This is a genomic window from Acidimicrobiales bacterium (assembly GCA_016794585.1).
Lineage (GTDB): Bacteria > Actinomycetota > Acidimicrobiia > Acidimicrobiales > DATDAH01 > JAEUJM01.
In genome coordinates, this window is sequence record JAEUJM010000032.1 from 1 (window position 1) to 56,538 (window position 56,538).

The 56,538-nt window shown below is 73.2% G+C and carries 52 protein-coding genes (1 of these 52 only partly in view); 19 read left to right on the forward strand and 33 right to left on the reverse strand.

Annotation, left to right across the window (positions count from 1 at the left end):
- From JNK12_16135 to JNK12_16145, 3 genes are all read right to left on the reverse strand, one after another.
- The coding region (locus JNK12_16135; protein MBL8777472.1) for a hypothetical protein at window positions 1–453 on the reverse strand (453 nt) is incomplete at its 3' end.
- A 48-nt stretch (window positions 454–501) separates the two neighbouring features.
- Window positions 502–861 (reverse strand): hypothetical protein, encoded by a 360-nt coding sequence (locus JNK12_16140; GenBank protein ID MBL8777473.1) that lies wholly within the window; start codon window positions 859–861, stop codon window positions 502–504.
- Between the two features lie 256 nt (window positions 862–1,117).
- Window positions 1,118–3,637: a hypothetical protein gene (locus JNK12_16145; GenBank protein MBL8777474.1), complete on the reverse strand. Its 2,520-nt coding sequence runs from the start codon at window positions 3,635–3,637 to the stop codon at window positions 1,118–1,120.
- A gap of 139 nt (window positions 3,638–3,776) precedes the next feature.
- Here JNK12_16145 and JNK12_16150 point away from each other — a divergent pair, with 139 nt between their 5' ends.
- The 4 genes from JNK12_16150 (at window position 3,777) to JNK12_16165 (ending at window position 6,515) form a co-directional block, all read left to right on the forward strand.
- Window positions 3,777–3,914, forward strand: a complete 138-nt coding sequence (locus JNK12_16150) for a hypothetical protein (protein ID MBL8777475.1) — start codon at window positions 3,777–3,779, stop codon at window positions 3,912–3,914.
- Window positions 3,915–3,927: 13 nt separating this feature from the next.
- Window positions 3,928–4,914 (forward strand): NAD(P)-binding domain-containing protein, encoded by a 987-nt coding sequence (locus JNK12_16155; GenBank protein MBL8777476.1) that lies wholly within the window; start codon window positions 3,928–3,930, stop codon window positions 4,912–4,914.
- Between the two features lie 195 nt (window positions 4,915–5,109).
- Window positions 5,110–5,976, forward strand: a complete 867-nt coding sequence (locus JNK12_16160; GenBank protein MBL8777477.1) for a FliA/WhiG family RNA polymerase sigma factor — start codon at window positions 5,110–5,112, stop codon at window positions 5,974–5,976.
- 11 nt (window positions 5,977–5,987) lie between these two features.
- Window positions 5,988–6,515 (forward strand): hypothetical protein, encoded by a 528-nt coding sequence (locus JNK12_16165; protein MBL8777478.1) that lies wholly within the window; start codon window positions 5,988–5,990, stop codon window positions 6,513–6,515.
- Window positions 6,516–6,531: 16 nt separating this feature from the next.
- Here JNK12_16165 and JNK12_16170 read toward each other — a convergent pair whose 3' ends face one another.
- Genes JNK12_16170 through JNK12_16180 form a run of 3 tightly spaced genes read right to left on the reverse strand, consistent with a single transcriptional unit; the run spans window position 6,532 to window position 10,474 of the window.
- Entirely contained in the window at window positions 6,532–7,284 is a 753-nt protein-coding gene (locus JNK12_16170) for a maleylpyruvate isomerase family mycothiol-dependent enzyme (protein MBL8777479.1), read from the reverse strand.
- Window positions 7,277–9,664, reverse strand: coding sequence for an HAD-IC family P-type ATPase (locus JNK12_16175; GenBank protein MBL8777480.1), 2,388 nt, complete (start codon window positions 9,662–9,664; stop codon window positions 7,277–7,279). The genes JNK12_16170 and JNK12_16175 overlap by 8 nt, the downstream gene beginning before the upstream one ends.
- A 6-nt stretch (window positions 9,665–9,670) precedes the next feature.
- Entirely contained in the window at window positions 9,671–10,474 is an 804-nt protein-coding gene (locus JNK12_16180; protein MBL8777481.1) for a hypothetical protein, read from the reverse strand.
- Between the two features lie 35 nt (window positions 10,475–10,509).
- Here JNK12_16180 and JNK12_16185 point away from each other — a divergent pair, with 35 nt between their 5' ends.
- Window positions 10,510–11,769 carry a cytochrome P450 gene (locus tag JNK12_16185; protein ID MBL8777482.1) on the forward strand — a complete coding sequence of 420 codons (1,260 nt, stop codon included), beginning with the start codon at window positions 10,510–10,512 and terminating at the stop codon, window positions 11,767–11,769.
- Complete coding sequence (locus tag JNK12_16190; GenBank protein ID MBL8777483.1) at window positions 11,766–12,314, forward strand: DinB family protein; 549 nt, start codon at window positions 11,766–11,768, stop codon at window positions 12,312–12,314. The genes JNK12_16185 and JNK12_16190 overlap by 4 nt, the downstream gene beginning before the upstream one ends.
- A 31-nt stretch (window positions 12,315–12,345) precedes the next feature.
- Here the strand turns inward: JNK12_16190 and JNK12_16195 are convergent, their stop codons facing one another.
- Window positions 12,346–12,564 (reverse strand): hypothetical protein, encoded by a 219-nt coding sequence (locus tag JNK12_16195; protein ID MBL8777484.1) that lies wholly within the window; start codon window positions 12,562–12,564, stop codon window positions 12,346–12,348.
- A 98-nt stretch (window positions 12,565–12,662) separates the two neighbouring features.
- Between JNK12_16195 and JNK12_16200 the strand changes: the two genes are divergently transcribed.
- A complete protein-coding gene (locus JNK12_16200) occupies window positions 12,663–13,412 on the forward strand; it encodes a helix-turn-helix transcriptional regulator (GenBank protein MBL8777485.1) in 750 nt (249 codons plus the stop codon).
- Window positions 13,413–13,573: 161 nt separating this feature from the next.
- Here the strand turns inward: JNK12_16200 and JNK12_16205 are convergent, their stop codons facing one another.
- A complete protein-coding gene (locus JNK12_16205) occupies window positions 13,574–14,158 on the reverse strand; it encodes a YceI family protein (GenBank protein ID MBL8777486.1) in 585 nt (194 codons plus the stop codon).
- Window positions 14,159–14,267: 109 nt separating this feature from the next.
- Between JNK12_16205 and JNK12_16210 the strand changes: the two genes are divergently transcribed.
- The gene (locus JNK12_16210) at window positions 14,268–14,759 is read left to right on the forward strand and encodes a MarR family transcriptional regulator (GenBank protein MBL8777487.1); all 492 of its coding nucleotides are present in this window, start codon (window positions 14,268–14,270) and stop codon (window positions 14,757–14,759) included.
- 9 nt (window positions 14,760–14,768) lie between these two features.
- Here JNK12_16210 and JNK12_16215 read toward each other — a convergent pair whose 3' ends face one another.
- Both JNK12_16215 and JNK12_16220 read right to left on the reverse strand, forming a co-directional pair.
- Window positions 14,769–15,296: a nucleoside 2-deoxyribosyltransferase gene (locus JNK12_16215; protein MBL8777488.1), complete on the reverse strand. Its 528-nt coding sequence runs from the start codon at window positions 15,294–15,296 to the stop codon at window positions 14,769–14,771.
- An 11-nt stretch (window positions 15,297–15,307) separates the two neighbouring features.
- Window positions 15,308–16,063, reverse strand: a complete 756-nt coding sequence (locus tag JNK12_16220; protein MBL8777489.1) for an SRPBCC family protein — start codon at window positions 16,061–16,063, stop codon at window positions 15,308–15,310.
- A 155-nt stretch (window positions 16,064–16,218) separates the two neighbouring features.
- Between JNK12_16220 and JNK12_16225 the strand changes: the two genes are divergently transcribed.
- Both JNK12_16225 and JNK12_16230 read left to right on the forward strand, forming a co-directional pair.
- Complete coding sequence (locus tag JNK12_16225) at window positions 16,219–17,124, forward strand: MoxR family ATPase (protein MBL8777490.1); 906 nt, start codon at window positions 16,219–16,221, stop codon at window positions 17,122–17,124.
- 74 nt (window positions 17,125–17,198) lie between these two features.
- Window positions 17,199–18,338 (forward strand): VWA domain-containing protein, encoded by a 1,140-nt coding sequence (locus tag JNK12_16230; GenBank protein ID MBL8777491.1) that lies wholly within the window; start codon window positions 17,199–17,201, stop codon window positions 18,336–18,338.
- On the opposite strand, the gene JNK12_16235 is transcribed toward JNK12_16230, so the two are convergent.
- From JNK12_16235 to JNK12_16260, 6 genes are all read right to left on the reverse strand, one after another.
- Window positions 18,325–19,776: an aldehyde dehydrogenase family protein gene (locus JNK12_16235; GenBank protein ID MBL8777492.1), complete on the reverse strand. Its 1,452-nt coding sequence runs from the start codon at window positions 19,774–19,776 to the stop codon at window positions 18,325–18,327. The genes JNK12_16230 and JNK12_16235 overlap by 14 nt on opposite strands.
- Entirely contained in the window at window positions 19,777–20,907 is a 1,131-nt protein-coding gene (locus JNK12_16240; GenBank protein MBL8777493.1) for a DUF2510 domain-containing protein, read from the reverse strand.
- Window positions 20,908–20,986: 79 nt separating this feature from the next.
- Complete coding sequence (locus tag JNK12_16245; protein MBL8777494.1) at window positions 20,987–22,789, reverse strand: amidohydrolase; 1,803 nt, start codon at window positions 22,787–22,789, stop codon at window positions 20,987–20,989.
- A 40-nt stretch (window positions 22,790–22,829) separates the two neighbouring features.
- Complete coding sequence (locus JNK12_16250; protein MBL8777495.1) at window positions 22,830–24,287, reverse strand: DUF2157 domain-containing protein; 1,458 nt, start codon at window positions 24,285–24,287, stop codon at window positions 22,830–22,832.
- Window positions 24,288–24,400: 113 nt separating this feature from the next.
- On the reverse strand, window positions 24,401–24,874 hold the full coding sequence (locus JNK12_16255; protein MBL8777496.1) for a hypothetical protein: 474 nt from the start codon (window positions 24,872–24,874) through the stop codon (window positions 24,401–24,403).
- Between the two features lie 72 nt (window positions 24,875–24,946).
- Complete coding sequence (locus JNK12_16260) at window positions 24,947–25,771, reverse strand: hypothetical protein (GenBank protein MBL8777497.1); 825 nt, start codon at window positions 25,769–25,771, stop codon at window positions 24,947–24,949.
- A 35-nt stretch (window positions 25,772–25,806) separates the two neighbouring features.
- Between JNK12_16260 and JNK12_16265 the strand changes: the two genes are divergently transcribed.
- On the forward strand, window positions 25,807–26,193 hold the full coding sequence (locus JNK12_16265) for a nuclear transport factor 2 family protein (GenBank protein MBL8777498.1): 387 nt from the start codon (window positions 25,807–25,809) through the stop codon (window positions 26,191–26,193).
- A gap of 9 nt (window positions 26,194–26,202) precedes the next feature.
- Here JNK12_16265 and JNK12_16270 read toward each other — a convergent pair whose 3' ends face one another.
- Genes JNK12_16270 through JNK12_16280 form a run of 3 tightly spaced genes read right to left on the reverse strand, consistent with a single transcriptional unit; the run spans window position 26,203 to window position 28,845 of the window.
- The gene (locus JNK12_16270) at window positions 26,203–27,156 is read right to left on the reverse strand and encodes a DNA integrity scanning protein DisA nucleotide-binding domain protein (protein MBL8777499.1); all 954 of its coding nucleotides are present in this window, start codon (window positions 27,154–27,156) and stop codon (window positions 26,203–26,205) included.
- Window positions 27,157–27,195: 39 nt separating this feature from the next.
- Window positions 27,196–28,125, reverse strand: coding sequence for an alpha/beta fold hydrolase (locus JNK12_16275; protein ID MBL8777500.1), 930 nt, complete (start codon window positions 28,123–28,125; stop codon window positions 27,196–27,198).
- Window positions 28,126–28,170: 45 nt separating this feature from the next.
- A complete protein-coding gene (locus JNK12_16280; GenBank protein MBL8777501.1) occupies window positions 28,171–28,845 on the reverse strand; it encodes a TetR/AcrR family transcriptional regulator in 675 nt (224 codons plus the stop codon).
- A 15-nt stretch (window positions 28,846–28,860) separates the two neighbouring features.
- On the opposite strand from JNK12_16280, the gene JNK12_16285 reads away from it, so the two are divergent.
- The 3 genes from JNK12_16285 to JNK12_16295 all read left to right on the forward strand — a co-directional run bounded on the left by JNK12_16285 (window position 28,861) and on the right by JNK12_16295 (window position 32,105).
- Complete coding sequence (locus tag JNK12_16285) at window positions 28,861–31,152, forward strand: MMPL family transporter (protein MBL8777502.1); 2,292 nt, start codon at window positions 28,861–28,863, stop codon at window positions 31,150–31,152.
- Window positions 31,153–31,215: 63 nt separating this feature from the next.
- Window positions 31,216–31,554 (forward strand): helix-turn-helix transcriptional regulator, encoded by a 339-nt coding sequence (locus tag JNK12_16290; protein ID MBL8777503.1) that lies wholly within the window; start codon window positions 31,216–31,218, stop codon window positions 31,552–31,554.
- On the forward strand, window positions 31,551–32,105 hold the full coding sequence (locus JNK12_16295; GenBank protein MBL8777504.1) for a hypothetical protein: 555 nt from the start codon (window positions 31,551–31,553) through the stop codon (window positions 32,103–32,105). Before JNK12_16290 ends, JNK12_16295 begins: the two co-directional genes overlap by 4 nt.
- 25 nt (window positions 32,106–32,130) lie before the next feature.
- Here JNK12_16295 and JNK12_16300 read toward each other — a convergent pair whose 3' ends face one another.
- The 5 genes from JNK12_16300 to JNK12_16320 form a co-directional block, all read right to left on the reverse strand.
- The gene (locus JNK12_16300) at window positions 32,131–33,582 is read right to left on the reverse strand and encodes a DEAD/DEAH box helicase (protein ID MBL8777505.1); all 1,452 of its coding nucleotides are present in this window, start codon (window positions 33,580–33,582) and stop codon (window positions 32,131–32,133) included.
- A gap of 443 nt (window positions 33,583–34,025) precedes the next feature.
- Window positions 34,026–34,298: a hypothetical protein gene (locus tag JNK12_16305; protein ID MBL8777506.1), complete on the reverse strand. Its 273-nt coding sequence runs from the start codon at window positions 34,296–34,298 to the stop codon at window positions 34,026–34,028.
- A 12-nt stretch (window positions 34,299–34,310) separates the two neighbouring features.
- Window positions 34,311–36,194 carry a hypothetical protein gene (locus JNK12_16310; protein MBL8777507.1) on the reverse strand — a complete coding sequence of 628 codons (1,884 nt, stop codon included), beginning with the start codon at window positions 36,192–36,194 and terminating at the stop codon, window positions 34,311–34,313.
- Window positions 36,195–36,219: 25 nt separating this feature from the next.
- Window positions 36,220–37,023, reverse strand: a complete 804-nt coding sequence (locus JNK12_16315) for an SDR family NAD(P)-dependent oxidoreductase (GenBank protein MBL8777508.1) — start codon at window positions 37,021–37,023, stop codon at window positions 36,220–36,222.
- Complete coding sequence (locus tag JNK12_16320; protein ID MBL8777509.1) at window positions 37,023–38,573, reverse strand: NAD(P)/FAD-dependent oxidoreductase; 1,551 nt, start codon at window positions 38,571–38,573, stop codon at window positions 37,023–37,025. Before JNK12_16320 ends, JNK12_16315 begins: the two co-directional genes overlap by 1 nt.
- Window positions 38,574–38,665: 92 nt before the next feature.
- Between JNK12_16320 and JNK12_16325 the strand changes: the two genes are divergently transcribed.
- Window positions 38,666–39,421: a MerR family transcriptional regulator gene (locus JNK12_16325; protein ID MBL8777510.1), complete on the forward strand. Its 756-nt coding sequence runs from the start codon at window positions 38,666–38,668 to the stop codon at window positions 39,419–39,421.
- Here JNK12_16325 and JNK12_16330 read toward each other — a convergent pair.
- From JNK12_16330 to JNK12_16345, 4 genes are all read right to left on the reverse strand, one after another.
- Window positions 39,418–40,182, reverse strand: a complete 765-nt coding sequence (locus JNK12_16330; GenBank protein ID MBL8777511.1) for a VOC family protein — start codon at window positions 40,180–40,182, stop codon at window positions 39,418–39,420. The genes JNK12_16325 and JNK12_16330 overlap by 4 nt on opposite strands.
- A 34-nt stretch (window positions 40,183–40,216) precedes the next feature.
- A complete protein-coding gene (locus JNK12_16335) occupies window positions 40,217–40,447 on the reverse strand; it encodes a hypothetical protein (GenBank protein ID MBL8777512.1) in 231 nt (76 codons plus the stop codon).
- 86 nt (window positions 40,448–40,533) lie between these two features.
- The gene (locus JNK12_16340; protein ID MBL8777513.1) at window positions 40,534–42,564 is read right to left on the reverse strand and encodes an NAD(P)/FAD-dependent oxidoreductase; all 2,031 of its coding nucleotides are present in this window, start codon (window positions 42,562–42,564) and stop codon (window positions 40,534–40,536) included.
- Window positions 42,561–43,376, reverse strand: coding sequence for an SDR family oxidoreductase (locus tag JNK12_16345; GenBank protein ID MBL8777514.1), 816 nt, complete (start codon window positions 43,374–43,376; stop codon window positions 42,561–42,563). Before JNK12_16345 ends, JNK12_16340 begins: the two co-directional genes overlap by 4 nt.
- A 173-nt stretch (window positions 43,377–43,549) precedes the next feature.
- Between JNK12_16345 and JNK12_16350 the strand changes: the two genes are divergently transcribed.
- The gene (locus tag JNK12_16350; GenBank protein MBL8777515.1) at window positions 43,550–44,278 is read left to right on the forward strand and encodes a sulfite exporter TauE/SafE family protein; all 729 of its coding nucleotides are present in this window, start codon (window positions 43,550–43,552) and stop codon (window positions 44,276–44,278) included.
- Between the two features lie 53 nt (window positions 44,279–44,331).
- On the opposite strand, the gene JNK12_16355 is transcribed toward JNK12_16350, so the two are convergent.
- Both JNK12_16355 and JNK12_16360 read right to left on the reverse strand, forming a co-directional pair.
- Window positions 44,332–45,585, reverse strand: a complete 1,254-nt coding sequence (locus JNK12_16355) for a hypothetical protein (GenBank protein MBL8777516.1) — start codon at window positions 45,583–45,585, stop codon at window positions 44,332–44,334.
- 97 nt (window positions 45,586–45,682) lie between these two features.
- The gene (locus JNK12_16360) at window positions 45,683–46,867 is read right to left on the reverse strand and encodes a cytochrome P450 (protein ID MBL8777517.1); all 1,185 of its coding nucleotides are present in this window, start codon (window positions 46,865–46,867) and stop codon (window positions 45,683–45,685) included.
- Window positions 46,868–47,177: 310 nt separating this feature from the next.
- On the opposite strand from JNK12_16360, the gene JNK12_16365 reads away from it, so the two are divergent.
- Entirely contained in the window at window positions 47,178–48,386 is a 1,209-nt protein-coding gene (locus JNK12_16365) for an EAL domain-containing response regulator (GenBank protein MBL8777518.1), read from the forward strand.
- On the forward strand, window positions 48,376–50,694 hold the full coding sequence (locus JNK12_16370; protein MBL8777519.1) for a PAS domain-containing protein: 2,319 nt from the start codon (window positions 48,376–48,378) through the stop codon (window positions 50,692–50,694). Before JNK12_16365 ends, JNK12_16370 begins: the two co-directional genes overlap by 11 nt.
- Window positions 50,695–50,704: 10 nt before the next feature.
- Here the strand turns inward: JNK12_16370 and JNK12_16375 are convergent, their stop codons facing one another.
- Window positions 50,705–52,294, reverse strand: coding sequence for an ATP-dependent DNA ligase (locus tag JNK12_16375; GenBank protein MBL8777520.1), 1,590 nt, complete (start codon window positions 52,292–52,294; stop codon window positions 50,705–50,707).
- A gap of 181 nt (window positions 52,295–52,475) precedes the next feature.
- Between JNK12_16375 and JNK12_16380 the strand changes: the two genes are divergently transcribed.
- The gene (locus JNK12_16380; GenBank protein MBL8777521.1) at window positions 52,476–53,909 is read left to right on the forward strand and encodes a wax ester/triacylglycerol synthase family O-acyltransferase; all 1,434 of its coding nucleotides are present in this window, start codon (window positions 52,476–52,478) and stop codon (window positions 53,907–53,909) included.
- A 34-nt stretch (window positions 53,910–53,943) separates the two neighbouring features.
- Here the strand turns inward: JNK12_16380 and JNK12_16385 are convergent, their stop codons facing one another.
- Entirely contained in the window at window positions 53,944–55,311 is a 1,368-nt protein-coding gene (locus JNK12_16385) for an alpha/beta hydrolase family protein (GenBank protein MBL8777522.1), read from the reverse strand.
- An 88-nt stretch (window positions 55,312–55,399) separates the two neighbouring features.
- Window positions 55,400–56,538 carry the 3' portion of a PD40 domain-containing protein gene (locus tag JNK12_16390; protein ID MBL8777523.1) on the reverse strand. The gene runs 73 nt beyond the window's last position, so 1,139 of the gene's 1,212 nt are visible here — the last part of the coding sequence; its start codon lies beyond the right edge, outside the window; its stop codon occupies window positions 55,400–55,402.

A 56,538-nucleotide genomic window follows, 5' to 3' on the forward strand; every position in this document is an offset into this window, starting at 1 on the left:
CCCGGCCATCACCGCGGCGAAGTCCGTGGCGTTCATCTCGCGGGCCGAGCCCACCAGGGACTCTTTGCAGATGGCGAACTCGGTCTCGTGGCCCTTGGCGGCTTTGGCCATCGCGGTCACGTGCGCGCAGCACAACTCACCGGCAGCCAACAGGGCGCCGATGTCGTCGTGGGCCCGGAGGAACGTGGCGTCGGCGACGACCCGGCCGCCGACGGTCTTGGTGACCGGGGTCTGCCACGCCAGCCACGCCGGCGCCGAGAGCTGCCCGTCGAGCGCCCAATCCTTGGCCGCGTCCCACTGGGCGACCTCGGCGAGCAACGCCGCCTCGGTGCGCTCCTTCAGGGCGAACAGGTCCCGCACCCGCCGGGTGCGCGCCCCCGGCCCCCACCCACCCGGGCCCTCACCGGCGAGCGCGTCGGCGCTCGCAACAGGATCGGTGGCGAGGTCGACCATGCCCCATTCTCCCCAGGGGGTGTGACAGGAAAGCGGCGCCGACCGGGGTCAGTCGTCGTGCCAGCCGATGGCGGCGTCGGCGGCGCGGACCTCGCCGAACCAGCGGCTGTCGATGGTCAGCTCCTCGCCGAGGGTGTCGCAGAAGTTGTTTTTCCACGAGACGGGGCCGAGGCGGGTCTGGCGGGGGACCCGTCGCCGTATCCGCACGGGGTTGAGGCGGAGACCCGCGTTGTCCATGACCACGATGGCCCGGTCGGTCACCGCGATGATGCGCTGCTCGATCCGCTGGTGGTCGTGGGTGCGGTGGCCGACGATGGCCGGAAAGGCGAACTCGATCACCTCGCCAGGCTCGAGCAGGGGTCGGGCCCGATCGCGCATCTTGGCCGCGGCGCTGAACCGTCCGAACACGCCGGCCATGATGACCCAGCGGCGCGTTCGGTGGAGGGCTTGCGAGGCAGATCATCCAACCCGCCGAGTCCGGCCAGGGTATGGCGCTCTACTACGCACACCGGGTCAACGTCGACGCCTCCTGGACCGCCCTTCTCAAAGCCCGCCACGGCTGCCCTGACCGCGGCAGGACCGAGAACCTGGCGCCGCGCCGGCGCGCTCTGGGCGCAGCGGGGCGACGGCGACCGGACATGACGTCCCGTGGGACGCCGGCGTCTCAGAGCTGTGCGTCGACGGGGGCGTCGTGGCCGGCGGTGACGGGGAACACTGCGGCGTCGGCGTAGGAGGTGCCGTCGATCCAGTACTCGAACCGGCCGCTGAGCGGGTGGACGACCGCGGCACGGTAGTTGCCGGGGCTCAGCCCGGTGATCCGGTACGCCCCCTCGGCATCGGTGACCGCACCACCGGCGATGCCTGAGGAGCCGACGGCGACGACCCACGCGCTGGCGGCGGCGCGGTCGCCGAGCGAGATGGTGCCCGACATCTCGCCGGTGGTCGGAGCCAGGGTGGCGTTGGCGGTGCCGGGCGCGCTGACCGCGGTGGCGGTGACGGGATCGACGCCGGCCCGGTCGTCGAACCACTCCGTGACGTGGTGGCCGGAAGGGTCGATGAACAACAGCTTGTAGCTGCCGGCCGCGAGGTTGAGGGCGTAGCCGCCGGTCGAGCTGGACCTCGCGGCGCGGACGAAGGCCAAGTCGCTCGCTCGGAAGGCGGCGACGATGCCACCGGCGACGGGCGCCGAGGAGGCCGAGTCGGTGAGGCGACCCAAGAGGATCGATCCGGTGCCGACCGGCGTCTGCTGGGAGAGGATCACGTCGGCGGTGGTGGTCGTGTCGGCGGCGACGGCGAACGGGGTGGTGGCGGTGGCATGGGCGCCCGTGGGGTCGGCGACGGCGAGCAGGTGGTTGCCGGGGTGCAGGCCCGAGAGGCTGACCTGACCGCTGGCGTCGGTGGTCCAAGCGGCGACGGGCTCGCCGCCTCGGTCGAGGCTCAGCGCCAGCGCGAGTGCGCCGCTGACCGGGCCGGCTGTGGTCGCGTCGGTGACGGTGCTCGAGACCGCACCGAAGCGCGAAGCGAGCGTTCCGGCCACGAGTGTGGTGGCGCCATCGACCGAGACGGTGGTGGGGGCGCCGAAGAACCCGGGCTCGTTGGCCGCGCTCGGGTCGATGGCGTAGATGAGGTAGGTGCCGTCGGGCACCGGGAAGTGGAACTGGCCGTTGATGGCGGCCACGGCACCCCCGGCGACGCCGTACCCGTTGGTGTCGAGCGCCGCCACCAAGGTCCCGGCCAGCGGCGCACCGTCGCCATCGGTGACGAGGCCGGCCAATGCGCCGAGCAGCTCGATGGTGCCGGGGAGGCTGTCGCCCATCTGGCCGGGGCTCCGTCCCCGTGCGGCGGTGTCGCCGAGGCCGAGCTGGCCGAAGCCGTTGCTCCCCCAGCACTTGACCTGACCGTTGTCGAGCAGCGCGCAGGAATGGGTGCTGCCCGCGGCCATCGCGGTCGCGGTGCGTCCGGTGCCGAGGTCGACGGCGGGGAGGTCGTCGCCCATCTCGAAGGGCTGGTCGCCTCGACTGAAGCGGTCACCGAGTCCGAGCGCGCCGTGGTCGTTGTACCCCCAGCACTTGGCCTGGCCGTTGTCGAGCGCGGCGCAGGTGTGGCCGCCCCCGCTGGAGGAGTCGTAGCCGGAGTCCACCGAGGTGGCGGTGCGTCCGGTGCCGAGGTCGACGGCGGGGAGGTCGTCGCCCATCTCGCCGGGGCCGTCGCCGCGGTCGGCCGTGTCCCCGAGCCCGAGCCGCCCGTGGCTGTTCTCGCCCCAGCACTTGATGCGGCCGTCGTCGAGCAGCGCGCAGGTGTGGTGAAGCCCCAGGGCGACGGCGGTGGCGGTGCGTCCGGTGCCGAGGTCGACGGCGGGGAGGTCGTCGCCCATCTCGCCGGGCCCGTCGCCGCGGTTGGCGGTGTCCCCGAGCCCGAGCGCGCCGGACCCGTTGCTGCCCCAGCACTTGAGCCGGCCGTCGTCGAGCACCGCGCAGGCGGAGGAGTCGCCGGCGCTCACCGCGGTGGCGGTGCGGCCGGCGCCGAGGTCGACGGGCGGGAGGGCGTCGCCCATCTCGCCGGGGTCGTCGCCGCGGTTGGCGGTGTCCCCGAGCCCGAGCCTGCCGGAAGTGTTGGAGCCCCAGCATCTGAGCTGGGCGTTGTCGAGCACGGCGCAGGTGTAGGAGTCGCCGGCGCTGACGGCGGTGGCGGTGCGGCCGGCGCCGAGGTCGACGGGCGGGAGGGCGTCGCCCATCTCGCCGGGCTGGTCACCGCGCTCGGCGGTGTCCCCGAGGCCGAGTTGCCCGTAGTCGTTGTAGCCCCAGCACTTGACCTGGCCGTTGTCGAGCACGGCGCAGCTGTGCTGGCTGCCGGCGCTGAGGGCAACCGCGGAACGCCCCGCGCCCAGGTCCACGGACGCCAGTGACGGCCCCATCTCGATCGGTTGGTCGCCCCGGTTGACGGTGTCCCCCAGGCCGAGCTGCCCCCACTGGTTGCGCCCCCAGCACCGGACCTGCCCGTCCGCGGACAGCCCGCACGCGTGGTGGGAACCGGACGACACGATCGGCGTCACCGACGACGGACCGACGGTCGAGCGGCCCACGGACGAGGGCGTCGCCGCCGCCCGACCCGCCACGAGCGATGTCGCCGCCAGGACGCCGACGAGGACGACGGCGCCCAGCACCCCCCTTCGCTCCCGGCGCATCGCCCGGATGCTAGCGACGGCGACCAGTTCGAGCAGGCTGACCGAGCGTGCGACCACGGCGACCTGCTGCACCAGCCGGGCGAGCGCGACCGGATCGCCGGTGACGGCGCCGCCGCCGACCCGCTACCGTCGTCCCCCTATGAAGATGGCACGACGAGCACTGGTGGCCCTGGGGGTGGCCGGGATGTTCGCCGCCGTCCTGCGCCTGCGGGGGACCGGTGGCACCCCGCCGAAGGGTGGGGGCTGGCGTGAGCTGTCCGGTCCCGACCTGACGTGATCCCGCCCGCCACATGAAGATCGCCGTGGTCGGCGTGGGCGCCACCGGTGCCCGCGCCGCCCGACAGCTCGCGGCCACCGACGCGGTCGAGACCGTGCTGGCCCACGACACCGACCCCGACCGCACGCGCCTGTTGCACGAGGCCATGCCCGACCGGGTGCAGATCGTCAGCGAGGACGCCCTGCTGGGTGCCGACGTCGACGCCGTGCTCCTGGCGACGCCGAGCGGGGCGCATCTCCCGACCGCACGGGCCCTCGTCGGGCGGGGCGTCGGCGTGGTCTCCACCAGCGACGCCATCGACGACGTCCGCGACCTCCTCGCCCTGGACCCTTGGTGCCGTGACCAGGGCGTGACCGTCGTGGCCGGCGCGGCCTTCTCGCCTGGCTTCAGTTGCCTGCTGGCCCGCCATGCCGCCGCCGGCTTCGATCACGTCGACGAGGTGCACGTGGCCAAGGTCGGCACCGGCGGGCCCGCCTGCGCCCGCCAGCACCACCGGGCCCTCGGCGGCATCGCCGTGGACTGGCGCGACGACGAGTGGGTCGAGCGGCCGGGCGGCTCGGGCCGCGAGCTCTGCTGGTTCCCCGACCCCATCGGCGGCGCCGACTGCTATCGGGCCGCGCTGCCCGACGCGATGTTGCTCCAACCCGCGTTCCCCGAGGTTTCCCGGGTGACCGCCCGCCTCGGAGCCACGCGCCGCGATCGCCTCACCGCCCGCCTGCCCATGCTGCGCCCGCCCCATCCCGAGGGTGGGCCGGGCGCTCTGCGCGTCGAGGTCCGGGGCCGTCAAGGCCAGCGGCGCGAGACGAAGGTGCTCGGCGCGATGGACCGACCGGGCGTCGCCGCCGGCGCGGTGGCCGCGGTGGCCGCCCTCTGGGTGGCGGAACGGCGCCTTCCCGTGGGCAGTGCCGGCCTCGCCGCAGGTGACGACGTGCTCGGCCTCCTGGCCGACCTGGCCCGGCGAGGTGTGCGCGCCGCGGTCTTCGAAGGCGCGGGGGCCTGACCTCGGCGGATGCGAATGCATCAAATGACAATGCTGTCATTTGATGCGAATGCACTACCGATCTAATTACATCAATGTAACTCGAAGAAACTTCGGATTTGTTCTAAAGGTCTCAGCCGAAGTGGTCGTTACTCCGACGTTGGTTCAACTAGGAGGGGCGATACAGACATGGGCGATACACCAGATTCCGCACGGTTGATCGAAGAGCACCTACCGCTCGTCCGACACATCGTGTTCCAGGTGGCGGTGCACTTCCCCCGCCACGTCGACCGTGACGAGCTGGCTCGGGCCGGCGCACTGGGACTCGTCGAAGCGGCCCGCCGCTACGACGAGGCTCGGGGTGTCCCGTTCGATCGGTTCGCCGCACAGCGCATCCGGGGCGCGATCCTCGATGCGGTCCGGGCCGCCGACTGGGCGCCGCGCTCGGTCCGCACCCTGGCCCGCAAGCTGGAGGCGGCAGAGCAGCGACTGGCCACCGAACTGGGTCGGGTGCCGTCGCTGCGGGAGATGGCCGACGAGCTCGGCATCACCCTCGCCGAGCTGTCGAAGCTCCAGGACCGGCTCTTCCGCTCGGTGGTCCTGGCCCTCGAGCACGAGGTCACCGACGACGTGGACGAGGACCTCACCCTCGTGGACGTCCTGGTGGACCGCACCGCGGTCGAGCCGCTCGAGGAGCTGGAGACCCGGGAGCTGCACGCGTACCTGCGTGACGCCGTCGAGCTGTTGCCCGAGCGCCAGCGCCTGGTCATCGTGGGCTACTTCCTCGAGAACCGCACCTCGCTCGAGTTGGCCCGCTTCCTCGGCGTGACCGAGTCCCGCATCAGCCAGCTCCGGTCCGAGGCCCTCGCCATGCTGAAAGAAGGCATCGAGCGCCAGTACGACAACCCCGAGGTGGGGGTCGAGGAGCCCGTGGGCCGGGTGGCCAAGCGCAAGGCCAACTACGCCGACGCCATCGGCGAGGCGAGCGCCTGGAAGCACCGTCTCGATCAGGTCATCACCGACGACATGATCGAAGAGGAGTCCATCCCGGTCGGGGTTCCCTACAACCGAGTCGCTGTGTAATCATGTAATCCATGGCTGACCCCGCCCCCCGCGAGATCGTCACGTGGGTGGTCGAGCGGTTGCCGGAGGACTGGTTCGACGAAGCACCGAGCGTGCGGGTCGATCGCGAGGAGATCCTCGTGGTCGGCCCGTTGCGCGTGCCGGCCCCCGAAGAGTGCGACGGTCCGGCGGCCGTCGAGCGCCAACGGTGCATCACCGCCTTCCGGGAGGCCACCCGCCCCCACCGCATGGCCATCGCCGCCGAGGCGGAGGTCGTCTGGGGGCGCAAGGTGTCGTGGGGCGTCGTCTGCCCCTCCGGCGGACAGGCCGAGGAGGAGCACTTCACCACCGTCAGCACCCCGGTGATGACCCGCCTCCGCATGGACGAGCGCGACGTGCTCGACACGCTCATCGACGCCGGCGTGGCCCGCAGCCGCAGCGAGGCGCTGGCCTGGTGCGTGCGCCTGGTCGGCCACCACGAGGCGGACTGGATCCAGCACCTCCGTGACGCGGTGGCCACCATCGAGGAGGCCCGGGCCCGAGGCCCGATGCAGGCGTAGCGGGTCCGCCCGGCGCTCAGATGCGGGCGCGCTCGGCCCAGAAGTCGAGCACGCCGGCGTCGCCGAAGACCTCGAGGCGGCTCCGGGGGACACGGTTCCAGAGCAGGAGGAGGAGGTCCGACGCCGGGCCCCGCACCGCGGCATCGCCCTTGGCATGACCCCGCTCGCAGACAGGACCATCGGCGGTGAAGGCGACGGTCCACTCACCGGTGCCGTCGGGCAGGCCCTCGTCGGTGGCGTGCAGGTGCAGGGTTCGCCCGTCGCCCGCGAGGCGGTCGCCGAGCCGGGGCACGAACAGCTCGAACACCTCGTCGATGCCGTCGAGGGCGAGGTCGCGCTCGACGGGGGCGGCGGCGCCGGCCGCGCCGGCCACGTCCCAGCGGTGGATGGCGGTCTCCTGCGCCCGACGGCGCCACCAGTCCCTCGCGGGACCGTCGCCGGTGAAGGTCCAGCACGTGGTGTCCGGGCCGGCCGCCTCGAAGGCCGCGCACACCTCGTCGGTGCGGGCGTCGAACCACGCCAGCAGGCCGTCCTCGCCGAGGGCGTCGGCGTCGGGGTCGGGGCCGAGTGCGAGCAGCGCGGCGGTCGCGTCCATGCCGTCGCGCACCAGGTGCACCGCCCACTGCGCACCCTGGCCGACGTGCGCCACCACCTCGCCCACCGTCCACCCTTCGACGGCGGGGACACCGGCGCCGAGGTGACCGCGGGCGGCGGCGCTCAGTGCGTCGGACTCGCGCCGGAGCGCGACGAGGAAGGCGGCGTCATCCATCCCCTTCATCTTGCCCGTCGTCGGGCTCCGGAGGCGGGACCCGGCCCCGGATGGCCCGCCACACCAGCTCCTGGGCGGCGACGAGCGCGGCGGCAACGCCGTAGAGGTACGGCGGCGGCAGCTCGAGGGCGAAGAAGGCGCGGGCGGGTGGGAGCAGCAGCGCGGCCACGAAGAGGCCGATCATCCACAGCACCAGCGCCTTGCGCCACGCGTTGAAGGGCTGCGCGAGGCGCACGAGGATGCACAGGCCGGTGCTGACGAGCGTGAGGGTCGCGACGGTGCGCGCCTGATCGAGGCTCACGGCGTCGTTGGCGTGGGCGATGGCGTAGCTCGTCAACGTGACGATCGCCGCGAGGGTGCCGGCGGGGACGGCGAAGCGCAGCACCCGGGGCACGAAGCCAGAGCGGGCCCGGTTGCGGTTGGGGGCGAGGGCCAGGAAGAACGCGGGGATGCCGATGGTGAGGCTGCCCACCAGGGTCAGGTGGCGGGGCAGGAAGGGGAAGGCGAAGCCGATCACGCCGACGCTGAGGGCCAGCAGCATCGAGTAGGTGGTCTTGGTCAGGAAGAGGTTGGCTACGCGCTGGATGTTGTTGATGACCCGGCGGCCCTCCGCCACCACGCCGGGCATGGTGGCGAAGCGGCCGTCGAGCAGCACGATCTGCGCGGCGGCGCGCGACGCCGACGAGCCGGAGCCCATGGCGATGCCGATGTCGGCGTCTTTCAGGGCGAGCACGTCGTTGACCCCGTCGCCCGTCATGGCCACGACGTGGCCCTTCGCCTGGAGCGCCTTCACCATGGCCCGCTTCTGGTGGGGCTGGACGCGACCGAACACGTGGTGCTCGTCGAGCACGTCGGCCAGCGCCGCCTCGTCCTCCGGGAGGTCCCGCCCGTCGTAGCCGTCGCCCACGTCGGGCACGCCGGCCTCGCGGGCCACCGCGGCGACGGTGGTGGGATTGTCGCCTGAGATGACTTTGACCCGGACGTCCTGCGCCACGAAGTAGGCGAGGGTCTCGGGGGCGTCGGGACGCACCTGGTCGGCCAGCAGCACGAGCGCCTGGGGCGCGAGGCCCGCCGGCAGCTCGTCGCCGACGAGCGCGGCGTCGGTGCGGCTGAGCAGGACCACCCGGCGGCCGAGTGCGGCCAATTCCTGTACCCGGGAGCGGCACTGGTCGGCCGACTCGCCGCCGGCGTCGCCGAGGAGCACCTCGGGAGCGCCGAGCACCCAGGTGCCCTGGGTGGTGAAGTCCGAGCCGCTCCACTTGCGGGCCGACGAGAAGGGGACCGCGAGACGGGCGTCCCAGGTGTCCTCCGCCGCGGCCCTCGCGACGACGGGGGCACGCCCGATGGCGGCCAGGGTGGCGTTGGGGTTGGGGTCCGACGCCGAGAGCCCGGCGAGCGCGGCGGCCACGACCGACTCGGCACCGTCGCCCACCACCTCGAGGTCGGCGAAGGCGATGTCGCCGGCGGTGATGGTCCCCGTCTTGTCGAGGCAGATCACGTCGACGCGCGCGAGGGTCTCGACCGCGGGCAGCTCCTGGACGAGCACCTGCTGGCGACCGAGACGAACGACGCTGGCGGCGAAGGCCACGCTGGTCAGCAGCACGAGGCCCTCGGGGACCATGGCCACGACGCCGCCGACGGTGGAGGCGAGGGCCTCGGCGAGGCCGTCGTGCGCGCGGAGCTGGCTGAACAGCAGAAGGGCCGCGGTGGGCAGCATGGCCCAACTGACGTACTTGATGATCTGGTCGATGCCATTGCGCAGCTCGGACGACGCGAGGGTGAAGCGGCGGGCCTCCTCGGCCAGCTTCACGGCGTAGGCCTCGGCCCCGACCTTGGTGGCCGTCACGTGGCCCGACCCCGCGGCCACGAAGCTGCCCGACATCACGGCGTCGCCGGGGGACTTGTGCTGGGGGTCCGACTCCCCGGTGAGGAGGGACTCGTCCACCTCGAGGCCCTGTGCCTCGACGACCTCGGCGTCGACCACCACCTGGTCGCCGGGTCGCAGCACGAGCACGTCGTCGAGCACCACCTCGCCGACGGCGATCTCGGCGGGCACCCCGTCCCGGATCACCCGGGCCTTCGGGGCCGAGACGATGGCGAGCCGGTCGAGCGTGCGCTTGGCCCGCCACTCCTGGAGGATCCCGATGAGGGCGTTGGCCACCAGCACGAATCCGAAGAGGGCGTCGTTGAGCGGGCCCACGATCAAGATGACCACCAGGAGCCCGCCGAGCAGCGCGTTGAAGCGGGTGAAGAGGTTGGCGCGCAGGATCTGCGGCACGGTGCGCGTCGGCGCCGCGGGGACGTCGTTGCCGAGGCCATGGGCGCGGCGGTCCGCGACCTCGGCGGTGGTGAGCCCCACGATCCCGTCGGGGACGGGCACCCGCGCTCAGTCCTCGAAGGTGGGGGCGAAGAGGGCGAGGAGCTCGTCGTGGAGGATGCCGTTGGTGCCGAGCCCGCTGCCGTGGTGGAAGCCGTCGTCACCCCGCATCGAGGTGAACCGGCCACCGGCCTCGGCCAGGATGAGCGCCGCCGGCGCGATGTCCCAGGGGCTGGCCACCTGATCGACCATGGCCTCGACCCGTCCCGTGGCCACGAGCGCGTAGCCGAAGCCGTCCCCCCAGGTGCGCAGGTGGATGCCGACGTCCTTGACGGCCGCCAGCGCCGCGGGGGACCAGCCGCCGAACCCGCTGGTGGTGAGGTAGGCCTCGTCGAGGTACTCGCACGAGCTGACCCGCGCGGGCTTGCCGTTGCAGAAGGCACCGAGGCCCCGGCCGGCGTAGACCACCTCGGTCAGGCCGGGAAGGTTGATGACGCCGACGGCGAGGCCGTGCTCGTCCTCGAGGGCGAGCAGGTTGCAGTACAGGGGCACGCCCTTGGTGAAGGCCTTGGTGCCGTCGATGGGATCGATGATCCACCGCCGACCGCTGGTGCCCGCCTTGTCCGCCTCCTCCTCGCCGTGGATGGCGTCGTCGGGGTGGCGGGCCTCGAGCTCCTCGCGCAGGTAGCGCTCGGCGGCCTTGTCGGCGGCGGTGACGGGGGTGCCGTCGCCTTTGTGGTCGACCGAGAGCTCGATCGAACGGAACCACTTCAGGGTCAGCTCGCCGGCGTGGCGGCAGAGCTCGACCGCCTCCTCGAGGAGGGCAGGGTTCACCGGGGGCGGGTCGACCGGGGGCTGAGGGGGAGTGTCCACGGTTGCAGTATCGCGGGCGGTCGTAGGCTTCGGGCGTGAGCGCGAGCACGCCCGTCGAGCCGGTGATCTACAACCCCTTCGAGCCGGGGTACGCCGAGGACCCGTACCGCCAGTTCGCGGCGCTGCGCGAGGCCGAGCCGGTCCACGAGAGCCTGGCCGGGCCGTGGATCCTGTTCCGCTACGACGACGTCAACCGCCTGTTGCGCGACGCCTCGCTGAGCGTCGAGGAGGACCGCAGCACCCGGGAGGGCCCCCGGGCCGACCTGTTCGACCGCCTCCTCGCCGAGTCCGGTCACGGCGACGAGCAGGAGCGCCGCGCCCGTGGGGCGCGGGCCATGCTCAACGTCGACCCGCCCGATCACACCCGCTTGCGCCGCCTGGTCTCCAAGGCCTTCACCCCGCGCATGATCGAGGGGTTGCGCCCGCTGGTCGAGCGCCTCGTGGACGACCACCTCGACGCGGTGGCGTCGAGCGGGCGCATGGACGTGATCGCCGACCTGGCCTTCCCGCTGCCGTTCACCGTGATCTCCGAGATGCTCGGCATGCCCGACGCCGACCGCGACCAGCTGCGGGACTGGTCGCACGCCATCGTGAAGATGCTGGACCCCGTCATCACCGAGGAGGAGGCCCGTGACGCCTTCGCCAGCTCGGACGCGATGACCGACCACGTCAACGAGGTGATCGAGTGGAAGCGGGACCACCCCGCCGACGACCTGCTCACCGCGCTGATCCGGGCCGAGGAGGACGGCGACCGTCTCACCCCGGCCGAGCTGCGCGATCAGGTGGTGCTGCTGTTCATCGCCGGCCACGAGACCACCGTCAACCTCATCGGCAACGGCACCCTGGCCCTGCTCCGCCACCCCGACCAGCTCGCCCGGTGGCGTGACGACCCCTCGCTCGACGCCAACGCGGTCGACGAGCTGTTGCGCTACGACGCCCCGGTGCAGTTCTCACGACGCATCACGGTCGCCCCCCTCGAGGTGGCCGGGCGCACCATCCCGGCGGGGACGTTCGTCCTCGCCGGCCTGGCCTCGTCCAATCGTGACCGCGCGTTCTGGGGTCCGAGCGCGGACGAGCTCGACCTCGGCCGCGCCAACGCCGGCCAGCACGTCTCGTTCGGCAGTGGCACCCATTTCTGCCTCGGCGCGGCGCTCGCCCGTCTCGAGGGGCAGGTGGCCGTGGGGCGGCTCATCCGGCGCTTCCCCGATCTCGCCCTCGCCGACCCCGGCCCCACGTGGAACGGTCGCATGAACCTCCGCGGCCTCGAGCGGCTCCCCGTAACCTTCACGCCATGACGTCCCCGATGGTCCCCGACGACAAGGACTGGACCTGGGTCCTGGACCGGCCGTGCCCGGACTGCGGCTTCGAGGCCTCCGACCACCCCCGCGAGCGCCTCGGCGCCGGGATCCGGCGGGTGGCGTTGCGCTGGCGCCCGCTGCTCGACCGACCGCTCGCCACCGAACGTCCCCGGCCCGACCAGTGGTCGGCGCTCGAGTACGGGGCGCACGTCCGCGACGTGTTCAGCACGTGCCTCGGTCGCCTCGAGAAGCTCCTGGCCGAGGACGACCCCACCTTCCTGAACTGGGATCAGGACGCCACCGCGGTGGAGGACGACTACGCCGGTCAGGACCCGTTCGCGGTGGCCCGCCAACTCGAGTCCAACGCCATCGCCTTCGCGGACGCGTACGACCGGGTCGAGGACACCCAGTGGGCCCGCACCGGCATGCGCTCGGACGGCGCCCGCTTCACCGTCGAGTCCTTCGGTCGCTACGTGCTGCACGATCCCGTGCACCACGTGTGGGACGTCGAGCAGGGCTACGCCGCGCTCGAGGGCCGCTAGCGCGCCGACCGCCGCCGGCGGCGACCGGCGATCAGGTCTCCGCGTGCTTCAGGTCGCGCGCCAGGTTCAGGGCATCCTCGGGGTCGAGTCCGGCCCGCCCGATCAGCCAGCAGGCGATGGGCGCGGCGAGGCGCTCGGAGGAGTGCGCGGCCACGCCGGCGAGGTCGAGGAGGGTCTCGATCTCACCCGGCTCCGGCCGTTCGACCCCCAGGTGGTCGGCGAATCGGTCCAGCCACTCGTACCCGGTCATGGGCGCAACGTAGCCCTGGGCGCCGGGGCCCGGCCTCGGTGTGTCGCCCGTCACATCTTTTCCTTGACTCGGCACTGAACGCCATTCAAACTCTGAACGTGGTTCAAGTCGCCGATCGCCGGGCTCGCAATCGCCTGGCCCGCCGTGAGCAGTACTTGCGGGCGGCCATGCGCATCGTCAGCGAGGACGGCATCGATCGCCTCACCATGCAGCGCATGGCCGACGACCTCGACTGCGCGGTCGGCACCATCTACACCTACTTCTCGTCGAAGGACGCGCTGCTCGCCGAGCTGCAGCGGCTGGCCCTCGACCGCATCACGGAGTCCTACCGCCGGCTCCAGGCCCGGGTCGACCCCCAGCTGGACGACCGTGCCGCCGACGAGGTCGAGGCGGCGCTCGCCCGTCTCGTGTTGGGCCTTCGCTTCTGGGTGAGCACCGCCGAGGTGTACCCCGAGGAGTCGAACCTCTTCCGGGCCCTCACCACCCGCCGGACGCGGATCTCCGACGACGAGGCCGCCAACATGTTGCCGTCGGCGTGGCAGCTGTTCGCCATGGGCACCGCCAACGTGCAGGTGGCCACCGACGTCGGGGCCATCTCCCCGGGCAACGCCGCCGAGCGCATGGTCACCGCCGCCGCCGCCCTCGGTGGGGTGCTCCTTCTCGAAGGCATCGCCCACTTCGACCCGGACCTCTTCGCCGGCCGCCTCTTGGCGCTGCGCTTCGTGGACGACGTCATCCGCGGGTGGGGTGCCGACGCCGCCCAGCTCGCCTCGGCCGCGGCCCTGGCCGACGCCCTCCTCCTCGAAGGCCCCCTCGTCCCGGACGTGCCCGGCATCGATACGGCCTGATCGAGATCACCACTGCTTTCAAGTTCAACACTGCGGGAACCGGCGAGGATGCCGGGCCCACCGAACCGTCCCGGAGGGGCGATGGATCGGGGGCCCGGCATTCGCCGTTCACGGCCGGCCCGGCGCTTGGGGGGGGCGGACCCGCCGGGCGCCCGGGCGGATCAGCCCTCGTAGACCAGCTCGGTGTCGATCTCGAGGGTGACCTTCTTGCCCACCAGGACGCCACCGGTCTCGAGGGCGACGTTCCAGGTGAGGCCGAAGTCCTCCCGGTCGACCTCGGTGGAGGCGGTGAAGGCGATGCGCTTGCCGCCCCAGGGGTCGGTGACGGCCCCGAGGTACTCGACGTCGAGGGTGACCGAGCGGGTGGTGCCGCGGACGGTGAGGTCGCCGTCGAGCTTCCAGTCGGCCCCGTCCCGGCGCACGCCCGTGGCGGCGAAGGCGATCGTGGGGTGGTTCTCGACGTCGAAGAAGTCCGCCGAGCGGAGGTGCTCGTCGCGGGCCGAGTCGCGGCTCTCGACGCTGGCCACGGCGATCTCGATCTCGGCCGTCGACTGGGTCGGGTCCTCGGCGATGACCACGTGGCCAGTCACCTCGGGGAACAGGGCCCGCACCTTGGTGAACACGAGGTGGCGGGCGATGGCCACGACCTCGGTGTGGGAGGCATCGATGGCGTAGCGCCCGGCGACGGGGAGCTCCTGGCCGTCGATGGTGCGGACGATGGACACGGGGGCTTCGGAGACGCTCATGGGGATCCTCTTTCCAGGAGTTGCTTGTAGGTGCAAAGGTTGCTGTTGCACAGACTAGCGAGGAAAGTTGCGGATGCAACTATTTCTTCGATGAGGTAGCGTGGGGGGCGTGGACGCACCCGATGCACCCCTCGACGACCCCCGCCTCACGCTGGCCGGGCTGTTCTTCGAAACCCACGACGGTCTGACCGCCCACCTGTCCCGTCGGCTCGAGGCGGACTTCGGGATGACGCACCAGACCTTCGAGGTGCTCCTGCGCCTCGCCCGCAGCCCCGAGCAGCGCCTGCGCCTCAGTGACCTCGCCGCGCAGGTCACGATGTCCGCCAGCGGCCTGAGCCGAGCCGTCGACCGCCTCGAGCGCGACGGCCTCGTGGCCCGGGTCGACTGTCCCAGTGACCGCCGCTCGGTCTACGCCGCGCTCACCGATGCCGGCCGCGATCGCGTCGACGCCCTCCTGCCGGCGCACCTCGACCACCTCGAGGAGGAGTTCATCGGTCCCCTCGACGCCTCCGACCGGGCCGACCTCGAGCGCATCCTCCGCCGCCTCCGCGACCACGTCAACCCCGAAGCCGTAAGAGCCAGCACCTTCTGCGTCGAGTAGTTCGCGCGCTCAGGTCAGGTCGGCGGCGGCGCGGGCCGCGGCGGCGCGGAAGCCGGTGAGGTCGGCCAGCACCGTCGCCGGGTCGGTCGACGCCACGGCCGTTCGCACGGGCTCGCCCCCACGCCGGCGGACCGTGCCCTCGCACATGAGGTTGTCCACGAAGCCGAAGTCCTCCACCAGCCAGCCGGGCTCGGCGTCGACCCGGTCCCGGTAGTCGGCGGCCGCGTTGGTGTACCCGTACACCGGCCGGCCGGCGCCGAGGGCGTAGCCCATCTCGACCGCGGTGCCGACGTCCATGCTCGGGCCTCGGAACGGGGTGAGGTTGGCGATCACCAGGTCGCAGCGGTCGAGGTGGGCGAGGCAGTGCTCGAAGAGGGCGATGCCGTCGAAGTCCGGCGCTCGGCCCTCGACCGGGTCGAGGGGGTACATCCCCTCGAGTCCGTGCTCGGCGCAGATCGCCTTCTTGGCCTCGCCGATGGCGACGGCGTCGGGCAGGAAGACCTCGGGCCCGGCCAGGTAGGCGCGGAGGGGAGCCACGGCGCCAGGCCTCAGGTCAGAGCGAGGACGAGGAGGACCACGAGGATCACCGCCAGGACGACCACGGGCAGGGCGATCTTCGCCATGGTCTTGGCGCCGGCGACCTCCATGAGGTCGAGGGGCGCGGCCTCGGGGGCGTCGATGGTGCGCACCACGGGGGCGTCGGGCGCCGGCGCCGGGCTCGCGGCGTCCCCCGGGCCCTCGGTTGCCCCGGTCACGTCGTCGGTGCCAGCGGTCGCCTCGGTGTCCGCCGCCGGCGCGTCGATCCCCTCCTCGCCCGACCCGCCGCCCGCATCGCCGGCCTCGCCGGCCTCGCCGTCGTCGTCGGCGAGGACGGTCGTCTCCAGGTTCTCCACGAACTGGGCCATGAGCTTGCTGCTCACGTCGGCCATCACCCCGCGGCCGAACTGGGCCACCTTGCCGGTCACGCTCAGGTCGGTGTCGACGCTCACGTGCGTCCCGCCCTCGGTGGGGGTGAGCTGGGCGCTGATGGTGGCGCTGGCGTTGCCCTGGCCGCGGGTGTCGCGACCGTCGGCCTGGAGCACGGCGCGGTGGGCGGCGTCGTCACGCTCGACGAACACGGCCTTGCCCTTGTACTGGGCGGTGATGGGGCCCACCTTCACCTTGATGACGCCGCGGTGCTCGTCGCCCTCCACCTCCTGGAGCTGTGCCCCGGGCAGGCAGGGCGCGATGCGCTCGAGATCGGTCAGCACCTTCCACGTCCGCTCGATCGGCGCCGCCACCTCGAACTCGTTGCTCAGCTCCATCTACCTCGCTCCTCGTTCCTCGTCCCTCGGAGCGCCTTCGGCATGGGGTCCGCCGTCGGCGCTGCTGCGCTCCGCTCCGCAGCCTCGCACACCCCGGCGCCGGGCCGCCGGGTGCACCGTCTCCTCACCCCACTCATCTGGGGCATCCTGGGACGGTGAGCGCCGAAGCCGGGGACGATCTCGCCGACCGCCTGCCGGACGTCGCCGCCGTGCAGGCGGCCCTCGACGGTGCCGACTACCTGTGCGACCTCGACCTGGCCACCGCCCTGTTCTGCGCCGTGCGCCTGCCCCAGCCCCTGTTGCTCGAGGGCGAGCCCGGCGTGGGCAAGACCGAGGCGGCCAAGGCGCTCGCCGCCGCGCTCGACACGCCGCTGATCCGCCTCCAGTGCTACGAGGGCATCGACGCCGCCGAGGCCCTCTACGAGTGGAACTACCCGCGCCAGCTGCTGGGCATCCGCCTCGCCGAGGCCACCGGCGCCGACGTCGGCGAGGACCAGCTCTTCGGCCGGGAGTACCTCATCGAACGGCCCCTGCTGCAGGCCATCGAGCACCCGGGGCCGCGCCCCGCCGTCCTGTTGGTGGACGAGGTGGACCGCGCCGACGACGAGTTCGAGGCCTTCCTGTTCGAGCTGCTGGCCGAGGCCTCCGTCACCATCCCCGAGCTCGGCACCCTGCGCGCCGCCCACCCGCCGGTGGTGCTGCTCACCTCCAACCGCACGCGTGACCTGCACGACGCCCTCAAGCGCCGCTGCCTCTACCACTGGATCGACTACCCGGATCTCGAGCGCTCGGTGGCCATCATCCGCCGGCGGGTCCCGGCGGCGTCGGCCACCCTGGCCGAGCACGTGGCCGCCACGGTGGCCCGCCTGCGCTCCCTCGACGTGCAGAAGCCGCCCGGCGTGGCCGAGGCCATCAACTGGGTGGCGGTGCTGGCCGCCCTCGGCCTCGAGCGGCTCGACGCCGCTGCCGCCGACCAGACCCTGGGCGCCGTGTTGAAGTACCGGGAGGACCTCGACCTGGCCCGTGCGGCGGGTCTCGACGGGCTCGTCGCCGGCGGCTGATGACCGACCCGGACCGTTCCGGGTACTCCCCGGTGTCGTCCAGAACACAGGGGAGTACCCAGAAGCGGGAGGGGGTGGACCTGGCGGCGGTGGGTGCCGCCTTCGCGCAGCGCCTCCACGACGCGGGCGTGGCCGCCACGCCCGAGCGCACCGGCCGCTTCGTGCGCGCCCTGGTGGCGGCCCGGCCGGCCACGGTCGCCGAGCTGGTCGCGCTGGCCCGGGTGACCCTGGTGGCGGGTCGGGCCGACCTGGACGCCTTCGAGCGCGTGGCGTCCGAGGTGTTCGGCGGCGCCCCGGGTGGACGGTCGGCGCCGGCGGCCATGACCGTCCCCGTGCCCACTCCGCCGCTGGCCCTCCCCGACGACGGCGACGAAGAGGGTGACGCCGACGAGCCCGGGAGCGACACCGAGGCCCGGGCCGCCGCCAGCGTCGTCGAGCGGCTGCGCACCACGGACTTCGGCGAGTGGACCGAGGACGAGCGGGCCGATCTGCGCCGGCTGGTGGCCGAGCTGCGGGTGGTCGCGCCCATGCGGCCCGGTCGCCGCCACCGGCGCGCCGACCACGGGTCCACCCTCGACCTGCGGGCCACCTTGCGCAAGGCCCATCGCACCGCCGGCGACCCCGTGCACCGGGTCCACCGTCGGACCAAGGAGCGTCGACGCCGGATCGTGCTGCTCGCCGACGTCTCCGGCTCGATGGAGGACTACGCCCGGGCTTACCTGCACCTGCTCCACGGGGCGGTTCGGGCCACGAGGGCCGAGGCCTTCGTCTTCGCCACCCGCCTCACCCGTCTCACCCGGGTGCTGCGGGACATCGACCCGGACGAGGCCCTGGCCCACGTGGCCACTCTCGCGCCCGACTGGGCCGGCGGCACCCGCATCGGCGAGGCCCTCCGTCGCTTCAACGACGACCACGGCCGGCGGGGCCTGGCCCGGGGCGCGGTGGTGGTCGTCGTGTCGGACGGGTGGGAGCGCGCCGACCCGGCCCTGCTCGGCGAGCAGATGGCCCGCCTCGCCCGCCTCGCCCACCGCGTGGTCTGGGTGAACCCCCGCGCCGCCACCGAGGGGTTCGCACCTCTCGCCGGCGGCATGGCCGCGGCGCTGCCGCACGTCGACGTGCTCCTGAGCGGTCACTCGCCGGCGGCGATGGCCGAGCTCCTGCGCACCATCGCACGGAGCGAGGACGGGCGCGACCGCCGCGTCAGCCCAGCTTGACGTAGATCTGCTTGGTCTCGAGGAAGGCGTCGAGCCCGTAGGGGCCCAGCTCGCGGCCGATGCCGGACTGCTTGAAGCCGCCCCACGACGCCTCGCTGGGGGCCGGCTGCGAGTCGTTGATCCAGACCACACCGGCCCGCACCGCCTTGGCGGCCGCGAACGCCTTGCCGATGTCGCGGGTCCAGATGGCGGCGGCGAGGCCGTACTCGGTGTCGTTGGCCATGGCGGTCACCTCCGCGACCTCGTCGAAGGCCACGACGGTGGCGACCGGGCCGAAGATCTCCTCGCGGGCGATGGTGAGGTCGAGTGACTCGGTCTCGAACACCGTGGGAGGCACGAAGAAGCCGCCGGCGAGGGCCGGGTCCTCGGGGCGGGCCCCTTCGAAGGCCAGGCGCGCGCCCTGCTGCTTGCCGAGGCCGATGTAGCCCTCGACCCGCTCGCGCTGCGCGGCCGAGACGAGCGGGCCCATGGTGACGTCGGGGTCGAGGCCCGAACCGAGCGTGAGCGCCTTGGCCTCGTCCACGAGACCGGCGAGCACCTCGTCGTAGACGGGGCGCTGCACGAAGATGCGACTGCCGGCGGAGCAGACCTCGCCCTGGTTGCCGAAGATGCCGAGGGCGGTGCCGGGTACGGCCTCCGCGAGGTCGGCGTCGGCGAAGACGATGTTGGGGCTCTTGCCGCCGAGCTCGAGCGTGACCCGCTTCAGGTCGTCGGCGCAGAGGCGCATGATGCGCTGACCCACCACCTTCGAGCCCGTGAAGCTGATCTTGTCGACACCACGGTGGGTGACGAGGGGCTCGCCGGCGTCGGGGCCGGTGCCGGTGACGACGTTGAGCACGCCGGCGGGCAGGCCGGCCTCGACCGACAGGCGCCCGAGCGCGAGTGCGGTGAGGGGGGTCTGCTCGGCGGGCTTGAGCACCACCGTGCAGCCGGCGGCGAGGGCCGGTGCCACCTTCTGGCAGGCCATGAGGAGTGGGTAGTTCCACGGCACGATCAGGCCGCAGACGCCGACGGGCTCCTTGACGATGAGGCTCATCGCGTCGGGGCCCACCGGAGGGATGTCCCCGGTGATCTTGGTGGCCCACCCTGCGTAGTACTCGAACATGAAGGCCGCCTCTTCGACGTCCCACTTGGCGTCCTCGAGGGGCTTGCCGCAGTCCAGGGTCTCGAGGCGGGCCAGCTCGTCGACGTCGCGGCGCAGCAGGGCGGCGAGGGCGAAGAGCTTTTCGGAGCGGTCGCGCTCGGGCACGGCCAGGCCCCACACGCCACCGTCGAAGGCCCGGCGGGCGGCGGCCACGGCGAGGTCGACGTCGGCGGCGCCCGCGGAGGCCACGGAGGCGAGGACCTCGCCCGTCGCAGGATCGAGGGTGTCGAAGACGGCCCCGTCGCGGGCGTCGACCCAGTGGCCGTCGATCAGGAGTTGATGGGTCTCGGGCACCTACGCCCCGCCGAGCGGGTCGGTCGAGGTGGCGCCGCCGTCCGCCACCTGGTCGGTCCACTGCGTGCCGTCCCACCACCGCTGCTGGTGGCGTCCGGTGGGATCCGGGTGCCACGCGCCGGCGGCGGCGCTGCTGGCGGCAGGTGCCGCACCGCTGGGGGCGACCGGGCCCCCGGGGGCGCCGAGGCTCCCACCGAGGCCGCTGGCCGCCTGGTTGGCCTTGGCCGCGAGCGACGCCACGTCGAGGCCCTGCGCGGCGAAGAGGCTGGCGAAGCCGTAGGCCGCGGCCACGAGCAGGATCGAGATGACGGCCGAGCCCATGCCGCCGAAGTCGAAGCGGCCGGGGGCGAAGAGGAACCCGCCGATGGCGCCGCCCACGAACCCGGCGGCGGTGAGCAGCGGCAGCCGTCGCTTGGCCGCCGGGTCGGGCCCGGCGATCGGGGTGAAGGCCACGGCGCCCATGACGACCCCGAACAGGGCCCAGATGATGCCGTAGTAGAAGGCGAAGATCAGGCGTCCGAGGAACGACCCGAGGTTGTCGATGAGCGGGTCGAACAAGATGACGTCCACGATGCGGAAGCCGAACACCTGGGTGACGAACCCGGCGGCGGCCCCGGACATCGCACCGAGGGCGAGGGGCATGAGGTCGTCCTTGTCGAGGCTGCCGCCGGCGCCGAGGGCGGCCACCAGCTTGGGCCCGCCGAGGACGGCGGCGCCGAGCAGGGCACCGAAGACCAGGGCGACGAAGACCCGCTTCCCCTCACTGTCGATGCCGTTCTTGGTGGTGAAGAGGATGAACCGGGGGAACAGGTCGAACACGGTCGACAGGACCACCGTGGCCACGAGTGCGACGAGGGGCGCGGCCAGCGCTCCCAACCAGGGGGGAAGGGGGGTCCCCGTGCCCGGCGCGCCCGCGACCGCGCCGACGCCGGCCGGCGCCGGCCCGGCGGGGTTCGTCCCGGCGGCGCTGCTGGCGGAGACCGGCGTCACGGGGGCGGTCACCGGTGGGTCGACCTGGGCCGCGCCGGCGTGCCACACCTGGTCGGTCCAGGTGGTGCCGTCGAACCACCGCTTCTCGAAGCGACCGAAGGGGTCGTCGTACCAGCCCGCTGCTCCACCACTCTGGCTCACGGCCATTGCCTCCCGATGCGGTTGGGGTCCTCGGCCCGAACGATAAGCGCGTGGGACGCGGTGCGTGAGCGCCGAGTGTTCAGACCGCGGAGAACACCGGCTCGCCGTCGAACCAGGTTTCGAGCACTGCGATGTCCGCGATGGCCTCCGGATCGACGGCCCGGGGGTCCTCGGCGAGCACCACCAGGTCGGCCCGCTTGCCCGCCTCGAGCGTGCCGACCTCGTGGTCGGAGTGGCACTGCCAGGCGGCGTCGGCGGTCATGGCCCGGATAGCGGCCTCGACGGTGACCCGCTCGTCGGGGGCGAGGACGGTCCCGGGCTCCGCGCTCAGTCGGCGGGTGACGGCCTGGCCGATGCAACGCAGTGGCCCCATGGGCGTGACCAGCTCGTCGGAGTGCATGGTCCAGCGGATGCCCGCGCGGTCGCAGGCACCCGCCCGGTCGAGCAGGTCGGCGCGCTCGGGCCCCAGCAGGTCGTCGCGGAAGGCCCGGCCCCACCACCCCACGTGGCCGATGAGGAAGCTGGGCGAGACGCCGAGGGCGGCGAGCCGCTCGACCTGCTCGTCATGGAGGATCGAGCAGTGCTCGATGCGGTGGCGACGGTGGGCGGCCGCCGCAGGCCCGCCGTCGACCGCAGCGAAGGCGTCGAGCGCGGCGTCGATGGCGGCGTCGCCGTTGGCGTGGACCACCACCTGCCAACCCTCGGCAGCCCGCCGGGCCACCTTGGCCGCGAGGTCGTCGGGCTCGACGTAGGCGACCCCCCGGTGGTCCTCCGGCCACCCGGGCCTCGGCAGGTAGGGGTCGCGCTGGCGGCCGCTCCGGCCCTGGTTCGAGCCGTCGCTGACGATCTTCCAGCCCGTGGCCCGCACGAGCGCGTCGCCGTCGCCCGGGGCCACCCCGCGGGCGTCCCAGTCGTCGGAGCGCAGGTCGAACAGGGAGTGGCGCAGGCGGGTGGTCAGGGCACCGGAGGCGGCGAGCGCGGCGTAGACGTCGAGGTCGCCGCCACCGAGGACACCTCCCGTGCCCTGGTCGCAGATGGTGGTGATCCCGACCGAGTTGGCGCGGCGGACGACGGCGAGCGCCGCGGCGACGAGGTCGACGTCGCCCATGCCCGGGCGGTGTGCGAGCACGCTGATCATGGCGGGTTGGCCGAGGAGCACACCGTTGGGTCGCCCGTCCGGGTGGCGGCCGTAAGGGGAACCGGCGAGATCGGGGGTGGTCGCGGTGATGCCGGCACGATCGAGCGCGACCTGGTTGACGTAGGCGAAGTGGAGGGACGCGTTGAGGACGACCACCGGGCGGGTGGTCGAGATCCGGTCGAGCTCGGCGGTGGTGAGCTCGTCCGGCCCCTCCTGGAGCGACGGGTCGAACTGGCGGGCCAGCACCCAGTCGTCGCCGCCGTCGGGTCGGGCGGCGGCGAGTGCGGCGAGGTGGCCGAGCGCGCCGTCGACCGTGGGGAACCGGAAGGGGCCGACGTCGGCCCAGGGGCCGAACAGCGCGGACGGCAGGAGATGGGCGTGCGGCTCGATGAAGCCGGGGAGGATGGTGGCGCCGGGCCGATCGACCCGTCGGGCATCGGGGCCGGCGGCGGCCCGCACCGCCGCCTCGCTCCCGACCGCGACGATGCGGCCGTCCGACACGGCGACGGCCTCCGCCTCGGAGAAGGAGTCGTCGACGGGCAGCACCGTGGCGCCCGTGAGCACGGTGACCTGGCCGCTCGCCTGCCGCCGGTCCCGGCGGTGGGCATGGCCCTGGCCGTGTGCGGAACCGTGGTGGTCGGGGCCGTCGATCGCAGCCCCGATGGCGAGGGCCGCGGCCAAGGGTCCGCCGCATCCGCACCCGTGCTCCCAGGCCGGCGGGACGTCGGTGCGCACGGCGCTCATCGCCGCACCCTACGACGGTGCCGACGGCCGGATCGCCGTCTCACGCGGGGTGCGGGTGGCCCATCTCGCTCTTGAAGCGACCCGACAGCCGGGTCATGAGGACGGCGGCGGCGATGATGAGGGCACCCGACACCATGATGAGCAGCGGCGCCCGGTTCTCACCCGGGAAGAACCAGCTGATGGCCCAGGGCACGTTGCCGAGCAGGCCGAGGGCGCCGACCGCGGAGAGCACCACCCGACCGGGGCGCATGCCCAGCGCCAGCAGGGCGACGGCGTTGGCGATCCCGAAGAGGGCGGCGAATCCGGGCGCCTGGGCGCCGCACACCGCGGCACCGGCGACGATCACGACCGCACCGAGGATCTCGAACACGACGGGCCACCGGGTGCAGGCGGTCCACCCCACGGCCAACAGCCCGATGCCGCTCAGCCAGACGGTGAGCCCGGTGAGCACGCCGGCCTCGTTCGCGAACCAGGCGATGGTCGGCGGGGCACTCTGGACCACGGCGAGGGCGCCGATGAGCCCGGCGATGACCTGGCCGGTGCCCGTCGGCGCCAGCCCACGCACCACCGCGACCGCCACCAGCACGGCGCCGGTCGCCACGAGGACGAGCATGCCGGAACCCTCGATCTCGCTGGCGATCATGCCGCTGCCGACGACCAGGGTGACGCCGCCGACCGACTCGGTGATCCAGGGCAGGGGAGTGAGGAGGCGGAGGCCGACGACGAAGAGGGCCGCGCCCACGACCCACACGACCACGCCGGTGGTGAGCGGCGTCGAGAGGGAGAGGACCCAAGCACCCACGGCTACCGGGATCGCGGCGAGGGCGACCATCTCCTGGACGGGGCGCTCCCGCCACCACCAGTAGGCGCCACTCACCGCCGCGGTCGTGGTGGCCGCGGTCGCGCCCACCACGGTGGCCGTCTCGGCACCGGCGGCGTCGGCGACGACCCCCGCGAAGGTGGCAGCGGCCATGGTCGACGCCAGCCAGAGCACGGCTCGCAGACGGGTCAAGGCGGGGTCGGCACCCTCGTGGACGGCCAGCCCGGCGAGGCCGAGCACGACCGCGGTGGCGCCCGTGAGGCCCATCCGACCGGCCGCGCTCAGCTCACTCCAGAAGCTGCTGACGGTCAGGAGGAGGCCGGCGCCGGCCAGTGCTGCGCCGAGGTAGCCGAGGGACTCGGCCACCACGGGGACCCGTGGTGAGCGCCAGCGGGGGCGGACACTGCTGGGCGCGATCGCAGGCTCGGTGCCTGGCGAGGTCACCGCCACCGCGGTGGGCCCCAGCGCCGACGGTTGGTCGGCCTCGAAGGCGGTGATGGCATCGGCCTGCTCCTCGGTGAGGAGGCCGGCGTCGACCCATCGGTCGAACTCGTCTCGCGTGGACGCGGGCCGGTGGGCCGTCCGCGTCTGGATGGGGTGGTCCCGTGCCGCGAGCTGGGAGCGCACGACGAACACGGCGACCACGATGATGAGGAGCAGGAGCGCCAGCAGGAACATGGCCACCCTCCTTCGGGTCGGCGGGACCCGGACCCCGTGAGAGGGCGGGCCACTCATCTGCAGCGTGAGCGCGCCCTGGGCCCCGAGCCAGGGCCCTTGGTCCCTGGCCGGGGCTACGGCGGTCCGATGACGTCAGCGACGGCGCGGACGACGGCGGCGCGGGTGAGGGGGTCGTTGCGCACCACGGCGCCTTCGGCGAGGTCGGGGTCGCGGTCGATGGTGGGCGCGGGGGCGAAGAGGATGACGGGCACGCCGGGCTCGTCGCTGTGGATCGTGGCCCGCACCTCGCGCATCGGCTCGTTGCTGGCGAGCAGCACCTGGAGCACCGCGTCGGCGGTCTCGACCGAGCTGCACCCGTCGCCCTCGACGAGGGGGCAGCGACCGTCGCCGTGCCAGCCCGGCCCCGAGCACTCGGCGGTGCGATACCCCGCATGGCGGAGCGCGTCGGTGATGGCCGAGCGCAGCTCGGAGTCCTCCTCCTCGACGAGCACCCCCTTGGCCTCCGCGGGTCCCGTCCAGCGGGGCGGGGTGACGTCGTGGCGGGCCCACTCGCCGACGACGGGGATCTGGCGAACGACACGGTTCATCCTGAAATGGTCGGCGTGGCGTCGGCCGTGGCCTAGGGCCGTTGGTCCCAACCGTCTTCGACGGGGGGAGGGTCAGACGGGGCGTCCCTCGGCGTCGCACGGGGGGTCGACCTCGAGGTCGAGGACGACCACGATGTCGTCGATGGTGCGCAGTGCCCGCTCCATGGACACCGGCTGCAGGCCGCCCACGCCGTCGTGGTACGGGTCGTCGAGGAAGGCCACCAGCAAGAGGAGCGTGGTGATGAGCACCGCAACGGTGCCCATCATCACCCCCTGGGTGACGGCCAGCTCGGCCGAGTCGGCGAACAGGAGCATGTAGGCGAACAGGACGAGGGAGAGGAACAGGAGCACGATCCACAGCGGCGCCGGGATGATGCCCGAGGCACCGTGGATGCGGTCGTTGCGGGCCTGCTCGCGCTCGGACCGCTGGTCGAGCCACCGGTCGAGGGCCGACTGCTGAGCGTCGTCGGCGGCCTCGATGCCGGTGATCGTGCGGAAGAGCTCGTCGGCCCAGAGGTTGGGCTCGGCGTCGAGCTGGCTGGCCTCCATCTCGTCCCACTCGACGCCGGCGACGGAGCGCCCGTAGCAGATGAGCTCGCCGGTGAGGCGGGCCCGGTCCTCCTCGGGCAGGAGCTGGGCCGTTTCCACCTGCTGGGCGAGGACGACCGCTTCGTCCTCCGCCCCTGCCCGAGAGGTGTCGTAGCTCTGGAACGCGAGGAAGACGACGAAGCCGAGGAGCACGGCGAAACCGGTGGCCAGCACGCCGAAGACCCCGGCGGCGCGGTCCCCGTCGGCGAAGAACCCGCCCTTGGGCGCTCGGCGTCGCACCGCGAACATCACGGCGACGGCGAGCGTCGCCACCACCGTGACGATGACCACCGCCCACACCAGGTTCACGGCGCTGGAATCTACGCCCCGGTACCGTCCCTGTCGTGCACGGGACCGACGACATCGCCGCGGTGCGGGCGGCCAACCAGGCCTTCTACGACGCCCACGAGGGTCGCGACCTCGCCGCCATGGCCGACGTCTGGGACCACGACGCCGGCGTCGTGTGCGTGCACCCGGGGTGGCCGATCCTGCGAGGGTGGCCCGATGTCGAGGAGTCGTGGCGGCGCATACTCGGCGGGCCCGGCCGCAACCAGTTCATCCTCACCAACGACGAGATCGTCGTGGTGGGCGATGTCGCGTGGGTGACCGTGGACGAGAACCTGATGGCCGGTGCCGTGTCGGGCACCGTGGCCGCCACCAACGTGTTCGTGCGCCGCGGCGACCGTTGGCTGCTCACCCTTCACCACGGCTCCCCGGTGGCGCCCCACTGAGCGCCCCGCTCAGGGGGCGTCGACGAAGAGCAGCTCGCCGGCGCGCAGGACCGACACGGGGCCGTCCTCGCTGACCGCGACCACGGTGGCCCGGGGGTCGTCGTGGCTGTACCGGCGCGCCGACGTGTGCCGGGTGCCGCCGAGGGGGTCGACCTCGGCCTCCGCGGCCGAGCTCGGGATGAGGCGCACCCCGAGTTGGCGCAACACGCCGGCGCCGTCGAAGACCGCGGCGCCGTCGACCTGGGTGAGGGCGTGGCGCAGCGGGGCGAGGTGGGTGGCCGTGGTGATGCGCAGCTGGGGCGGGGTGGGCAGGCGGGCCTCGACCGGCGGCCCGGGCTCGTCGTCCGGGCGGTGGATGAGCAGCGAGCCGATGCCCAGGGACCCGAGGTCGTGGACGGCGAAGGCGAGCAGGGCCTCGAGCACGGCGGGGTCGCCGTGGCCCGGGCCGGTCACCGCCCCGAGCCAGCTGCGCACGGGCGGCTCGTGGTGCCAGTGGACGTTCTCCCAGCGCAGCACCCCGAAGGCGCCGACCACGCGGACCGACCCGCCGGGATGGCGTTGGACCACGGTGGCGCCCAGCACGTCGGCCAGGACCACGAGGTCGCGCTCGGACCCGGCGGGACGGTCGAACACCAGCCACTCGGTGGTGCCGTCGGGGTGGCGGCACAGCCAGCAGGATCGGCCGTCGGCGAAGCGCCGTGCCGCGGCGAGCGGTTGGTGCCCGGTGTCGACCCGGGTGATGGTCAGGGTGGTTCCCGCCTCCCATCCCGCAGGGTCGGCCTGGGGCGCGACGACGGTCCCGGTGACGACCACCCGCCGCTCGTGGACCTCGGGGCGCAGGGCACGGGCGACCTCGTCGAGGAGGAGGTCGAGCGTGGCGGGGTCGTAGGCGTCGAGGGGGAGGCCGGCCTCCTCGAGCTCTTCCACCAGGCGGCGCCGGCGCCGTGCCTCGAGGTCCTCCATGTCGTGACCGTACCGAGCGGTGCCCGCTGATCAGGTCGATCAGGTGTGGTGGCCGACGATGATCTCGACGATCTCGTCGGGTGCCTCCATGGGAAGCATGTGCCCGCGACCCCGCAGCTCGACGAGGCGGGCCTCGGGGATGGTGGCGGCCATGCCCCGACTGAACGCCGGCGGGGTGAGGGGGTCACGGCTGCCGACCATGACCGTGGTGGGCACCCCGATGCGGGCGCCGGCCTCGCGCAGGTCCATGGCCTTCAGGCCCTGGAGGATCCCTTGGCGGGTGGGGAACGGGGTGCCCACGAAGTGGTCGCGCGTAGCGCGCACCGCGGCGTGGGAGGCCCCCTTGCCGAGCGTCCCGCGCACGAGGACGTGGCCGTAGCGGCTGGCCATGGCACGGTCGAGGAGCGGCCCGACCCGCTCCAGCGAGTCCGTCGCCCGGCCGAGGGGTCGGGCGCTCAGACCGCCGGCGGCGGTGGCGACGAGGACGAGGCCCCGGGTGCGGTCGGCGGCGACCTCGGGGTGGCCGATGGCGAACGCCTGCACGGTCATGCCGCCCAAGGAGTGGCCGGCCACGACGGCATCACGGGCGTCCACGGCCTCGAGCACCTCCGCCAGGTCGGTGCCGAAGCGCTCCACCGCGAAGCCCTCGTCGCCCACCGTCGAGGGATCGTGTCCCCGTTGGTGCCAGCGCACCACCCGGTGGCCGCGCTCGAGGAGCGGGCCCGCCACCAGCGACCAGTTGTCGACGTGGCCGCCCCAGCAGTGGGCCAAGACGACGGTGGGCCCGTCCTCCGGCCCGAGGACGTCGACCACGAGGGTGGCGCCGTCCGACGTGGTGATCTCGAGGTGCTCGCCGTACTCGATGGCCTCGAGCAGGCTGCGGTCGGCGCGCCGGGCCCGCACGGCCAGTGCCGCGGCGAGGGCGGCGCCGGCCGAGGCGCCGAGGAGCAGGGCGGTGCGAGTGCGCATCGATCCATCCTTACCCGTTGTATGGGGCACTGCCTGCCCGCGCGGTCAGCCGGGCGGGCCCAGCTGGAGGCGGATCACCAGGTCGTCGAGGAGGGCCTCGACGGGAGGCCACGGGCCCTCGGGGTGGCAGCCGAGCAGCGTGACGATGCCGTGCATCCAGGTGTGCACCTGGACGGCCACGAAGGTGGGGTCGCGGTCGTCGTCGCGGAGGGTGAGGATGTCGGCCACCACCTCGACCAGCTGGTCGAACGCGGTGAGGCCGACGGGCTCTGGGCGCGCAGGCAGGTCGGCGGGATCGGAGAACAGCACCCGGTACTTGCCAGGGTGCTCGAGGGCGAAGCGCACGTAGGCGCCGCCGGCGTCTCGCAGGCGGGCGAAAGGGGTGTCGGCGGCGAGGTAGGCCTCGGCCAGGGCCTGCTGGAACTCGTCCCAGCAGTGGTCGACGGCCGCGACCATGAGGTCGGCCTTGTCGTCGAAGTGGTTGTAGACGGCCATGGGGCTGACGCCCGCCGCCGAGGCCACGGCGCGCAGGCTGACCCGGTCGACCGAGCGGTGCTCGGCGATGAGCTCGGCCGCGGCGTCGAGCAGGTCGGCGCGCAGGCGGTCGCCCTCCCCGCGCGGGTTCCGGGCCCGGACGCCGTCGGTCTCGGCGTCGTCGGGTTGGTCTGCCGGTGTGACCGACATCACGTCCTCCATGGGTTGACGCTCGTAAGTATACATGCGTACATACGCTCCATGTTCAGCTTCCTGGGTCATCTCGCCGTCCGTCGCCGCCGGGCCCTGCTCGTGGTCACCGTCGTGTTCGTGGTGGCCGCCGGCGTCATCGGCGGCGGCGTGTTCGACCGCTTGTCCACCGGCGGCTTCCTCGACCCGGACAGCGAGTCCAGCCGGGCCGAGACGTACCTCGACGAGACATTCGGCGCCGCCTCGCCCAACGTCGTGCTGCTGGTGACGGCCGAGGGGGGCGACGTCGATGCCCCGGCGGCCGCCGCCGCCGGCGCCGAGCTCACCGAGGAGCTGGCCGCCCTCGACGGCGTCGACGCGGCGTCGTCCTACTGGTCGCTCGGGTCCCTGGCGCCGCTTCGCAGCACCGATGGCAGCGCCGCCCTGGTGCTCGGGGTGATCGGAGGGAGCCCGGACGACGTCGAGGTGGTGGTGGAGGCCATCGACGAGGAGCTGGCCGGCACCTACGGCGACGGCGCGGTCACCGTGGCGGTGGGCGGCCAGGCCGAGGTGTTCCGCCAGGTCGGCCTCACCATCGAGGGCGACCTCGCCCGCGCCGAGAGCATCGCCGTGCCCATCACCATGGCCCTGCTCATCGTCGTCTTCGGGGGCCTGGTGGCGGCGCTGCTGCCCCTGGGCATCGGCATGGTGGCGGTGCTCGGCGCCTTCCTGGTGCTCTGGCTGGTGACGAGCGTGGCCGACGTTTCGGTGTTCTCCATCAACCTCGTCACGGCGCTGGGCCTGGGCCTCGCCATCGACTACAGCCTGTTCGTGGTGTCGAGGTTCCGGGAGGAGCTCGCCGCCGGTCGCTCCACCGAGGCGGCCGTCGTCCGCACGGTCGAGACCGCCGGTCGCACCGTGGCCTTCAGCGGCCTGACCGTCGCGGTGTCGCTGTCGGCCCTGCTCATCTTCCCGCTGTTCTTCCTGCGCTCGTTCGCCTACGCCGGCATCGGCGTCATCCTCGTGGCCATCATCACCTCGGTGGTGAGCCTGCCGGCGCTGCTCGCGGTGCTGGGCCACCGGGTGGACAAGGGCCGGCTGTGGAAGCGCCGCCCCGCCAAGCCGGTGGGCGAGGGCTTCTGGTACCGCCTCGCCCACGCGGTGATGCGCCGACCCCTCGTGGTCACCGTGTCGGTGGTGGCCTTCCTGCTCTTTCTCGGCCTGCCGTTCTTCAGCGTGGTGTTCGCCAGCCCCGACCATCGGGTGCTGCCCGAGGGCAACCCCGCCCGCGAGGTGTCCGAGCAGCTCGAGACCGACTTCGACTCACCCGAGGCCAACGCCTTCCCGGTGGTGATCACCGAGGACGTCACCGACGAGCAGGTGGACGCGCTCGCCACCGAGCTGTCGAGCCACCCCGACGTGGCCCGGGTCGACGCCCGCACCGGCCACTTCATCGACGGCGCCCTGCTGGCCGGTCCCGACGCCACCACCGAGCGCTTCACCGCGGCCGACGCCGGCGAGGCCACCTGGTTGAGCGTCGTCCCCACGGTGGAGCCCGCCTCGGCCGAAGGGGAGGCACTGGTCGAGGACGTGCGCGCCCTCGACCCCGGGGTCGACGTCCTCGTGGGGGGCGGCTCGGCGCAGCAGCTCGACGTCAAGGCGGCCATCTTCGGGCTCGTCCCCTGGGCGGCGGCGTGGATCGGCATCGCCACCTTCGTCCTTCTGTTCCTGATGTTCGGGAGCCTGCTCGTGCCCCTCAAGGCGCTGGTCCTCAACCTCCTGAGCCTCAGCGCCACCTTCGGGGCCATGGTCTGGGTCTTCCAGGAGGGCAACGGCGCCGGCCTGCTCGACTTCACCGCCACGGGCCTGACGGACACGACGACGCCCATCCTCATGTTCTGCATCGCCTTCGGGCTCTCGATGGACTACGAGGTGTTCCTGCTCTCCCGCATCAAGGAGGAGCACGACAAGGGCGCCACCAACGAGGAGTCGGTGGCCCTCGGCCTCGAGCGCACGGGCCGGATCGTCACCGCCGCGGCGTTGCTCCTCGCGGTCACCTTCGTGGCCTTCGCCAGCTCGGGGGTCACCTTCATCAAGCTCTTCGGCCTCGGTCTGGCGCTGGCGGTCCTGATGGACGCGACGGTGGTCCGGGCCACGCTGGTGCCGGCGCTGATGAAGCTGGCGGGTGACGCCAATTGGTGGGCGCCGGCGCCGCTGCGCCGCTTCCAGGAGCGCTTCGGCCTGCACGAGGCCCCGGCCGACGGCCCCTCGGACGAGGTCGTCGACCTCGACGAGGAGGGCGACGGCTCGATCGACGGCGGCTCGCCGGACGCCCAGCTCGAGGGCGATCTGGCCACCGTCTGACCGCTTCGGACCCGGGCGCGCGGCCCCACCCGCCATAGACGATCAGATATGGGGTGAGGTACGCTGGGGTCCGTGCACGCCGCCGCCCTCCTTCGCCACGCCCGGGTCCGCCGCGGCCTGAGCCAGGCGGAACTGGCCCGGCGGGCGGGCACCAGCCAGCCCGTCATCTCGGCCTACGAGCACGGTCGGCGCGATCCGGGCACGGCGACCTTGCGGCGGCTGGTCGGCGCCACCGGCGAGCAGCTCGAGTTGCGTCTCGCCCCCGCGGTAGCGGACATCCCGCCGCCGGTCACGCGTGAAGAGCACGCCAGCCGCCTGGTCGACGTGCTCCTGCTCGCCGACGCCGTCCCCACCCGCCGCCGCGGCGAGCTGTCGATGCCGCGGCTGGTGTCTCGAGGGTGACTGGTCCCACCCGCCCCTCGCTGCCCGACAAGGTGGTCGCCATCGACCGGGCGCTCGAGGACGTGCCCCACGCCTTCGGCGGCGCGATCGCCCTCGCCTACTGGGCCGAGCCGAGGGCCACCATCGACATCGACCTGAACGTGTTCGTGGCGGCCTCGCTGGCCGATGACGTACTGGGCCCGCTGGAGGCGCTCGGTGTGTTCACCGACGACGCCCCGGCCGCGATCGAGCGTGACGGTCAGGCTCGCGTGTGGTGGGACGCCACGCCCGTCGACCTGTTCTTCGCCTACGACCCGTTCCACGATGCCGCCCGGGCCGCCGCGGTGAGGGTGCCCTTCGCGGACACCACGATCACCGTCCTCAGCGCCGAGCACCTCGTCGTGGCGAAGTCGGTCTTCGACCGACCGAAGGACTGGATCGACATCGACTCGGTGCTGGCGCTCGGCACCCCGGTCGACGCGGCCGAGGTGCTGCGTTGGGTGGGGCGCATCGCCGGGGACGACGACCCCCGCTACGACCGCATCGCGGCGGTGCTCACCCGGACCGGCTGAGCACTCGCCGCCTGCGGGCGGGTGGTCAGCCGCGAGGTGCGCCGCCCTTGCGGTGGCCGCCGCTGCCGGCCTTGCGGGGCGGGGCGTTGCGGGGCGTGCCCTTGCGGCGGGCGCCGCCCTGGGTGTTGCCACCGCCGGTGGCCGACCCGTTGGCCTTGCGGGGGCCGTTGCTCGAGCGGCCGCCCGCGGAAGCACCCGCGGTGGCCTTGCGGGGACCTCCCGGACGACGAGGGCCGCCCTTGTGGGGACCGCCCGTGTGTGAGCGCTTGGGGCCGTTGCCGCGGCGCTGGTTGCTGGGGCCGACGGGGTCGAAGGGCTTCGGGGCCATGCCCGGCTCGGGGGTGGGCACGGCGGGGAAGTCCGTCAGGTCGGGGGTGACCGGGCCGCTGGTGCCCAGGCCCAGCTTGCGCTGCATCCGGGAGGCGGTCTTGCGGTGCTCGCCCCCGATGAGGCTCACGACGGTGCCGCTGGCGCCGGCCCGGCCGGTGCGGCCGGAGCGGTGGACGTAGTCCTTCTCGTCGGCCGGCGGGTCGAAGTGGATGACGCAGGCCACGTCGGTGACGTGGATGCCGCGGGCGGCGACGTCGGTGGCCACGAGGGCCTCGACCTTGCCCTTGGTGAAGGCCTGGAGGGCACGCTCGCGCTGGGGCTGGCTGCGGTCACCGTGGATGGCGGCCGCGGTGACGCCGGCGTTGGCGAGCTGCTTGGTGAGGCGGTCGGCCCGACGCTTGGTGCGGGTGAACACGATGGTGGGCCCGTGGCCGCGCACGAGGCGGGCGGTGAGGTCGACCTTCTCGTGGTCCGAGGAGTGCCAGAAGTGGTGGGTCGTGCGGTCGGGGCCGGTGTCGATGGCCTCGGCCTCGTGACGGGCGGGGTTCTGCTGGTACCGGCGGATGAGCACGTCGACGTCGTTGTCGAGGGTGGCCGAGAACAGCAGCGTCTGGCGGTCGGGGCGCACCTGGTCGAGCAGGCGCTTGACCTCGGGCAGGAAGCCCATGTCGGCCATGCGGTCGGCCTCGTCGATCACGACCAGGTCGACCTCGTCGAGGCGGACGTCGCCGCGCTGGACGAGGTCGGCGAGGCGACCGGGGCAGGCCACGGCGATGTCGACGCCGTTGCGAAGGGCGGCGAGCTGCTTGCCGAAGCCGACGCCGCCGTAGAAGGAGGCCACGGTCTGCTTGCGCAGGGCGGCGAGGGGGCGCAGCTCGCTCTCGATCTGGGCGGCGAGCTCACGGGTGGGGGCGAGCACGAGGGCGTGCGGGCGCCGCGGGCGGCCGTGGGTCGAGCGCACGACGAGGGGGATGCCGAACGCGAGCGTCTTGCCGGAGCCCGTGGGGGCCTTGCCGCAGACGTCGCGGCCGGCGAGGGCGTCGGGCAGGGTGGCGGCCTGCACGGGGAAGGGCGCGGTGATGCCGCGCTGGTCGAGGAGGGTGGCGAGGTCGGCGGGGACGCCGAGCTCGCGGAAGGTGAGGGACACGTTGGGTACAGCTCCAGTGACGCGCGCCCGGTCGGGCACGGCGTCGGTCAAAGGGGGAAGGGCGGCGACGAACCCGATCGGCAGCCTTCGAGGTGGCCGGCGGACCGGCGTTGCTGCGTCGCGGCAGCGAAGGCGTGGCCGCAAACGAGATTCGGTGTCTCAGCGGCCCGTCGCGCCCTGAACTGCGGAACCCGACGATGGTGTAGCGAGTGTTGCTGGTGTTGCGGCGGCCACCGTAGCCCGCCGGTGGCGCGCTTCCACCTTCCCGGGCCCCGCACCCCAACGAGGGGGCGTCGGTCTACCCTGCCTGCCAGCAACTGCTGCTGGCAGTCCGGGCCCTCGGTTGCGGTCTACGAGGACCGCTGGGGCGAGGCGCCGGCGTGGGCCGTCGACCCACCCGGCACCCGCTTCACCAGCGCCGGCCCACCCCGCCCCCGTCCGGCCTAACGGCCGACCGTGAGGATGACGCCGAGCATGACCACGGCGATGCCGACCATCGCGACGTAGAGCCGGTTCTCCATTCGGGCGACCTCGGTTCGGAACTCGGCGATCTCGGTGCGCACCTCGGCAAGGCGCGCTGCGAGGTAGTCGCGGGTGATCAGCTCGTCACCTTCGCTGGCGGGGAACTGGTCGAGCAGGAGGTCTGCCTCCTCGGTGCCGATCGCCGGGGCGATCGCGGCGTGCAGGAAACGGCGCTGGCGGGTGGTCAAGGCCACGGGGGGATCCCTTCATCTGTCGATGACGAAGGGGGAAGCGTCCGGAGCGTACCGCTCGCCCTCGGTGGGGGGAAGGGTGGCGCCCCGGTCGAGGCGGCGCAGGCCCCAGGCGAGGGCGGCCACCCACCACAGGGCGATTGCCCCCAACAGGACGTAGGCACCGCGCTCCAGCCAGATGTTGTCGGTCCGCGCCTCGCGCTGGAGCACCTGCTTGTCGGGGAGGAAGGAGGCCGCGTCGCCGGAGGCGAGCTCGACGGCCGGCGCCGGGATGGCCTCGTCGGCGGGGAGGTACAGGGGCAGGGCCTGGAGGCTCGTGCCGGTGTGCAGGCGCACCATGGTCTTCCACGGGTCGGCCAGCGGCACGGGCCGGTCGGTGCGCCAGACGCCGTCGCCCATGGGCTCGAGGTCGGCCATGACGAGGCCGCCCTCGCCCCCGCCCGAGCCCTGCCACGCCACCACACCGAACCAGTTGGCGTCGTCGGCGCCGTCGGCAGCGGCGGGTGGCGAGAGCTCGACGGTGACGACCGCGGCGCGCTCGGCGAGCGGGCTGGCCACCTCGTCGTAGGTCACCACCGCCTCCCAGTCCCGGTGGACGGTCATGGGGAGGGGGAGGGCGAGGCAGACGAACGCGCCCACCCACGCCGCCGCCGCCCACCCGCGCGGCGTGGCCTGGCGGGGCAGGGACTCGGGCGCCAGTGCCCGGCCGGTGAGGCCGCCGAGGACGCCGCCCGCGGCGCCGGCGACCAGGGCGAGCAGCGGCGCCTCGGGCAGCAGGGCGGTGCCCCAGGGCAGGGGGAAGAAGACGTGGGTCCACGCCCACTCCGCGGCCAGCCCGACCGTGGCGATGCCGAGGCCGGCGACGAGGCCCAAGGTGACCTGCCGCCGGCGGGGGATGACGAGTGCGACGGCTTCGACCACCAACGCCTCCACCAGGTAGAGGGGGAAGTGCATGGTCGAGCGGCCGAGGGGCTCGGTGATGGCCCACGACAGCGTGCCGTTGACCACGAGGAAGAAGGCCACCGCGGCCAGCGCCGCGCCCCGTCCGGCGCGGATGCGCACCGCCACGAGGGCGATGGACGCGGCCAACACGATCATCACCGGGTGGAACAGCTGGCGGAACTGGGGGACGCCGAAGTCGAACTCGATCTGGAGGGTGGAGAGACCGATGAGGAAGCCGCCCCCGGCGAGGATGTCCCGACCCCGGTCGAGGGCGGCGTCGCGGCGGGCCTGGCGCCGTTGGGCGTCGGTGGGGTCCGCAGGGCGCGGCGCGCGGCACCGGGCGCCCTCGACCCCGAGGGCCCACGCGGCGAGGGTGGCGAGCGAGGCGCCGCCGATCATTTGGATGTGGGTCGGCCCCCAGGCGGTGACGTCCTGGCCGAAGAGGCGGTGCCAGAGGTCGTCGGCGGGGAAGCCGGCGAGGGCGATCAGCCCACACAGGGCGAGCAGGATGCCGCCGACCGGGACGTGCCAGCCGGGGCGGAGCTCGACCGACGAGCGGGTCTCGCGGTCGCCGAGGATCAGGGCGAGCACCCCGGCGAACGCGATGCCGTCGAGGCCGATGATGATGAGCCAGTGGGCAGGGTTGGCGAACGCCCCCGGGTCCCGCCCCCGGTCGATGTGCCACGAGACGTCCCAGTAGTACCCGACCACGGCGACGAGCAGGCTGACGCCGGTGATGGCGCCGGGCAGCGCCGCCCACGCAGGCAGGCCGGTGCGGTGCTCGACCTCGTGCGCGAGGGGGGCGAGCACCCGGCGTCGGCGATGGGCGACGCCGAGGACGACCACGACCGCGATGGCGAGGAAGCCGACCGCGGTGGCCGCGGCGATCTCGGAGAGCGCGCTGCCGCCCGCAGGCGCGTCCTGGGCGAGGAGGGGGGTGAACAGGGCGGTGGGCATGGGTGCTCCCGGGTGGGGCCGACCGTCAGAACGGGCGGCGGCGGGTGAGGGCCTCTTGCAGGGGGACGGGGGCGAGGCGCGAGAGCCACCAGGCCAGGTGCGACTCCCACCCGACGGGCACCACGGCCTGGTCTCGCTCGGCGGCCCGGACGATGGCGGCGGCGACCGCCTCGGGACGGTGGCCGCGTCGGAACACGGTGGCGGCCCGCTGACGGTCGTCCTCACCGTTCGGGGCCGTGAAGCGGGTGCGCTCGATGATGCCGGTGTCGATGACCCCGGGGCAGACGGCGGACACGCCGACGCCGGCCGCATGCCAGTCCGCCCGCAGGCTCCGCGACAACGCGAGCACGGCAGCCTTGGTGGTGACGTACGCGGACTCGGTGGCGGTCGGCGTGTACCCGAGCCCCGAGGAGACGTTGACGACCTGGCCGTGGCCCGCCTCGACCATGGGGAGGCCGAAGGCGTGGCAGCAGTTGAGGACGCCGCCGACGTTGATGGACAGGATCCAGTCCCAGTCCTCGAGGGAGGTGTCGGCGAAGGGGCCGCTCATGCCGACGCCGGCGTTGTTGACGAGCAGGTCGAGGGGGCGCTCGAGCGTGGCCGCCGCCGCGAACACGGCGTCGCGGTCGGCCACGTCGACCTCGAGGGCCAGCGCGCTGCCGCCCGCCTCCTCGACCGCGGCAGCCGTCTTCTGGGCGGCGGCGAGGTCGATGTCGGCGCAGTGCACGAGGGCGCGGCGCTCGGCCAGGGCGAGGGCCGTGGCCCGCCCGATGCCGTGGCCGGCGCCGGTGACGAGGGCGTGGGCGCCGTCGACCGCGATGCCGCCCATCAGGCCGTCGCCTCCGCACTGGTGGTGCCCACAGCAGGCGCCGGCACGGCGGGAGGTGGCGCGGGGAACGGGAGGGTGCGGTAGTTCTCAGGGTCGAAGCGGCGGGTGAGGCGGCGGAAGCGGAAGGTGAAGTCGGGCCACAGCGTCGGGTTGCGCCCGTTCTGGTGGAGGTACCAGCTCGAGCAGCCCCCCGAGTTCCAGACCGACGGCGCCAACTTGGCCTGGAGCTCTTCGTCCCAGCGGTCGGCGACCTCGGGCCGCAGCTCGACCGCGGCGGCGCCGGTGGCCTCGAGGTGCCGGACGGCGCCCAGCACGTAGGGCAGCTGCGACTCGATCATGTAGACGAGCGACGTGTGGCCGATGCCGGTGTTGGGCCCGGACAGCAGGAAGAGGTTGGGGAAGCCGGGCACGGTGGTGCCGAGGTAGGCCCGGGGGCCGGTGGCACCCCAGGTCTCGGCCAGGGTGCGGCCGTCGGCGCCCCGCACACGGGCGGCCATCGGGGCGTCGGTGATGCGGAACCCCGTGGCGAACACGAGGGTGTCCACCTTGTGCTTCACCCCGTCGTCGGTGACGATGCCCCCAGGCGTCACCTCGACGATCGGAGCGGTGACGAGGTCGACGTTGTCGGCGGTGAGGGCGGGGTAGAACTCGTTCGAGCGGAGCAGGCGCTTGCAGCCGGGGGCGAAGCGGGGGGTGAGGCGGCGGCGCAGCTCGGGGTCGGCCACCTGCTGGCGCAGGTGGGCCGTGGCCAGGCGCTGGATCGGCCGCAGGAGGCGGGGGTTCTTGGCCATCCCGAAAACCAGAAGCTCGTTCATCAGGTAGATCCGGGCCCGGCGCAGCTTCTGGGCGATCGGGAACCGCCGGTAGAGGCGTCGCTCCCACGGGTGCACGGCCCGGTCGGTGTGGGGGACCACCCAGCCCGGGGTGCGCTGGAACACGCTCAGGTGGGCGGCCGTGCGCTGGAGATGGGGGACGAGCTGGACGGCCGAGGCGCCGGTGCCGATGACGGCCACCCGCCCGGTGAGGTCGAGGGCCTGGCCCTCCCCGTTGGTGTCGGGCCACGCCGCCGAGTGCAGGGTGGTGCCCTCGAACGTGTCGAGGCCGGCCAGGTCGGGGTAGGCCGGCTCGCTGAGCCCGCCGTGGGCGCTGACCAGCACCTCGGCCTCGTAGGGGCCGTGGTCGGTGGCGATGCGCCAGAGGGCGGCGTCGGCGTCCCACGCCGCGTCGAGCACGGTGTGGCGGAGGCGCAGGTGGGGGCGCAGGCCGAAGTCGTCGGCGCAGCGGCGCAGGTAGGCCTGGATCTCGGGCTGGGTGGAGTAGGTGCGGCTCCAGTCCGGGTTGGGCGCGAAGGAGAAGGAGTAGAGGTCGGAGGCGACGTCGCACTGGCAGCCGGGGTAGCGGTTGTCCCGCCAGGTGCCGCCGACGTCGTCCCCCCGCTCGAGGAGTACGAAGTCTTCGATGCCCTCGGCGCGCAGCTTGGCGCCGAGGCCGAGGCCGGCGAAGCCGGCGCCGATGACCACGATCCGGTGGCGGGCGGCGTCCTGATGCATGGGACTGATCTTGACATCAGACACTGGTACAGTCAAGACTGTCGTCAGTGATCGCTGTCACAACGGGCGGTCGGGATGGGAGGATGGGCGGCATGGCCGAGTACCGGGTCGACGACCTCGCCAGAGCGGCGGGCACCACCGTCCGCAACGTGCGGGCCTACCAGGACCGGGGCCTGCTGCCGCCGCCCCGCCGTGAGGGCCGGGTGGCGCTGTATGACGACGGCCACCTCGCCCGCCTGCGCACCATCGCCGAGCTGCTCGGGCGGGGGTACAGCCTCGCCAACATCGCCGAGCTGCTCCAGGGCTGGGCCGAGGGCCAGGACGTGGCCGAGCTCGTCGGCCTCGAGGTCGCGGTCACCGGGCCGTGGTCCGACGAGGTGCCCGAGCACTTCACCGCCGAGGAGCTGGCGGCGCTGTTCCCGGCGGCGCCCGACACCGAGGTGGGCACGATGTTCGACGAGGCCCTCGAGCTCGGCGTGATCGCCGTCGACGGCGACCGGTTCCTCGTGCACAGCCCCCGTGAGCTGCGGGCCGCCGCAGAGCTCGTGGCCGCCGGGATCCCCCTCGCCGCGGTCCTCTCGGCCGGTCGGGCGCTGCGGGGTGAGATCGACCGGGTGGCCGAGCGGTTCGTCACCCTGGTCACGACGCACCTGTTCGACCCGCTCGGCGACGTGGTCCCGCCCGAGGACGTGCCCCGCCTCGCCGCCGCGGTGCAGCGCCTGCGGCCCTTGGGCCAACGCGTCGTCGACGCCGAGTTGGCCCGGGCGATGGAGCGCCACGCCAAGGCCCAGCTCGGCGACCGCCTCGAGCGCGTGCTCGACCAGTCCGCCCTCGACGAGGCCGGTTAGGCGGAGGGCAGGGCGATGACGGCGAAGGCGGCGCCCTGCGGATCGGCGAGGACGGCGAGGCGGCCAGCGGGCGTGTCCATGCCCTCGACCATGGCCATCGCGCCCAGCTCCTTGGCCTTGACGACCGTGGCGTCGGTGTCCGTCACCGCGAAGTAGACGAGCCAGTAGGCCGGCACCTCGGCGGGCACCATCGGCGGCATGGCCATCATCCCGGCGATGCTCTCGCCTCCGAGCTGCCACTCGCTGTACTCCATCGGGCCGGCACTGGTGTGCACGCCCCAGTCGAACACCTGCGGGTAGAAGGCCTTGGCCGCCTCGGGGTCGCGGGTGTTGAGCTCGCTCCAGCAGAAGGTGCCGGGCTCGTTCACCACCTCGCAGCCGATCGTCGCCCCGGGCTGCCAGCCAGAGAAGAAGGCGCCCTCGGTGTCCTGGAAGACCGCCATGCGGCCGGCCTCCATGACGTCCATCGGGGGGACGACCACGGTGCCGCCGGCGGCGGTGACCTTGGCGGCGGTCTCGTCGACGTCGGCCACGCTCACGTAGTGGGACCAGAACGGCGGGCCCGGGCTCTGCTGCGGTCCCACGCCGGCGATGAGCTTGCCGGCGGCGTCGGTGAAGAAGCCGTAGCCGCCGGCGTCCGGGCCGGCGCTCACGAGGGTCCAGCCGAACAGCGCGGAGTAGAAGGCCGCCGCGGCGTCGACGTCGGTTCCGATGTCGATCCAGGCGGGGGTTCCGGGGGCGTAGCTGGTGCGTTCGGGCATGAGGTGCTCCTCGGGTTCGTGTGTGGCGCGCCGGTCAGCGGCCGACGGCGAGGACGATGCCGATGGCCACGGTGGCGATGCCCATCATGGCGACGTAGAGGCGGTTCTCGAGGCGAGCGATGGCGACGCTGAGGTGGTCGTTGGTGACGAGCTCGGCGCCCTCGCTGGCGGGGAACTGGTCGAGCAAGATCGCAGCCTCCTCGGCGCCGATGACGGGCGCGATCGCCTGGTACAGGGTGGTGCGCTGTCGGGTGGTGAGGGCCATGGGGGGTGTCCTTCATCGACGGGAGATGAAGGGGGAAGCCGTCGAATCGTACCCCTCGATGGCAGCCGGCGGAAGGGGCGCCGGCTTCAGGTGAGGTCGTAGTCGTCGGGGTCGGGCGCCTGGGTGAGCTGCCAGTACTCGAGGAGTGGGAAGGGCCAGTTCTGCGCCACCCGGCCGGTGGCGTTCTTGTACCAGCTGTTCACCGAGGAGGCGCCCCACGCCATCTCGGCGTTGGCGGCGTCGACGCGCCGGTTGAAGGCGTCGTGCACCTCCACCTTGGGGTCGAGCGCGTGGTGGCCGCCGGCGAGGAGCAGGTGCACGCACGCGGTGAGGTACCGCACCTCGCACTCGCTGAAGAAGATGATGCTGCCGTTGATGACGATGTTGGTGTTCGGGCCGTAGAGCACGAACAGGTTGGGGAAGTGGGGGACGGTGACGCCGAGGTAGGCCCGGGCGTCGCCCGCCCAGTGCTCGTGCAGGTCGAGGCCCTCGCCTCCCGCTCCGTGGGGCCGCTCGGGCCCTGGGCGGCCGGTGAGCTGCATCGGGGTCAGGAACTGCGAGGCCTGGAAGCCGGTGCCGTAGATGATCACGTCGAAGGCGTGGTCCTCACCGCCGGCGCGCACGCCGGTGGGGGTGACGGCCTCGATGGGGTCCGTGACGAGGCGCACGTTCGGGCGGGTGAGGGTGCGGGCCCAGACGCCGTTGTCGCGCACGATGCGCTTGGCGATGGGGGGATAGGTCGGCACCACCGCCTCGAGCAGGTCCGGGCGCTCGGCGAACTGCTCGTTCAGGTACTCCACCAGGCCGAGGCGCACCATCTCGTTGAGCAGGCTCACCGACCCCGTCGCCGACTGGTCCCACTCGGGGTCGACCTTCGCCGCCGCGGTCAGGCCCTCGTGCATGCGCCAGAACTGCCACAGCCGGTGCCAGTCGCCGTACTCGGGGAGGGCCTCGACCAGCCACTGCGCCTCGGGCGTGACCTCCTCGTGGTACTCGGGGGTGGGGGCCAGCCAGTTGGGGGTGCGCTGGAAGACGGTCAGCTCGCCGGCCTGCTCGGCCACCTCGGGGATGAACTGGGCGGCGCTGGCGCCGGTGCCGATGACCGCCACCCGCTTCCCGGTGAGGTCCACGTCGTGGCGCCACCGGGCCGAGTGGAACCAGGGGCCGGTGAAGGTGTCGATGCCCGGGAGGTCGGGGAGGAGGGGCCGGTTGAGCTGGCCCACGGCGCTGACCAGGGCGTTGGCCTCGACGGTCTCCTCCTCGCCGGTGCCCGTGGGGCGCACCCGGACCGACCAGGTCTGGGTGGCGTCCGACCACTCGGCGCCGACCACCTCGGTGGCGAAGCGCATGCGGGCCCGCACCCCGGTGGCGTCGGCGAAGCGCCGGAAGTACTCGAGCAGGGTGGCCTGGTCGGAGAAGCGCTGGGGCCACACGGCGTGGGCGAACGAGTAGCTGTAGAGGTCGTTGGGGACGTCGACCCGGCATCCCGGGTACGTGTTCTCGAGCCAGGTGCCGCCCACGTCGTCGTTTTTGTCGAACACGGTGACGTCGACCCCGGCCTGCGCGAGGCGGTGGGCGGCCAGGAGGCCGGACATGCCGGCGCCGACCACCGCCACATGGAAGGGGGTGTCGGGGGCGATGTCGTCCTTGTGCCACGCCGGCGCCCGTCGATCGACGCCCTCGGGGGCGAGCTCTTCCAGGAGGAGCGGGAGGTAGGCGTCGACGTTGGCGTCGCCGACGATGTGGGCGGCCAGGGGACGGAGGGGCTCGTCGTCGACCGGCGGCTCGGACACCCGGCGACGGCGCCCGTCGCGCAGGTCGCGGAGCGCCGCGGCGGCGAGGGCACGGCACTCGTCGAGCTGCTCGGGGGTGAGCCCGCCCTGGGGGTCCATGAAGTCGTCGGGGTTCGGGCGCAGGTGGCCGGGCGCCAGCGTGAGGTCGCCGGTCACCTGGGCCAGTGCCGGCAGGAGCGCACCGAAGGTCGCCTGCTCGACGGCCGCGTCGATCAGAGCGTCGTCGGCGGCCTCGAGGGCGCGGGCGGCGGCGTCGAGGTCGGCGGGCCGGCCGAGGGGGTGCAGCGTCGGCCCCGTGGTGGCGTCGACCGGTGGTGCGCTCACTTCTTCAGCGCCGGGTGCTGGCGGGCGAGGATCGGCAGCAGGAGGCGGCGGGGGAGCAGGTAGCCGCCGGCGGCGCCGAGCTGGTTGACCACGCCGGGGATGACGACCGGCCGCCCCTTGGCCATCCCGTCCACGGCGTCGGCGGCCACCTTCTCCACGGGCACCCACATGATCTCGGGGAGCGAGCCGGACGCCTCGTCGTCGCTCAGCCCGGCGGCCTCGACGAATCCGGTGCGCACCGGGCCGGGGCACAGGGCGGTCACGGTGACCCCCGTGCCCACGAGCTCCTGGCGGATGCCGTGGCTGTACGAGAGGACGAAGGCCTTGGACGCGGCGTAGCCGGCCTGGCCCGGAAGGGGCTGGAAGGCCCCCACCGAGGCCACGTTGCACACCGCCCCCCGGCCCCGCTCGACCATGCCGGGGACGAAGAGGGTGCAGAGGTGGACGACGGCGTCGACGTTGGTGGCGACCATCCGGAGCTCGTCGTCGGGGTCGGCGTCCTGAATGGGGCCGATGGTGGAGAAGCCGGCGTTGTTGACCAGGACGTCGACGGCGAGGCCCAGGTCGGCCACCCGTTCGACGAGGCCGGCGCGGGCGGCGGCGTCGGCGAGGTCGGTGGGCAACACCTCGGCCCGAACCCCGTGGGCGGCGTGGAGCTCGTCCGCCAGTGCTTTCAGCTCGGGCTCGCGGCGGGCCACCAGGGTGACGCCGAGGCCGCGGGCGGCGAGCGCCCGGGCGATCTCGGCGCCGATGCCCGAGGAGGCGCCCGTGACGAGGCACGTGCGGTCGTCGGTGGGCGGGGGCAGGGCCATGGCGCGCGAGCGTACGCCTGACCCGGAGCCCCCGCCGTCGGGCCGCCCCCTGGCCCGATCGGGTCGCCCTGTGGGCGGGAGCGGGTTCGCAGCCCGCACGGCTCGGTGTCCGCACCGGTCCCGAACAGGGGTCGCCGGGGAGGGCCGAGCCGGGTTCTGGCTAGGTTCTGCGTGTGAGTGGGTGGGAATTGGCCGGCGTCTGCGCGGTGGTGGTCCTCGCCGCCGCCACCCAGCAGCTGTCCGGCTTCGGGTACGCCCTGATGGCGGTTCCCCTGCTCTCGGTGCTGCTCGGGCCCAAGGACGCCGTCGCGCTGTCGTCGTTGTCGGGGCTCGCCGGCACGGCGCTGATGGCGGTCCGCCTGCGCCACCGCACCGATCGCCCCGTCGTGGCGCGGCTACTCCTCGGGGCAGTGGTGGGCATGCCCCTCGGCATCGTGGTCCTGCGCAAGGTGCCGGCGGCGCCCCTCCAGGTGGCGGTGTCGCTGGTGGTGCTCGGCGCGGTGGCGCTCCTGGCGTCGGGCTTCCGCCTGCGGCGTGAGTCGGCCCGCACCGAGGTCGGCGCCGGCTTCGTGTCGGGGATGATCAACACCAGCATCGGCATCGGGGGTCCGCCGGTGGTGATCGTCCTGCAGGCGGCCGAGCACGAGCAGCACGCCTTCCGCGCCACCACCGTCTCCTACTTCCTTGTGTCGAACCTGATCGCCCTGCCCCTCTTCTTCGCGTCGGGGGTGGTGGACGACTCGACCTGGGTGGCCGGGCTGTTCGCGGTGCCCGCCGCCCTCCTCGGCACCCTGGCCTTCGAGCGCGTCGCGTTCCGGGTGCGCACCGAGCACTTCAAGCCCCTCGTCCTCGGCCTGCTCGTCCTCTCGGCCGCGGCGTCGCTCGCCTCCGTCATCGCCTGAGCGATCCGGTCGGTCGCCGACGTCCGACCTCTGATCCCGATTCGGGTGGAGCGTCAGCCGGCAACCGGAGCGGGCACGGCGGAGAGATCGCCGACACGAACGGTTCCGCCGTTACCGATCTGGCCGTAGCTGTCGCTGCCCCAACACCAGATGGTGTCGTTGCTGCGGCGTGCGCAGCTGTGCCAGCCATCGACCGCCGGTGACGTCCAGTCCGTTGCGCCCCCCGCGACGAGCGACGGTGTCGCCACCCGAGGGGAGAGTGAGGCGTCGTTGCCGACAGCTCCGTACCGATCCATGCCCCAGCAGTAGAGGCGGTGTGCGGTCGTGCGCCCGCAGGTGTGATCGCTCCCCGCGTTCACGTTGGCCCAGCGGAGTGAGGCTCCGACCCGCGTGGGCGTTGGGACGGTGCCGGGACCACCCCCGGTGCCTACCTCCCCGTTGGCGTTCTGCCCCCAGCAGAAGATCGTGCCGCCGGACCGTCGTCCGCAGGTGTGGAAGTAGCCCGTCGAGACGGCGGCCCAGTCGGTCGCGGTTCCGACGGCGACCGGGCTGGGCTCGTCCTGGCTGGACGTGCCCGTGCCCAGCTGGCGGCTTGTGTTGAACCCCCAGCAGTAGAGGCGCCCAGAGAGCTTCAGGGCGCAGGTGTGCTCTCCGCCGGCCGTCACGGTCCGCCAACCTGTGCCGGCGACACCGACGGGACGGAGCTCCGAGGTCCGGGGTGCACCGTTCCCGAGCTGACCGCGCGCATCCTGGCCCCAGCACAGGATCCTGCCAGTGTCCTTCCGCGCGCACGTGTGGTACGTGCCAGCGCTCACCGTGGCCCAGTTGGTCGCCGTACCCACCGGGACCGGCGTGCTGCGCGCGGTTCGGGTCCCGTCGCCGACCTGCCCGTAAGCGTTCCCTCCCCAGCAGAAGAGACGGCCCGATGTCTTGAGGGCACATGTGTGGTTCCCACCGGCGGACACGCTCGCCCAATCCGTCGCTCCTCCCTGGACCTGCACCGGAAGTGCCGCGTCGGTGTTCGATCCTCCGTTGCCGAGCTGGCTGAAGCCGTCGGCGCCCCAGCAGTACAGGCGGCCGGAGCGCTTCACCGCACAGGTGTGGAGGTTGCCCACGTCGACCTGCGCCCAGCCGGTCGACGGTGCGGCCTGTTCGTCGGCTCCGACGGGGTGCGCTCCGGGACCGCCGGCGAGGAGCAGGAGACCGGTCGCCAGTGCGGCGAGCCACGAAGCGCCGAACGCGTGCCGGCACCGGTCACTGCGTGCAGAGAGGAACCGGCCCGCCGTTTCCGTGTGGTCGCGCGACATGATCCTCCGCCGTTCGTGTGGTCATTCGAGCTCGACCGGGGACCCTACCGTCCACCTCGTGCGCGTCGCTCGAGGAGCGAAGCGGCGGTGGCCGAGCTCAGGACTGGGAGAGGAAGGGGAGCGACTCGTAGCGCCGGACGTAGCTGCCGGGGGCGAAGCGGCCGGCGTCGGGGTCGACCGTGAAGTCGGGGCAGCGGGCCAGCAGCTCCTCGAGCACGACCCGGCCCTGGAGGCGGGCGGCGGCGGCGCCGAGGCAGTGGTGGGCGCCGGAGCCGAAGGCCAGGTGGTGGGCGATCGGGCGGGTGACGTCGAAGCAGTCGGCGTCGCGGCCGAACTCGTCCGGGTCGCGGTTGGCCGACCCGTAGGCCAGCAGCACCTTGCGGCCGGCGGGGATCGTGCGGCCGTGGAGCTCGACGTCGACCGTGGCCGTGCGGGCCAGGCCCTGCACCGGTGAGACGAGGCGCAGGGACTCCTCGACAGCTCCCGGGATCAGGGACGGGTCGGCGAGCAGGCGGGACCGCTGGTCCCGGTGGTGGGTGAGGAGCTCGGCCGACCCGGCGATGAGGCCGGTGGCGGTGTCGTTGCCGCCGGCCACCATGGTGAAGGCGAAGCCCAGGATGCGCAGGGCCGGCACGCCCTCGACGGCCTGCCCCTCGTCGCCCTCCTCGCCCTCGCTCCCCGGACCCTCCGTCGTCGCGGCGTGCACGAGTCGCGAGATGGTGTCGTCGCCCGGCTCGGCCCGCCGGCGCTCGATGAGGTGGGTGAAGTAGGCGAAGAGCTCGCCCACGGCGTTGGAGGTGGTGTCGACCGTGCCGGAGGCGTTGGCCGAGACGATGGCCTCGGTCCAGGCGTCGAAGTGCTCCCGATCGGCGTCGGGCACGCCGAGGTAGTGCGCCACCACGAAGCTGGGCAGCGGCTTGGCCAGCACCTCGACGAGATCGGCCGGCTCACCGGCGGCGGCGGCCCGCACCAGACGGTCGATGCGCTCGGCGGCGAAGGCCCGCACCGCCGGCTCGATGTCGGCCACCCGGCGGGGGGTGAAGCCGCGGCCGACGAGGCGGCGGAAGGCGGTGTGGTCGGGCGGGTCGAGCATGACCATCGGCGCGGCGACGTCGAGGCCTGCCGCGGTCATGTCCCCGTAGGTGGTCGTGAGACCCTCGGCCGACGAGAAGGTGGCGGTGTCGCGGGCGGCGCGGAACACGTCGGCGAATCGGGTGAGGACCCAGAAGTCGCCGCGCTCGACGTGGTGCACCGGATCGAGGGCGCGCAGCGCGGCGTACATCCCGAACGGGTCGCGCCACGTCTCGCCGCTCGGGGCGAGGTAACTCGGCTCCGCGGGCAGCGCGGCCGACGGAGCGTCGTCGCTGACCCCCACGTCCGTCAGCGTAGGACACCGGTCGCGGGGCCGCCCCGAACCACCGACCGACCGCAAACAGTGTTCACGCGAGCACGCAGGGCGCTAAGGTGACGCCGTCGACAACACCGTGGGCTCTGACGGCGCGGGGGGACCGCGTGCCGCTCGGGAGTCTGTCGGGTTCTCGGGCGGTGCTCCCACGGACATACCGAGTGTTCTGGCTGGCGCGTCCATCGTCGTGATCGACGACCAGGAGTCGAACGTCATCCTCCTCGACCGCCTGCTGCGGTCGGCCGGCGCCACCCACGTCCACCTCGTGACCGACCCACGCGTGGCCGTCCGGCGCTGCCTCGAGGTGGGGGCCGAGCTCGTGCTGCTCGACCTGCACATGCCCCACCTCGACGGGGTGGCGGTCCTGGAGGCGCTCCGCGCCGCACTCGAGCCCGACGCGTTCGTGCCGGTGCTGGTGCTCACCGCCGACACCACCGACGGGGCCAAGGGAGCCGCCCTCGCCGCCGGGGCGAAGGACTTCCTCACCAAGCCGCTGGACCGGGAGGACGTGGTGCTGCGGGTTCGCAACCACCTCGAGACCGCGGCGCTCTACCGCCGGGTCCGCCTCGAGAACCGCCGCCTCCAATCCGAGCTCGACGAGCGCGAGCGGGTGGCCAACGAGAATCGGGAGCGGATCGAGTCCACCCGCCGGGCCGTGCGTGAGGTGCTCGAGCGCGACCTCTTCGAGATGGTGTTCCAGCCGGTGGTGGACCTGGGGGACGGCAGGGTGGTCGGCGTCGAGGCACTGGCACGCTTCCGCACCGCCGAGCGCCGCCCCCCGGACGAGTGGTTCGCGGCGGCCGCGTCGGTCGGCCTCCAGACCGAGCTCGAGGTTGCCGCCATCTCGGCCGCGCTCCGCCGGCTGCCCGACCTGCCTCCCACGGTGCTGCTCAACGTGAACGTGTCGCCGCGGGTGGCCATGACCGACGCCTTCGCCGAGTGCGTCGCCGACGTCCCCTCGGGTCGCCTCGTGGTCGAGCTCACCGAGCACGTGCCCGTCGACGACTACGAGCCACTGGTCCACTGCCTGGCCGGCTTCCGGGCCGCCGGGATCCTGATCGCGGTGGACGACGCCGGCGCGGGCTACGCCGGGCTCCAGCACCTCGTCAGCCTGTGCCCCGAGGTGTTGAAGCTGGACCGGGAGCTCACCCTCGACATCGACCAGGATCCGGCCCGCCGGGCGATGGCCGCCTCCATGGTCCACTTCGCCGAGGAGATCGGCGCCGTCCTCGTGGCCGAGGGCATCGAGACCCAGGGGGCCCTCGAGACGCTCCGCGAGCTGGGCATCTCTCTCGGGCAGGGGTACCACCTGGCCCGGCCGGGCCTGCTCCCCCTGGCCCACGATCGGGTCGAGGTGGCCCATGTGGCGCCGGCGGGCGATCCCGGTGAGCGCTGACGGGCGGGCCGCCCGCCCGGGTCCGGCCTTCTACGAGACGGTGATCGCCACCAGCCCGCTGGTCATGGTGTTGGCGGCGGGAGACACGGGCGACGTCCACTACCTCAGCCCGAACGCGGCGACGGTGCTCGGCTGGGACGAGTCCTGGGTGGCGGCGCCCGGGGGCCCCTGGTGGCAGGTCGTTCATCCGGACGAGCGGGACGCCGTCGCCCGCGATTTCGCCGAGTTCCTCGCCGAGAAGCACGAGCCCTTCGCCGCGCTGGCCCGGGTCGAGCGTGGTGCGGGCGAGCCGCGCTGGACCGCCGTGCGCTTCCGTGCCGACCCGTCGGGGTCCCCGGACGTGTTCGGCTTCCTCCTCGACGTGCACGACCGAGTCCTGGCCGACCAGGAGGCGAAGCGCGAACGCGACCTGCTCCACGCCGTGCTCGACCATGCCAACGTGTCCATCCAGGTGAAGGACCTCGACGGCCGCTTCCTCGTGGCCAACCGCCGCATCGAGGAAGACTTCGGCCTCCCTCAGGGCTTCCTGGTCGGGCGCCGGCTGCACGACATCTGGCCGGCGGAGGAGGCCGACCTCTTCGCGGCCAACGACGCCTCCGTGGTCGACGCCGACGGGCCCATCCAGGTGGAGGAGGTGGCGGAGCACCCGGACGGGCCCCACACCTACGTGTCGACCAAGTTCCCGCTGCGCGACGCGAAGGGCCGGACGTTCGCCGTGGGCGGCATCGCCACCGACATCACCGCCCGCATCCGGGTGGAGGACGAATTGCGGCGGTCGCAGGCCTTCCTCGACTCGATCATCGAGAACATCCCCGACATGGTCTTCGTGAAGGACGCCGCCGAGCTGCGCTTCGTGCGCTTCAACCGGGCGGGGGAGGAGCTGATCGGGCGGACCCGGGACGAGCTCATCGGCCGCAACGACCACGACCTCTTCCCGTCCGAGCAGGCCGACGCCTTCGTCGCCGCCGATCGTGACGTGCTGGACCGGGGCGAGCTGGTGGACATCGCAGAGGAGGCGATCGACACCGTCGCCCAGGGGCGACGCATCCTGCACACCAAGAAGATCCCGGTGGCCGGGCCCGACGGCGAGCCGGCCTACCTGCTCGGCATCTCGGAGGACATCACCGAGCGCCGCAGCGCCGACGACGCCCTGCGGGCCGCCAAGGAGGAGGCCGAGCGGGCCAACCGGGCGAAGAGCGAGTTCCTCTCGCGCATGAGCCACGAGCTGCGCACGCCGCTCAACTCGATCCTGGGCTTCGCCCAGCTGCTCGAGCTGGACGACCTGGCTCCTGATCAGGCCGAGTCGGTGGCCCACATCCTGAAGGGCGGGCGTCACCTGCTCGAGCTCATCAACGAGGTGCTCGACATCGCCCGCATCGAGTCGGGCACCATCGCGCTCTCACTCGAGCCCGTCGCGCTCGACGCCATGATCGAGGAGTGCCTCGACCTCGTGCGCCCCCAGGCCCTGGCCCGCGAGATCGAGCTGGTCAACGCCGACGGTCGCCGTCGCCACGTGCAGGCCGACCGGCAGCGGTTGCGCCAGGTGCTGCTCAACCTCCTCTCGAACGCGGTGAAGTTCAACCGGGACGGCGGGACCATCACCGTCGGCTGCGACCACGGCGAGGACTCGGTGCGCGTGTGGGTGACCGACACCGGCCCGGGCATCGCGTCGGACCACGTCGGCCGCCTGTTCACCCCCTTCGAGCGGCTCGACGCCGACGCCGCCGGCGTGCAGGGCACGGGCCTCGGTCTCGCCCTCTCGTTGCGGCTGGTGGAGGCGATGCAGGGGACGATGGCCGTGGACACCGAGGTCGGGGTCGGGGCGACCTTCTCGTTCACGTTGCCCGTGGGTCGACCCGAGGAGGTGGCCGACGCCCGGCGAGGCCGGGGTCGGGCCGCCCTGGTGAGCGACCGCCCGGGCGTCGACGCCACCCTCCTCTACATCGAGGACAACCTCTCGAACCTGCGGCTCATCGAACAGGTGCTCGAGCGCCGCCCGGGCGTGCGCCTGGTGTCCGCGCTCCAGGGCTCGCTCGGCCTCGAGCTGGCCCTCCAGCACCAACCCGACCTGATCCTGCTCGACGTCCACCTGCCCGACCTCGGCGGCGACGAGGTGCTCCAGCGACTCAAGGCGGAGCCGGCCACCGCCGCGGTCCCCGTCGTGATCGTGTCCGCCGACGCCACCCCGGGCCAGGTGCGGCGCTTCGCCGCCCTCGGCGCCGACGAGTACCTGGCCAAGCCCCTCGACATCATCGAGCTGCTCGAGCTCCTCGACCGCTACCTCCCGCGCGCCCGCCCTCTTCCCTGAGCGGCGAGCCTCACGGGAGTAGGGCGCGGACGGCCTGGATGGTGTCGGCGTCGGCGGGGGACTTGTCCTCGCGGTAGGCGCGGACCCGGGCGAAGCGCAGGGCCACGCCGCCGGGGTAGCGGGTGGAGCGCTGCACGCCGTCGAGGGCGATCTCGACCACGAGCTCGGGGCGCACCCACACGGTCCCCTGGGTGCGGCGGGCCTCGATGGCCTGGAGGGCCTCGGTCTGCCAGGTGAGGAGGGCGTCGGTGAGGCCCTTGAAGGTCTTGCCCACCATGACGAAGGCGCCGGCCTCCCCGTAGGTGCCGTCGGGGTCGAGGGCCCCGAGGTGCAGGTTGGAGAGCCAGCCCTGGCGCCGGCCGTGGCCCCACTCGGCGGCGAGCACGACCAGGTCGAGGGTGCGGACGGGCTTCACCTTGCGCCAGGCCTTCCCTCGCCGTCCCGCCTCGTAGGGCGAGCCGACGGCCTTCACCATGACGCCCTCGTGGCCGGTGGCGAGGGCCTCGGCGAGGAAGGCGGCGCCGATCTCGGGGTCGTCGGTGGTGACCTGGGGGATGGCGGCGGCGCCCGTCACCCGCTCGAGCTCGGCCCGGCGCTCGGCGAGCGGTGCGTCGAGCAGGTCGACGCCGTCGACGTGGAGGATGTCGAAGAACCGGGCCCCGAGGCCGGCGCCGGCGTCGCCCGTCCGCGTCCCGAAGCGCGACATCGTCTCCTGGAAGGCGTGGGGTCGGGGGGTCCCGCCGGCGCCCTTCCCTTCGTCGCGGTCACCGTCGCCGTCGCTGTCGGGCTCGTGGTGGCCGATGGCTTCGCCGTCGAGGACGAGGTGGGTGGCCGGGAAGGAGCGCACCAGGGCGACGATCCCGGGGAGGCGCTCGGTGACCTCGTTGAGGTTGCGGGTCCAGAGGCGCACCTCGTTGCCGTCGCGGTGGGCCTGGATGCGGGCGCCGTCGAGCTTCCACTCCACCGACGCCATCCCGATCTCGGCCAGCGCGGTGGCCACGTCGGCTGCGGTGGCGGCCAGCATCGGTGACACCGGACGGCCGACGGTCAGGCCCACCTCCGCCAGCGCCTCGGCGCCTCCGTTGCGGGCCAGGGCAGCGACGGTGGGCAGGTCGCCGGCCAGCATGGCGGCGCGGCGGACCCCGGCGAGGGGCAGGTCGTTGGCCCGGGCGACGGCGTCGGTGACGAGACCCTCGAGCGCACCGTGGCGCAGCTCGCCCACGAACAGCCGCCACAGCAGGTCGGCCTCGGGTGGGGTGGCCCGGCGCAGGAGCCCGGCCAGCTCGGTGCGGCGGGCCGTGTTCGAGCCCGCGCCGGCGCCGACGAGCCCGGCCAGGCGCTCGAAGGTGGCGTCGACCTCGCCGATGGTCAGGGAGGGCTCGCCGGCAGGCTCGGCCCCGAGATCGCGCTCGGCGTCGGTCACCGTCGCCCACCCCACGCCGATGCGTCCCTGGCGGGCGCCGCCGGACAGCCAGGCGACGGTCGGGACGAGTTCGTCGTCCTCGAGTCGCCGGAGCAGGTCGGCGAGGGCGGTCAGCTTCTCCGTGCGCGACCGGGTGGCGCCCACCGCCGCCGACGCCACCTCCGCGAACCTGGTCATCCCGACGCTCCTCCTTGCCTCGCCACGTCCTCCCGCCCATCCCCGACGTTCTGGTGCTTCGTCGGCAACACCAGTGTGACCAGCGACGTACCGGACCGGCGGGTTGGGGCCGATCGGCCCTTCTGCGCCGTCAGGTCGCGGCGGTAACCTGCCGCGGCACCGAGGGCGGAAGGGAGGACACGTGGAACGCATCGCCGCCGCCGACGCGTCGTTCCTGTACCTCGAGTCCGACGTGGTCCACACGCACGTGAGCGGCCTCCTCCTGCTCGACCCGTCGACCGCCGAGCGCTCGGTCACCTTCCGCCTGCTCCGCGCCCACGTGAACAGCCGCCTCGACCAGATCCCCGTGCTGCGCCGACGCCTGGTCGAGGTGCCCTTCGCCATCGACCATCCCGAGTGGGTGGAGGACCCCGACTTCGATCTCGACCGCCACTTCCGCCGCCACCGCCTGGCCAAGCCGGGCAGCCAGGACCAACTCGAGGAGTACCTCGGCGAGTTCGCCTCCGTGCCCCTCGACCGGTCCCGGCCGTTGTGGGACTTCGTGGTGATCGAGGGCCTGGCCGACGGCCACATCGCCATCGCCACAAAGATGCACCACTGCCTCGTGGACGGCATCTCGGGGGTCGAGATCATGGCCCACCTGCTCGACCTGTCCCCGCGACAGAAGGTGCGCCGCCGCCGGGACACCTGGGAGCCGGCGGCCCTGCCGGTGCCCACGGAGGTGGCCGCCGACGCGCTGTGGCACCGTCTCGCCACGCCGATGCGGCCGGTGCGGGCGGCGGCGGGCATGGCCACCTCGATGGCGCAGGCCGCCGGCACCCTCGCGGGCCGGTGGTTGCGGGGCGCCCGGGGCCTCACCCACCCGGGCGGCGCCCCCCGCACCCGCCTCAACGGCTCGATCACGGCCAATCGGTCGGTGGCCTTCACCACCGTCCCCCTCGACGACCTCAAGCGGGTGCGCAGCGCCCTCGGGACGACCGTCAACGACGTGGTGCTGGCCGTGTGCACCGCCGGACTGCGCCGCTACCTGTCCGACCACGACACGTTGCCCGACCGTGCCCTCGTGGCGTCGGTACCGGTGTCGGTCCACCACGACGGCGGCACCCGTGAGGGCTCGACCAACCAGGTCTCCAACATGTTCGTGCCGCTGCCCGTCCACCTCGCCGACCCTGGCGAGCAGCTGGCCACCATCCACGCCGGCACCGAGGGGGCGAAGGAGGTGCAGAGCGCCATCGGCGCCAACATGATCGGCGACGTCGTCGAGCTGATGCCGCCGCCCCTGTTCAGCTGGGCGGCCCGGCAGTGGTCTCGGGCGGGCATGGCCGAGCGGATGGCGCCGGTGCACAACGTGATCGTGTCCAATGTGCCCGGTCCACCCGTGGCCCTGTACTTCGCCGGCGCCGAGGTGGTCGGCGTCTATCCCTTCGGGCCCCTCATGGAGGGCACCGGGCTGAACATCACCGTGCTGTCGGGCAACGGCCGCCTGCACATCGGCCTGCTGGCCTGCCCCGAGCTGGTGCCCCATCTCGACGAGCTGCTCGACGCCATGCTCGACGGCCTGGCGGCGCTCACGTCGCTCGCCGATGGGGCCGGCGAGGTCGCCGCCGGCGGCTGAGGGCCCGCCTCTCCTGGACCTCCAAGTCGTTGGCTCAGGAGACGGGCTGGGCGGTGAGGCCGCGGGAGCGGAGGGACTCGTCCACGAAGCGCCACACCTTGTCCGACCACAGGTACCCCATGTGGCTGCCGGGGAACCAGCAGAGGTCGGGCTGGTCCCAGTGGGCCCACAGGCGGCGAGCCTGGTCGGCGGTGGCGAGGCGGTCACCCATGCCCGCGAAGATCGCCCGGGCGTCACGGGGCGCCGCCGGCGCCATGCACAGCGGGGAGACCACTCGGTGCACGTCCTGCGCGGTGCCGTCGAGGATGTGGTGCTCGATGGCCCGCAGGTGCAGGTGGTGGGGCGAGTGGTGGCGGATGAGGTCGGGGAAGTCGGCCATGGGGATGCCGGCGAGGCAGAGGTCGAGGTCCGCCTCGAGGGCGGTGACCAGCGCGGTGAGCATCCCGCCGAGGGACACGCCGAACACGCCGACGCCGGTCGGTTCCTGGGCCCGCACCCAGGTGAGCAGGCGGCGTATGTCCCACACGGCCTGCGTGAAGCCGTGGACGCTGTTCATGAGATCGAAGTTGAGGAAGGCCTCGCCGCTGACCCGGCTCGGTCGCCGGGCGCCGTGGACGGGCAGGACGATGGCGGCGACGTTCACCCCGAGCGCACGGTGGAGGTGGGCGGCCCGGAAGCTGATGAGGTCCATGAACACCGAGCCCGTGCCGAAGCCGTGGATGCACACGACCCACGGCCGAGGCGTGGCGCGGTCCGGGTGGCGCAGCAGCCAGGCCGACGCCGTGCGGTTGGCTTCGAAGTCCTGCCAGCGGTCGGCGCCCGGGACGTCCTCGGGAGGCCGGTACCCGCTGGGCCACCAGAGGCGCTCGTAGCCGGTGCCGAGGGCCCACCCCTTGGTGAGGGCGGGCTCGTCGAGGGGCGGCGGCGTCTGGTGGTAGGACGCGGGGTCGTCGAGCCAGCCGTTGGCCTCGAACACCGCATGGGCCTCGGCCAACTCGGCGCCGACCCGCAGATAGTCGTCGCGGCGGGGGAAGCGGTTGGGGCCGACCGCCATGGCCATGATCGATTCGTCGAGGGCGACGTGGCCGAGCAGGCCCGGGGTGATGCGGGTGTCGGGCCGGCCGGGCAGCACCTCGTCGGCCCGGGAGCGGACCTCGTCGACCACCCATCGGGCGGTGCGCGGCGCGGCGACGCCGAGGCGGGCCAGCGGCTGGCGGGCGAGCTGCTTCTCGACGCTGTGCCAGGTGGTGGTCGACCAGTCGGCGACCTCACCCGGCCACGTCGACACGCCGAGCGGGTCCCACCAGGGCCGGCGCCCGGGCCGGTCGGCCGCCTCGAGGCCGGCGCCCGGCCCCACGGCGTCGGGCCCGTCCGGAGCGTCCAGCACCGATGCCGCCGTCATGGCGTCAGCCTTGCCGCCCGACCCCGCCGGCGCAAGGGTCCGCACGGGTCGGAGGCCCCCGCCTGGCTCGGCGCTCAGGTGGCGTGCCTCACTCGCAGCCGGTCTTGCGGTCCTGGCCGGGACCGCCGAGGCAACGGTCGGTGCCGGGACCGCCCTCGAGGCGGTCCGCGCCCGGCCCACCGATCAGGGTGTCCCCACCCTCGCCACCGATGAGGCGGTCCCCGCCGTCTCGCCCGTTGATCGTGTCCGCCCCCTTCAGGCCACAGACGATGTCGCCGCCGCCGCCGGCGTCGATGGTGTCCGGGCCCGATGTCCCGAGGATCACGTCGCCCGCTGCGGTCGGGGTCTGACCCAGGCTGCGAAAGATCGTGACGATGCGGCCGCCGCACGCCGGGATCGGTCGCACGGTCGCAGTGGGCCGCCACTCGGGGGAGTACTCCCAACCGGCATTGCGGTGGACCTGGGTTTCCTGCGAGCCGTTGGCGTTTATCCGGTAGAGGTCCCCGCCGCCCGTGCGACTGCTCTCGAACACGATCTGGCTGCCGTCAGGGGAGAAGCTCGCCTCGGTGTCGGTCGAGGAGGAATCGGTGAGCCGGCGCTGGTTCGACCCGTTGACGTTCATGGCCCACACCGCGAACTGGGCGCCCCGACGGCTGCCGAAGGCGATCGTGGTGCCGTCGGGGGACCACGTGGGCAGATAGTCGGTGCCGGAGTAGGTCGTGAGGCGGCGCTGGTCGGAGCCGTCGGCGTCCATGACCCAGATGTCGCCGGAGGGGTCGAGCGCCGTGCTCACGTAGGCGATCTTGGCGCCGTTCGGTGACCAGGCGGCGTGGTACTCGTTGCTCGAATTGAAGGTGAGCGCCGTTTCGGACGAGCCGTCGGCGTTCATGACCCAGATGTCGGCATCGCTGCCGCCACGGCTGCTGGTGAAGGCGATCTTGGCGCCGTTGGGCGACCAGTCGGGGCTGCCGTCGGTGGCCGGGTCGTTCGTAAGTCGCGTCGGGGAGGAGCCGTTGGCGTTGACGGACCAGATGTCCAGGTTGCCGGCGGACCGGGAGCTGGCGAAGGCGATCTTGGCGCCGTTGGGAGACCAGGTGGGGTTGATGTCGACCGCGGTGTTGGCGGTGAGCTGGACTTGACCCGTCCCGTCGGCCGCCATGGTGAAGATCTCCGCGTCCCCGTCGCGCTCGGAGACCAAGACGAAGTCGTCTCCCGCCGCCGCCACGC

Excerpts from the sequence above, each read along its gene's own strand:
- JNK12_16165 (MBL8777478.1), top strand. The coding sequence starts at position 5,988 with ATGGCTGACCCCGCCCCCCGCGAGATCGTCACGTGGGTGGTCGAGCGG.
- JNK12_16285 (MBL8777502.1), top strand. The coding sequence starts at position 28,861 with ATGTTCAGCTTCCTGGGTCATCTCGCCGTCCGTCGCCGCCGGGCCCTG.
- JNK12_16145 (MBL8777474.1), bottom strand. The coding sequence starts at position 3,637 with ATGCGCCGGGAGCGAAGGGGGGTGCTGGGCGCCGTCGTCCTCGTCGGC.
- JNK12_16335 (MBL8777512.1), bottom strand. The coding sequence starts at position 40,447 with ATGGCCCTCACCACCCGACAGCGCACCACCCTGTACCAGGCGATCGCG.
- JNK12_16315 (MBL8777508.1), bottom strand. The coding sequence starts at position 37,023 with ATGGGCGGCATCGCGGTCGACGGCGCCCACGCCCTCGTCACCGGCGCC.
- JNK12_16255 (MBL8777496.1), bottom strand. The coding sequence starts at position 24,874 with ATGAACCGTGTCGTTCGCCAGATCCCCGTCGTCGGCGAGTGGGCCCGC.
- JNK12_16280 (MBL8777501.1), bottom strand. The coding sequence starts at position 28,845 with ATGTATACTTACGAGCGTCAACCCATGGAGGACGTGATGTCGGTCACA.
- JNK12_16330 (MBL8777511.1), bottom strand. The coding sequence starts at position 40,182 with ATGCCCGAACGCACCAGCTACGCCCCCGGAACCCCCGCCTGGATCGAC.
- JNK12_16320 (MBL8777509.1), bottom strand. The coding sequence starts at position 38,573 with ATGCATCAGGACGCCGCCCGCCACCGGATCGTGGTCATCGGCGCCGGC.
- JNK12_16310 (MBL8777507.1), bottom strand. The coding sequence starts at position 36,194 with ATGCCCACCGCCCTGTTCACCCCCCTCCTCGCCCAGGACGCGCCTGCG.
- JNK12_16245 (MBL8777494.1), bottom strand. The coding sequence starts at position 22,789 with ATGAGCGCCGTGCGCACCGACGTCCCGCCGGCCTGGGAGCACGGGTGC.
- JNK12_16250 (MBL8777495.1), bottom strand. The coding sequence starts at position 24,287 with ATGTTCCTGCTGGCGCTCCTGCTCCTCATCATCGTGGTCGCCGTGTTC.
- JNK12_16155 (MBL8777476.1), top strand. The coding sequence starts at position 3,928 with ATGAAGATCGCCGTGGTCGGCGTGGGCGCCACCGGTGCCCGCGCCGCC.
- JNK12_16385 (MBL8777522.1), bottom strand. The coding sequence starts at position 55,311 with ATGACGGCGGCATCGGTGCTGGACGCTCCGGACGGGCCCGACGCCGTG.
- JNK12_16360 (MBL8777517.1), bottom strand. The coding sequence starts at position 46,867 with ATGTACGCCGCGCTGCGCGCCCTCGATCCGGTGCACCACGTCGAGCGC.
- JNK12_16170 (MBL8777479.1), bottom strand. The coding sequence starts at position 7,284 with ATGGATGACGCCGCCTTCCTCGTCGCGCTCCGGCGCGAGTCCGACGCA.
- JNK12_16355 (MBL8777516.1), bottom strand. The coding sequence starts at position 45,585 with ATGTCGCGCGACCACACGGAAACGGCGGGCCGGTTCCTCTCTGCACGC.
- JNK12_16205 (MBL8777486.1), bottom strand. The coding sequence starts at position 14,158 with ATGAGCGTCTCCGAAGCCCCCGTGTCCATCGTCCGCACCATCGACGGC.
- JNK12_16275 (MBL8777500.1), bottom strand. The coding sequence starts at position 28,125 with ATGCGCACTCGCACCGCCCTGCTCCTCGGCGCCTCGGCCGGCGCCGCC.
- JNK12_16345 (MBL8777514.1), bottom strand. The coding sequence starts at position 43,376 with ATGGCCCTGCCCCCGCCCACCGACGACCGCACGTGCCTCGTCACGGGC.
- JNK12_16195 (MBL8777484.1), bottom strand. The coding sequence starts at position 12,564 with ATGACCGGGTACGAGTGGCTGGACCGATTCGCCGACCACCTGGGGGTC.
- JNK12_16220 (MBL8777489.1), bottom strand. The coding sequence starts at position 16,063 with ATGGAGCTGAGCAACGAGTTCGAGGTGGCGGCGCCGATCGAGCGGACG.
- JNK12_16190 (MBL8777483.1), top strand. The coding sequence starts at position 11,766 with ATGACGTCCCCGATGGTCCCCGACGACAAGGACTGGACCTGGGTCCTG.
- JNK12_16270 (MBL8777499.1), bottom strand. The coding sequence starts at position 27,156 with ATGGAGGACCTCGAGGCACGGCGCCGGCGCCGCCTGGTGGAAGAGCTC.
- JNK12_16150 (MBL8777475.1), top strand. The coding sequence starts at position 3,777 with ATGAAGATGGCACGACGAGCACTGGTGGCCCTGGGGGTGGCCGGGATG.
- JNK12_16375 (MBL8777520.1), bottom strand. The coding sequence starts at position 52,294 with ATGACCAGGTTCGCGGAGGTGGCGTCGGCGGCGGTGGGCGCCACCCGG.
- JNK12_16325 (MBL8777510.1), top strand. The coding sequence starts at position 38,666 with ATGGCCGAGTACCGGGTCGACGACCTCGCCAGAGCGGCGGGCACCACC.